Source organism: Glutamicibacter sp. BSL13, from assembly GCF_052928425.1.
In genome coordinates this window covers 1-54,377 of sequence record NZ_JAVGCZ010000016.1, presented here as the reverse complement: position 1 = coordinate 54,377, position 54,377 = coordinate 1, and the positions used below count along the sequence as shown (strand labels likewise).

Below are 54,377 nucleotides of genomic sequence, written 5' to 3'. Positions count from 1 at the left end.
CCTGGGCCCGGTGATCGTTTCGTGCATCGCCATGGATGAGGAAGAGCGCCTGGCCCACCTGGGCGAGCAGTAGCCGGATGCTGTTCAGCGCCGCCCGCAACCAGGCCGAGGCGGACCTGGCGGCCGCCGCGGTGCCCAGCCCCAAGGTGGACGCCGAGCTGCTGCTGGCCCACGTGATCGGGGCCAGCCGCTCGGACGTGCAGCTGGGGGTGCTGCTGGGCCGTGAACTGCAGCCCGGACAGCACCAGGCCTACCAGGAGCTGGTCGCCCGGCGCGCCCGGCGCATCCCGCTGCAGCACCTGACCGGCACCGCCTACTTCCGCCACCTGCAGCTGAAGGTCGGGCCCGGGGTGTTCATCCCGCGCCCGGAAACCGAGTCCGTGGTGCAGCTGGCCCTGGACTTCATCGGCGAGCAACAAGGCGCCCGCCTTGTGGATCTGTGTTCCGGTTCCGGGGCGATCGCCGCGGCGCTGGCCACCGAACTGTCCGCACCCCGGGTCTGGGCCGTGGAGCTCTCCGACCAGGCGATCGGCTACACGCGGCAGAACTGCGAACCGCTGGGCATCAGCGTGCTGCACGCCGATGCCGGAAACCTGCCGGCCGGGCTGCTCCCGGAAGGCGGCATCGACGCCGTGGTCAGCAACCCGCCCTACATTCCACCCAGCGCCGTGCCGCGCGAGCAGGAAGTGCGCGAACACGACCCGCAGATGGCCCTGTACGGGCTGGGGGAGGACGGGCTGCAGGTGCCGCGCGCGGTCAGCGCCCAGGCGCTGGAGCTGCTGCGCCCGGGCGGATTGTTCGTGATGGAACACGCCGCGGTGCAGGCCGCCACCGCCGCCAGCATGCTGCGCGCCACCGGGTTCACCGAGGTCACCGGTCACCGCGACCTGAACGGACGGCCGCGCGCCACCAGTGGCGTGGCACCGGAAAAATAACCAACCATGAAAGAATGGGCACCGTGAGTTCACGATTCGACATCAGCGAGGACACGCAGCGCGAGGAAGGCCTGGCCGCCGCCCGCCAGGCCCTGCAGGCCCAGCGCTGCATCGTACTGCCCACCGACACCGTCTACGGGATCGGCGCGGACGCGTTCAGCGCCCAGGGCGTGGCGATGCTGCTGGCCGCCAAGGGGCGGGCCCGCACCATGCCGCCTCCGGTGCTGATCTCCCAGATCGGAACCATGGACGGGCTGGCCATCGACGTGCCGCCCGCCGCCCGGGCGTTGGCCGAGGCATTCTGGCCCGGCGCCCTGACCCTGATCCTCCAGGCCCAGCCGTCACTGACCTGGGATCTGGGGGAGACCAAGGGCACCGTGGGGCTGCGGGTGCCCGACGACGCGGACGCCCTGGAACTGCTGGGGCACACCGGGCCGCTGGCGGTCTCCTCCGCCAACCGCACCGGACAGCCGGCCGCCACCACCTGTGATGAGGCCGAAGCGCAGCTGGGCGCCAGCGTGGACGTGTACCTCGACGGCGGCCAGCGCGGCCTGCTCGGCGAGGCACAACCCTCCACCATTGTGGATGCCACCGGGGAGCACCTCTTCGTGGTGCGCCAGGGCGCGATTTCCCTGCAGGCGCTGCGCGAGGTGGTCCCGGAGGTCCTCGGCCTGGGTGAGAGCGCACCGAGCCAGGACGCATGAGACAGTACGTCCTGCTGATCGCCTTCAGCTTCGTCACCTCCTACCTGCTCACCCCCGTGGTGCGCAGCTTCGGGGCACGCTTCGTCTCCTCCCAGAAGCTGCGCGACCGCGACCAGCACAGCAACCCGATCGTAAAGTTCGGGGGACTGGCGATGATCGGGGCGCTGCTGGCCGGGCTCTGGGTGGCCAGCCGGCTGGAGTTCTTCGACGCAATCTTCCGCAACAATTCACCGATCATGGGCATCGTCTTCGCCCTGGTGGTGATCGTGGTGCTGGGGATCGCCGATGACCTCTACGACCTGAAGTGGTACGTGAAGTTCATCGGGCAGCTGGGGATCGGGGCGATCATCGCCCAAAGCGGGATCGTGATCAAGGCGCTGCCGGTGGGCACCTGGTCCATTGATTCCCCGGTGATGCAGTACCTGGTGACCATCGGACTGATCGTGTTGACGATGAACGCCATCAACTTCTCCGACGGGCTGGACGGGCTCGCCGCGGGGCTGACCGCGATCGGCGCGGCGACCTTCTTCCTCTACTCCTACGTGCTAGCCACCCACGTGAGCGCCGCGGACTACGCGAACCTGGCGGCGCTGCTGTGCGCCATCCTGCTCGGGGCGTGCCTGGGCTTTTTGCCGCACAACTTCAACCCGGCGAACATCTTCATGGGGGAGACCGGGGTGCTGGCGCTGGGGCTGATCCTGTCGGTGTCCACCGTGGTGGTCACCGGCGACGTGCAGGGCCTGGAGGCCTACCGCTTCCGCAACGTGCCGGCCTACATGCCCATGGCGCTGCCGCTGGTGATCATCTTCTTCCCGGCCCTGGACCTGCTGCTCTCGGTGATCCGGCGCCTGTCCAAGCGGCGCTCTCCCTTCGCCCCCGACTCGATGCACATCCACCACCGGATGCTGGCCCAGGGCCACTCGGTGCGCAAGAGCGTGCTGCTGCTCTACCTGTGGGCGCTGCTGGTGGCCGCCGGTGTGGTGCTGATCGCCTTCATCCCGCTGCAGGTGATGATCCCGCTGTTCGCCCTGCTGCTGATCGGCGCCGGGTTGCTGACCTGGTGGCCGCTGGTCTCCAAGCGTTACGCTTCGCTAACTGAAAGACTTCGTCATCGGTGACGGAGAAGCATTCTATCTCGTGTAGAATTTACTCTGGATCGTTCGCGGTCGGCCTTCGGGTCAGCGGCGAATAGACAGTTTTGCACGGCACGTTCTTCGGCGGAAGCAATCCCGCGGAAGTCCACGCTCAAGACTTTGCAAGCTAAGGACTTTGAATGCCCCAGACACCAGGCTCCGGCCGCGTCCCGGCATCCAAGGCCCCCGACTCCATCTGGATGCCGGTGTTGGTCAGTTCCCTGGTGTATGCGCTGATCGGCACCGCGGCCTTTTTCCTGATTTCATGGCTCGTGGCCGACTGGTGGTATGCGCTCTCGGGGATGCTGGCTGCCGCGCTGGTGATCGGTTTCTTCGCCACGGGTCTGCTCGTGGCCGAGCTGGCCGGGCGGATCCGCAGGAACTGGGCCATGCCCGCATTCCTGGCGGTCTTCGCGATCAAGGTCTTCGGGTTGGCGTTCGTGCTGTTGAACCTGGGGTTGCCCGGCTGGGCCAACCGACAGGGATTCGTGCTTGCCGCGGCCATCGTTTTGGTGGCCTGGCAGGTCGGGGAAATCCGGGCCTTCTCCAAGGCCCGGATGCCGATTTACAACGAGTCCTAACGCAGTGATCAGTGGCCGCAAATGTCATTGAAAAGCTGTGAGTTTGATAGGCTGTCTTCGGGTCATTTTCGAGGTGGCCGCAGCAACTGCGGTAGCCGACAAAATTTTGCGCTTCCGGGTGACCGGGAGGCATGATCGCGTCAGCGTCGATGCGCGAGTGTTTTCGATGCCGACCTGCGTACCCGATCGATCTTTTTCTACACGGTGAGAGGCAGTTACGCCAGTCACCGCCTTTGCCCGTGACCGCTACTGCAGAGAGGACAGCGCGTTGATCGCGTTTGCGCTCCCAATGGCCTCAAATGAGGGCGGATTCGTCCCGCCAACCGTGTCCGATACCCACCTGCCAGATATTTTCCCCTGGTTTGCTGAGTACGGCACCGGTGTCGGCAAGCAGATGATCATGATCGTGCTGTCGATCATCCTCATCACCTGGTTCTTCACCGCAGCCATCAGGAATCCGAAGCTGGTTCCCGGCAAGATGCAGTACCTGGCCGAGAGCGGCTACGCTTTCGTGCGCAACGGCATCAGCCGCGACATCATCGGCGAGAAGAACTTCCGTCCCTGGACCCCGTTGCTCTTTGCAACGTTCTTCTTCATCTTGCTGAACAACCTCTTCGGCGCGATCCCGTTCCTGCAGCTCCCGTCGTTCTCACACGCCGGTTCTGCATACGCGATGGCCATCATCATCTACGGCACCTGGATCGGGGTGGGCCTGAAGAACCACGGCCTGCGCTACTTCAAGCTGGCCGTAACCCCGGCGGGGGTCCCCGGTTGGATCCTGCCGCTGATGATTCCGCTGGAGATCATTTCGAACTTCATCGTCCGTCCGCTGACGCACTCGCTGCGTCTGATGGCGACGATGTTGGCAGGACACATCATTGTGATGCTGGCTGCTTCCGGTGCCCGTTACCTGATCACCGTCCAGGAAGGCCTGGCCTACAGCGGCCTGGGCGTTGCGGTGATCCTCGGTTCGGTTGCGATGTACTTCCTTGAACTGCTGATCATGGCCCTGCAGGCATTCGTGTTCGCCCTGCTGACCGCGATCTACGTCCAGGGCGCCATCGAAGCTGACGCGCACTAGGTCATTACTTCTAGAATCAAAAACAGATTTTCCCTCGCTCCCAAGGGAATACCTCACAACCTACCGATGACCAACTCGGTATCTTGAAAGGAATAAACAAATGCACGGCTCCTTGAATATGATCGGCTACGGCCTGGCTGCTATCGGTTCGGCAATCGGCGTGGGTCTGATCTTCGCCGCCTACATCAACGGTGTGGCCCGCCAGCCGGAAGCCCAGCGCATCCTGCAGCCGATCGCCCTGCTCGGCTTCGCGCTGACTGAAGCACTGGCCATCCTAGGCCTGGTTTTCGCTTTCGTAATCGGCGCCTAGTCTTTCCGCGATTTGTAGTGGCCCTGCCACTATCGCGGGGCCCATACACAAGCGGAAACTAGTAGATAAGGAAAAGTGAGAATGAACAGCACAGACTTCATCCTCGCTGCGGGCGAAGGTGCAAACCCGCTGCTGCCCAACCCGTGGGAGATTCTCGTCACGGGTGTCGGCTTCGCGGTTCTGCTCTTCATCGTCATCAAGGTCATTGCCCCGAAGTTTGAGCAGGCCTATGAAGACCGCGTGACCGCGATCGAAGGCGGACTGGAAAAGGCCGAGGCGGCCCAGAAGGAAGCAGAGGAGACCCTGGCCCAGTACCAGGCCCAGCTTCTGGAGGCCCGCACCGAAGCCAACCGCATTCGTGAGGAAGCACGTAGCGAAGGTGCCCAGATCCTTGCCGATCTGAAGGCCAAGGCCACCGATGAGGCCACCCGCATCACCGAGCAGGCTCAGCGTCAGATCGAGGCGGAGCGCAACTCCGCCCTGACCTCGCTGCGCAGCGACGTGGGAACGCTGGCCACCGAGCTGGCAAGCAAGATTGTTGACGAAGCGCTGCAGGACGATGCCCGTTCGCAGCGCGTGGTTGACCAGTTCCTGGCCGACTTGGAAAATCAGCAGAACGCAGGTGCATCGAACTAATGGCAAGTGTATCGAGCGAGTCATTGGCAAAGGCCTTGGAGGCCTTGGAGCCCAAGCTGGCCCTGGCGACCGTTGAGCTTCCCAAGGAACTGTTTGCGGTTCTTCAGGTGCTGGATACGAATTCCGGCCTTCGCCGCGCATTGACTGATCCGGCCCGTGAAGCCGCCGACAAGGCGGGGCTGCTGGCCTCGCTGCTGCGCGGGAAGGTCTCGGCCGACGCCGAGGACACCGTCAAGCAGCTGGCTTCCACCCGCTGGAGCTCGGAACGCGACATTAGCGATGCGTTGGAAACCCTGGCGGTCACCGCGGTGGCTGCCGTGGCAGAACAGCAGGCGAACGCTGCGGGATTGGACAAGCTGCAAAAGGACCTGTTCGACTTCACCGAAGTCGTGTCGGGCAACCACCAGCTGCAGGCCGCGCTGGACGACGCCCAGGCTCCGGCCGAGGCGAAGGCCAACCTGGCCCTGAAGCTGGTTCCGGGTGCCTCCTCGGCCGCGCAGCTGCTGCTGCGCCAGGCCGTGACCGCCCCGCGCGGGATGAAGCCGGTCCGCCTGGTGGAGCGTTTCATGGAGCTGGTGGCCAAGCGCCAGCAGCGCTGGATCGCCCACATCGTCAGCTCGCGGGCCCTGACCGACGTGCAGGTCCAGCGACTGGAAGCCAGCCTGAACAAGCTGTACGGCCGTGAGCTGAAGATCAACGTCTCGGTCGATCCGACTTTGGTCGGCGGCCTGGTGATCAAGGTGGGCGACGACATCGTCGACGCCTCCGTGGCATCGCGCGTGGCCGAACTGCGCCGCGCCCTGGCAGGGTAGGGCTTCACCACCAGGTGGAGTCCTGCCGGCCAGGACCACTTCAGACTTCAAACACATTCGATCCGTTGCCCAGCCTTCGGATCACAAATTAGGAGAGCAGGGACTGCAGATGGCCGATTTGACCATCAACGCTGATGACGTCCGCAATGCCCTAAACGAGTTCGCAGCGTCCTACGAACCGGGCAAGGCAGAGCGTACCGAAGTCGGACGCGTCATTACAGCTAGCGACGGCATTGCCAAGGTGGAGGGTCTTCCCTCCGTCATGGCCAACGAGCTGCTTCGTTTCGAAGACGGCACCCTGGGCCTGGCCCAGAACCTCGACACCCGTGAAATCGGCGTGGTCGTGCTCGGTGACTTCACCGGGATCGAAGAAGGCCAGAAGGTCGAGCGCACCGGGGAGATCCTCTCGGTTCCGGTGGGCGACGCCTTCCTGGGCCGCGTGGTGGACCCGCTGGGCGAGCCGCTGGACAACCTGGGCCCGATCGCGGCCGAGGGCCGCCGCGCCCTGGAGCTGCAGGCCCCGGGCGTGACCCAGCGCAAGAGCGTTGACGAGCCGCTGCAGACCGGCATGAAGGCCATCGACGCGATGATCCCGATCGGCCGCGGCCAGCGCCAGCTGATCATTGGTGACCGCCAGACCGGCAAGACCGCCATCGCCGTGGACACCATCCTGAACCAGAAGGCCAACTGGGCCAGTGGCGATGCGACCAAGCAGGTGCGCTGCATCTACGTGGCCGTGGGTCAGAAGGCCTCGACCATCGCCGCCGTGCGCCAGACCCTGGAAGAGCAGGGCGCCCTGGAGTACACCACCATCGTGGCCTCCCCGGCCTCGGACCCGGCTGGCTTCAAGTACCTGGCACCCTACGCCGGCTCGGCCATCGGCCAGCACTGGATGTACGGTGGCAAGCACGTTCTGATCATCTTCGATGACCTGTCCAAGCAGGCCGAAGCCTACCGCGCCGTGTCGCTGCTGCTGCGCCGCCCGCCGGGACGCGAAGCCTACCCGGGCGACGTGTTCTACCTGCACTCCCGCCTGCTGGAGCGTTGCGCGAAGCTCTCCGACGAGCTCGGCGGCGGTTCGATGACCGGTCTGCCGATCATCGAGACCAAGGCCAACGACGTCTCGGCGTACATCCCGACCAACGTCATCTCGATCACCGATGGCCAGATCTTCCTGCAGTCGGACCTGTTCAACGCCAACCAGCGTCCAGCCGTCGACGTGGGCATCTCGGTGTCCCGCGTGGGTGGTGCCGCGCAGGTCAAGGCCATGAAGAAGGTCTCCGGTACCCTGAAGCTGGAACTGGCCCAGTACCGCGACATGCAGGCCTTCGCCATGTTCGCCTCGGACCTGGATGCCGCCTCCAAGCAGCAGCTGACCCGTGGTGCGCGCCTGATGGAACTGCTCAAGCAGGGCCAGTACACCCCGTACCCGGTCGCCGACCAGGTCGTGTCCATCTGGGCCGGCACCAACGGCCACCTGGACGATGTGCCGGTCGCCGATGTGCGCCGCTTCGAGCAGGAGTTCATCGACTACCTGCGTCACCGCACCGAGGTGCTGAACGTGATCGACCAGACCGGCAAGCTGGAGGACGAGACCGTCGAGGCCATGAAGGCCGCCGTGGCGGACTTCAAGGCCGGCTTCTTCGGCGATGGCGCGGACCGCCTGGTCAACGCCGGCCACGAAGAGCACGACGCCCTGGATTCCGAGGCCGTCGACCAGGAACAGATCGTCAAGCAGAAGCGCTGACAATCTCCTTGGGTAGGTGGGGCGCCGCGCAGGCGGCGCCCCACCCCACCCAGGGGATAAGGAAAGGACACACATGGGAGCCCAGATTCGGGTCTACCGCCAGAAGATCGCATCGACCTCGTCGATGGCCAAGATCTTCAAGGCGATGGAACTGATCGCTACATCCCGCATCGGCAAGGCACGCAGCCGTGTCGCGGCCTCGCTGCCGTACGCCAATGCGATCACCCGTGCAGTTACCGCCGTCGCGTCGCAGTCCGACATCGATCACCCGCTGACCACCGAGCCGACGCAGGTGCGCCGGGCCGCGGTGCTGGTGATGACCTCGGACCGTGGACTCGCCGGGTCCTACTCCGCCAGCGTTCTGAAGCAGGCTGAGCATCTGATGGAACTCCTGCGGGAGGAAGGCAAGGAAGTCAAGACCTACCTGGTCGGGCGCAAGGCCCAGGCTTACTTCGACTTCCGCTCGCGCGAGTACGCCAAGGTATGGACCGGGGGAACTGACGCCCCGCTGTTTGACACCGCACGTGAGCTGCGCGAAGTCCTGCTTGAGGATTTCGCCAATGACTTCGAACAGGACGGCGTGGATGAGATCCACGTGGTCTACACCCAGTTCAAGTCGATGGTCACGCAGGAACCGACGGTTATCCGTCTGCTGCCGTTGGAGGTTGTCGAGGGTGACTCCGAGACTCCCGCCGACGAGTTGCTGCCGCTGTACGAATTCGAGCCGACCGCTGAGGAAGTGCTCGATGCACTGCTGCCGCGGTACATCGAATCGCGCATCTTCAACTGCCAGTTGCAAGCCGCCGCTTCCGAGCTCGCTGCCCGCCAGCGCGCCATGAAGTCCGCCGGCGACAACGCCCAGGAGCTGATCAAGAAGTACACGCGACTGCGTAACAACGCCCGTCAGGCTGAAATCACCCAGGAACTCACGGAAATTATCGGCGGCGCAGACGCGCTGAGCAGCTAAGTCCGCAAAGTTCCTACCAGACAAGAAGTGAGAAAGATGACTGCCCAACTCAACGAGCAGGTTACCGCAGGGGCCACCGGTCGCATTGCCCGCGTGACTGGCCCGGTCGTGGACGTCGAGTTCCCAGCCGATGCACTGCCTGCAATCTACAACGCACTGACCGCTGATCTGACGATCAACGGCGAAACCAAGAAGATCACCTTCGAAACCAGCCAGCACCTGGGCGACAACATGGTTCGCGCCATCTCGCTGCAGGCCACCGACGGCCTGGTGCGCGGCGCGCAGGTCACCGACACCGGTGCACCGATCTCCGTGCCGGTCGGCGACGGCGTGAAGGGCCACATCTTCAACGTGCTGGGCGAGGCCCTGGACGTTGACAACTCGGAGATCCAGGTCACCGAGCGCTGGCCGATCCACCGCGAGGCCCCGAAGTTCTCGGACCTCGAAGGCTCGACCGAGATGCTGGAAACCGGCATCAAGTCGATCGACCTGCTCACCCCGTACATCCAGGGTGGCAAGATCGGCCTGTTCGGCGGCGCCGGCGTGGGCAAGACCGTGCTGATCCAGGAAATGATCACCCGTGTGGCCCGCAACTTCGGCGGTACCTCGGTGTTCGCCGGCGTGGGTGAGCGCACCCGTGAAGGCAACGACCTGTGGGTCGAAATGGACGAAGCCAACGTGCTGAAGGACACCGCCCTGGTGTTCGGCCAGATGGACGAGCCGCCAGGCACCCGTCTGCGCGTGGCCCTCTCGGCCCTGACCATGGCGGAGTACTTCCGCGATGTGCAGAACCAGGACGTGCTGCTGTTCATCGACAACATCTTCCGTTTCACCCAGGCCGGTTCCGAGGTGTCGACCCTGCTGGGCCGCATGCCTTCGGCCGTGGGCTACCAGCCGAACCTGGCTGACGAAATGGGTCTGCTGCAGGAACGCATCACCTCCACCAAGGGCCACTCGATCACCTCGATGCAGGCGATCTACGTGCCGGCCGATGACTACACCGACCCGGCCCCGGCGACCACCTTCGCCCACCTGGATGCGACCACCGAACTGTCCCGTGAGATTGCCTCGCGCGGCCTGTACCCGGCGATCGACCCGCTGACCTCGACCTCGCGCATCCTGGACCCGCAGTACGTGGGCCAGCACCACTACGATGTGGCGATCCGCGTGAAGTCGATCCTGCAGAAGAACAAGGAACTGCAGGACATCATCGCGATCCTGGGTGTGGACGAACTGTCCGAAGAGGACAAGATCGTCGTGGCCCGTGCCCGCCGTATCCAGCAGTTCCTGTCGCAGAACACCTACACCGCGAAGCAGTTCACCGGTGTCGAGGGTTCGACCGTGGCGCTGAAGGACACCATCGAGGGCTTCGAGGCCATCTGCAACGGCGACCTGGACCACATCGCAGAACAGGCGTTCTTCAACGTCGGTGGTCTGGACGACGTCGAGCGCCAGTGGGCCGAGATCCAGAAGGCCAGCAAGTAGCATGGCCGAGCTTCAGGTCGAAATCGTGGCGGCCGACCACTTCGTGTGGGCCGGCCCCGCGAAGCTGGTCAAGGCGCGTTCGGTGGACGGTGAGATCGGAGTTCTGCCCGGTCACGTGCCGACCCTGACCGTGCTTGCCGCAGGGGATCTGGAAATCGACCCGGTTTCCGAGGCCCGCTTCTCGGTGCGCATCGATGGGGGATTCTTCTCCGTCGACCACGACCGGGTGGTTATCGTCGCCGACAACGCAGTGGTTAACGCAGCGTAGGCGCCATTGATCGAGATTAGCGCACCAGTTCTGATCGCCTTGCTGGTCTTGGCCGGCATCGTGACATTCTTTGGTGCCATGGGCGTGCGCCGCTTCCAGTTGCGGCGCACGCTCGGAACCTTCGATGCCTCCTACCACACGCCCGCGGGCAAGTGGGTGATGTGCATTGGACGCTACGGCACGGCCCATGTGGACCTGCTGCGGTTCTTCTCGGTCTCGCCGATCCCGGCGTTCGTGCTGGAACGCCGGGGCCTGGACATTTCCGGGTGGCGGCGGCCCAAGGACGATGAACGGGGCAAGATCCCGCCGGGGTTCATCATCGTTAGCCTCAAGCGCGGCGATGAACTGATCGAGATGGCGATGGACTACCGGGACTACACCGGGTTCTCCGCCTGGCTCGAGGCCGGCCCGATCGCCGGCTCCTGGCAAATCTAGTCGACACCGTCTCCTGGCTGAGACAACAGCTGACCCCCAACCCTTCACGGGTTGGGGGTCAGCTGTTTAACGACACGACGGGATGGCGGGCGGACCGAGCCCGGTATGCGGGTTCAGTCCAGCAGCTGCCCGTTGCGGAACACCTGGCGCAGCTCCAGGTTCGGGCCAAGCACCAGCAGGTCGGCCACGAAGCCCTGGTGCAGCCGCCCGGCCTCATCGGCCAGCCCGATCAGGTAGGCCGGCACCTTGGTGGCGGAGATGATCGCGCGCACCAGTGGCACCCCGGCGGCCACGGTGCGGCGCACCACCTCCAGCAGAGTGCAGGTGCCCCCGGCCAGCCGCTGCCGATCGCCCTCGGCCAGGTGCGCCTCGCCGTCCTCGACCCGCACCTTGGCCGGGCCCACCGTGTATTGGCCGTCGGCCAGCCCGGTGGCGGCCATCGAATCGGTGACCAGTGCAATGGACTTGGCGCCCACCAGCGCGAAGACCATGCGCACGGTGTCGGGGGACAGGTGCACGCCATCGGCGATCAGCTCCAGCACCGCATGGCCCTTGGCCGCCATTTCCAGCGCGGCGGCGGCCGGGCCGGGATCGCGGTGGTGGATCGGCGGCATCGCATTGAACAGGTGGGTGACCAGCGGGCGTTCGGTGAAGCCGTCCACGCCGGCGCTTTCGAGCTGCTCGGTGATCTCCTGCAGGGCCTTGCGGGTCACCGACGCGCTGGCCGCGGTGTGCCCGATGGCCGGGACGATGCCCTGGGAGACCAGCGCCTCGATCAAATCCTCGGTGCCCTCCAGTTCCGGGGCGAAGGTCATGGTGCGCAGCTGCCCATGGCTGGCCATCACCAGATCCGCGACGAAGTCCGGATCCGGGTCGGTGAGGAATCCCGGGTACTGGGCGCCGCAGCGTTCGGCGGAGAGGAACGGGCCCTCGGCGTGGATCCCGGCAATCAGCCCGGCCTCGGCGAACTCGGCCAGCAGTTCGGTGGCGTTGAGCATCTGTTCGTGGTCGGAGGAGACCAGGGAGGCGATCACCGTGGTGGTGCCCGAGCGGTGCAAAAAGTCGATGGCGTCTTTGACCCCGGCGTGCTCGGGATCGGAGAAGTCGGCGCCGTTCGCCCCGTGGCAGTGGATGTCGATCAGCCCGGGAACCAGGGTGGCGTCCTCGGCCAGGGGATGCTCCGTGAAGCTGTCTGCGTCCTCGGCGGCCAGGAAGTCATCGCGGTTGCCCGCGAAGACGATCCGGTCGCCCTCGATGGCAAGCGCGCCATCGGTAACCTGCAGGCCGTCGGAGACCAGCCGGGCGAACATTACGGTGCGCTGTTCGGTGCTCATGACCCCAGCTTAGGCACATTCGTTCGGGCTTGTCTCAAATTCGCGAATAATTCCAGCCCTGGTACCCCAGCGATGAGCCCGAGATTGCTGGGTACGCTGGCTGCCGTGCGCCAGTTTCGATGCCCGGACCGCAGCGGTTTATCGCTGCGGCACATCGCGGGATAGCTGGAGCGTTCTTTCACCAAGGATTGGAGCGGGTAGTGACCGTAAACCACCGGCAATGGGTATACGCCAGACTGTTGCAATACGAACGCCAGAAGAAGATCTGCACGAGCCTGATCAGTCTTTCTGGTGGCTTGTTGGTGGTTCTGGGGTTGGGCGGGACACGCTTGTCGCACGCTGCGTGGCAGGTGACATCGCTGTCCATTACGTCTGTCGTCCTTGCCGTGCTGGGCCTTGGATGTGCCTATCTCATGGCCCAGGAAGCCGATGAGGATCTTCGAATGACCATGCGAAGGGTCGAACAAACCGAGGCAAGTTTTCAAATAATTGATCCGCGCCGTGACCGCAAATCGCTGGCGATACTCTTCGCCGCCGGGCTGGCATGTCTGGGAATCGCCGTTGTGAATGGTTGCCGGGCTTTGGTGGCCCGGCCGGTAGCCGGCAGTTGCCCTGAGCCTAGAACAGCCGCCCAGCCGAATCGTCCACGCCGCGCATCGCGTCGTAGTCGAGCACCAGGCAGCGGATGCCGCGGTCCTCGGCCAACGTGCGGGCCTGCGGCTTGATCTGCTGGGCGGCGAAAATGCCGGTGACCGGCTTGAGCAGCGGGTCGCGGTTGAGCAGTTCCAGGTAGCGGGTGAGCTGTTCGACCCCGTCGATGTCCCCGCGGCGCTTGAGCTCCACGGCCACCGTGGCCCCGGCGCCGTCGCGCGCCAGGATGTCCACCGGGCCGATCGCGGTCATGTACTCGCGGCGGATCAGGGTGTGCCCGTCGCCGAGCAGGTCGATCTGTTCGGCCAGCAGGCGCTGCAGGTCGGCTTCCACCCCGTCCTTGATCAGGCCCGGGTCGGTGCCCAGCTCGTGGGCTGAGTCGTGCTCGATCTGGTGGAAGTGGATGGTCAGCGTGTCATCGCTCTTCGCCGCGGCCAGGCGCCACACCTCGGTGACACCTTCCTCGGCCAGTTCGGGGGCCGGTTCCTGCACGTGCTTGGTCAGCGGCGGGTTCATCCAGTTCAGCGGCTTGTAGCTGCCGCCGTCCGAGTGGATCAGTACCGATCCGTCGGCCTTGACCATGATCAGGCGCTTGGCCAGGGGCAGGTGGGCACGCAGACGCCCGGCATAATCCACGGAACACTTTGCAACAACTAAACGCACCCACACAACACTACCTGCTGGCCGCGCCGGATGCAGGCAGCGTGTGACGCAGGTATCCGGTGGCGTCCGCCGGTGGTGTGATCGCTCGGCTGGAACCGGCTTGCTGCCATGCGGCATGATGGAGCCATGCCCCGTTCTAACCGCCCCCGCCGCAATGGAAGGTCGCGCAACACCACGTCGCGCCAGCCTTCCGGGCCGCCGCAGTATGAGGAGGACTGGGTCGAACGGGCCCGCTACGGGGTGGTGCGCCTGCAGGATGCCCCGGACGGGCAGTGGCATGTGCGCAAGATCAGCCCGCTGTCCGCGTCCAAGACCTACACCTGCCCGGGCTGCCACCGGGTGATCGGCGTGGGGGTCTCGCACCTGGTGGCCTGGCGGGCCGATCACTGGTCCGGCGACGACGCCTCGGCGGCGGCGCGGCGGCACTGGCATGAACGGTGCTGGGAGATCCGCTCCTACCGTTACTGATGGTGTCTGTGGAGTTCCTGCGCACCATGGCCTTGTGCCAGAATGAGAACGATGCCCGGCATCACGGCGGTGGGGCCCGCCGTACCCAACCTCGCACCCGTTGCGACAACGGCCCCTACCTCAGCAGCACCACTGTGCCCGAAAGGTAGGAGATCCACGATGAGCGTCACACTTTGCAGCCCCGAATATTCCTCGGCTACCAGGCGGCGGATATCCGCGCGCCATGCACCGTGTGGCCACCCAGTGGGGGAGAAGGCATGAAATCCACGACGCCGAAGCCCGTGCGCACATCACACTTGACCCGTCTGGTCCCGCTGGTGTTGGTTTTTCTTGGCGGGGCGCTGGGCACAGCTAGCCGGCAGGGCCTTGCCCTGCTCTTCCCGCCGGTGGATTCGGTGCCGTACACCATCCTTGCCATCAATGTGCTCGGGGCCTTCCTGCTGGGACTGCTGCTTGAGTCCCTCGCCCAGCACAGCACCGAACAACGCCGGCACCGCGTCTGGCGGCTGCTGCTGGGGACCGGCTTCATGGGCGCGTTCACCACCTACAGTGCCCTGGCCGTGGACACGGCCCTGCTGTTGAACGGGAACCGCCCGCTGGCCGCTCTGGCCTATGCACTGGGCACCGTGGTGCTCGGCTTCCTGGCGGCGGCCGCCGGAATCATCCTTGCCGCCACGATCCGGCGCTCCAACACCCGGCATGGCCGGCCAGCCAGCGTGGAGTCAAATAGGTCCGCCGAGCCGGAACGGGGGCAGTGAGATGGATGCGCTGCAGTTTGTGCTCTTGGCCCTGGCCGGGGGACTGGGGGGCGTCAGCCGCTTTGTGCTGGTGGAGTGGATCGCCGTGCGCTGGCGCGGCACGCTGCCGTGGGGCACGATCCTGATTAATCTGAGCGGATCCCTGGTGCTGGGCCTAATCACCGGGCTGGCGATGGGCCACCTGCTGCCCGAGACCTGGCGGCTGATCCTGGGCACCGGGTTCCTCGGCGGCTACACCACCTTCTCCACCGCCAGCGTGGAAACCGTGCGCCTGCTGCGCCAGGGCCGGGTGCTGGCCACGCTTGGCAACGCGCTGGGCACGCTGCTGGCCACGGTGCTCGCGGCCGGCCTCGGATTGTGGCTGGGTCTGGCGTTCTAGGTCTTCTAGAGCCGGTCCTGGCGCGCGATGAACACCTCGCGCAGCAGGATCATGGCCGCCGCAGCGGTGGGAATGGCCATCAGCGCGCCGGTGATCCCGGCCAGGGAACCGCCGGCGATCACCGAGATCACCGCCACCGCGCCGGGCACCGCCACCGCCTTGTGCATGATGCGCGGGGAGACGATGTACGCCTCGATCTGCAGGTAGCCGAAGTAGCAGATGCCGTAGATCAGCGCGCTCTGCCAGCCCAGGGTGAGGGTCAGCGTGGTGACCAGCACCCCGGCGATGACCGCCCCGACCAGCGGGATGAACGCCAGCATCGCCACCATCAGGGTCAGCAGCGCCGCGAAGGGCACGCCCAGGATGGTCATCAGGGTCAGCGCCACCAGCGAGTTCAGGATCGCCACCGAAGCCTGGCCGATGACGTAGTTGCCGACGCTGCGGGTGATCCGGTTCATCAGCTCGCCCACCCGTTCCCTCTTGGAGCGCGGGGCCAGACGCAGGGAGAAGGCCATGATCCCGGGCATGGAGGCCAGGAAGTAGACGGCCAGCACCAGCACGATCAGGATCCCGAACATGGACTGGGCCACGGTCTGCGAGACGCCCAGCACCCCGCCGAAGACGTTGGCCACCGCCCCGGAATCCCCGAAGAACTTGTCCACCTCATCGTTGATCCGCTCGGTGACCTGGTACTGCCGGTCCAGCTGGAGGACCAGCTCACTGTTCAGGAAGTCATCGATCATCTGCGGGGCGCTTTCGATGAACTGGGTGATCTGGGTGACCAGGGTCGGGATGATCAGCGCCATGAACCCGCCAAAGATCGCGAAGAGTCCCACCATAGTGGTCAGCACCGCCAGCGGGCGGGTGAAGCCGTGGCGGACCAGGAAGCGAACGATCGGGTCCAGCCCCAGGGCGATGAACATGGCGATCACGATCCAGGTGATCAGCGAGCCCACGTTGGTCAGCAGGTAGTAGCCCAGCAGCGCCAGCCCCACGCCCAGGGTGGCCAAAAACCCCAGGGCCACCGGGTGAATCAGCTCCAGCGGCTCGGCCTGCGCCTCTCCGTCCACGTTCGGTTCCTCGCCCAGGGCCGGGGGCCGGGCCGGGGCGTTCAGCAGTCTGGAAAGCCGGCGGCCAAAGTGCCGCATCCGGCTGCCGCCGGCAACGACCTCACGGGCGGGCACCTCGGTGGCCGGGCGCGGTGCCGGTTCGTCCTGGTGCGGCTCGGAATCAGGCTGCGGGTTCATGGTTTTGAGCTTACCCCCAGCCGGGGCGGTCAGGATGGATGTTGCGGGCCCGAGCCCGCACGCGGGTTGAGCATCCTCACAATCCGCGTCAGGAACCAAGTCCACGATCCACTCGTTAGACTTGAGTCGAAGACCTTGTGACCGTGATGCGAATGGGTGAAGCCGTGCGAAAAATACTACCGGTGATCGCGATGCTGATCGGGGCCGTGGCCCTGTTCATCGGCATCGGACAGAAGACGTTTTGGGCGCCGCCCGAAACGGTGACTGCCACCATGCCCGAATTCGACGGCAGCGCGCCGTTGACGGTGATCGAGCCGTCGATCAACGACGCGGACATCGCCCCGGTGGAGCTGCAGATCGAATCCGAGGGGGAGTTCACCGCCTCGCTGGGCCGCAGCTACGACGTGGAGGCCTGGGTGGGCGATGCCAAGCACGTCTCACTGACCGGCATCGACCGGGAGAACCACCGCCTGCAGGCCGAGCTGGTCGACGGCAAGGCCGAGGTGCCCAACCCGGCCGGCGGGGACATCTTCTTTGACTCCCAGCAGGCCGACGGGAAGATGACCTACCGCTGGACCGCGCCCGATAGCGGCTCCTGGTCGCTGCTGCTGGCCGCCGACGGCAAGCAGGCCGCCCCGGCGAAGATCTCGGTCACCTACGCGAACACCGCCACCATGCCCTGGGCGCTGCCGCTGATCATCATCGGTTCGCTGCTGATCGTGGTGGGCCTGGCCTTCCTGCTGGTGCGCCCCGCCGCCAAGCGCCCGGCGCGCCGGGTGAACACCCACAACTCCCTGGCCCTGGTCGCCGCCCTGTCCCTGGGCCTGTCCGGGGTGCTGATCCCGGCCGCCCCGAGCGATGAGTCCGCCAGCCCCCAGGACGCCGAAAGCGCAACCCCCAGCGAACAGGCCAGCGACGCGGCCGCCGAGCAGTCCGCCTCGGCCACCCCCGAGGAGCAGACCGCCACCACCTTCCCCGTCGTCACCGAGGAACAGCTGAACCGCATCCTGGAGGATGTGAAGAAGCAGGTCGGCAAGGCCGATGATTCGCACAACGCCAAGGATCTGGACGCCCGCACCGCCGGGGCCTTCAAGTCCATCCGCTCCAGCCGCTACGAGATCCTGAAGAAGGACGTGAAGGTCGCCGAGCCGACGAAGCTGGCCACCGACGTCATCCGCTCCGCCGCGGTGCCCAACACCTCCGAGGCGAAGTTCCCGCGCGTGATCAACGTGGTCACCGCCAAGGACCAGGACCCGAACACGCTGCCGATCGCCATCACCCTGCGCCAGGAGAACGCGCGGGATAACTACAAGGTCGTCTTCGCCTCGCAGATGCTGCCCGGCGCCTCCTTCCCGGGCATCGCGGTGGGCGACCCGTCGGTGAAGCAGCTGGGCGCGGACGCCGAGGGGCTGAACACCAAGCCGCAGGACGCCATGAACCAGCTGGCCGACGTGCTGACCAACCCGAAGTCCAAGCAGGCCGGGAAGTTCGCCGAATCCGAGTTCATCAAGGCGGTGCACGCCGGACAGAAGTCTGAGAAGGACAAGGCCAACGAGGCCGACGTGAAGTACGAGCGCAAGCCCAGCGCCAAGGACACCACGGTGCTCTCCACCCCGGACGGCGGGGCGATCGTGACCGGGTTGATCAACTCGACCACCACGTTCAAGCGCACCGAGGACAGCGACCCGCTCAAGGGCGCCGATGAGCTGACCCGCAAGCTGCTGGGCAGCAGCTCCAGCACCGGGGACGTGCAGATCCGCTACGCTGAACCCGTGATGTTCTACATCCCCGCCGGGGACTCGAAGGACAAGATCTCCCTGATCGCCGGCGAAGTCGTACTGCTGGATGTCAAGCAGGTGAAGGAGAACTAATGAGCGAACAGAATATCCCCTCGGCCCGCGGGGCCGTGGATTTGACCGACCTGGCCGCCGCGGCCCAGCAGGCCGAGCAGATCCCGGCCGACGCCGCCGGCAGCTGGACCACCCAGCTCGATGAGGCCGGGTTCCAGCAGTTCGTGGGCCTGTCCCAGCAGGTCCCGGCGCTGGTGTCGCTGGGCGCCGCGCGCCTGGCCGCCTCGGTGGAGCTGGACAAGATCCTGGGCACCCTGGTGGACCGTCAGGGCGGGAAGATGGTGCTGGGCGTGGTGGATGCCGAGGCGCACCCGCAGATCGCCCAGGCCTTCCAGGTCCAGCAGATCCCGATGGTGGTCGCGCTGGTCAAGGGCCAGCCGGTCCCGCTGTTCCAGGGCACCGCCCCGGCCGAGCAGATCGAGCAGGTCCTGGCCCAGCTGCTGGAGCTGGCCGCACAGCAGGGGATGGGCGGGACCGTGCCGCCGTTCGGCGCCGCGGGCACCGAGGAGCCAGCGCTGCCGCCGCTGCACCAGAAGGCCATGGACGCGATCGACGCGGGGGACTTCGCCGCCGCGGAGGCCGCCTACACCCAGGCGCTGAACGAGAAGCCCAACGACCACGAGGCGCAGGTGGGCCTGTACCAGGTGCGCCTGCTCTCGCGCACCCAGGGCAAGGACCTGAACCAGGTGCGCCAGGCCGCGGCCCAGTCCCCGGATGACATCAACGCCCAACTGGAGGTGGCGGACATGGATGTGGCCGGCGGGCACGTGGAGGACGCCTTCTCCCGGCTGGTGAACCTGATCTCCCGGCTGCACGACGAGGACCGCGAACGGGTCCGGCGCCGGCTGATCGAGCTGTACGCCGTGGTAGGCAACAGCGACCCGCGGGTCGCCGCCTCCCGCCAGAAGCTGGCCCGCGTGCTCTTCTAGACCACCGCTTCACGCCGCGGCGACGCCAGCGGGCAGGAAACCTCATCCCATCGGAGGGGTTTTTGCCCGCTGGCGTCGTGGTTTAACTCCAAAGGATGATCCGCCCGGGGTGGGGCCATTGATAATCTCGGGTACATGAGTATCCCCGCACTGAGCATCAGATCGCTGGCCAAGCAGTTTGGCCCCAAGGTGGCGGTCAACGACGTCAGCCTGGACGTCCCGGCCGGTTCCTTCTTTGGCCTGGTCGGCCCGAACGGCGCCGGCAAGACCACCATGCTGTCCATGGCCACCGGGCTGCTGCGCCCGGATGCCGGCAGCGCTGCCGTGCACGGGGTGGACGTGTGGGCCCAGCCGCGCGAGGCGAAGTCGATGATGGGGGTGCTGGCCGACGGGGTGCGACAGTTCGACCGGCTCACCGGACGCCAGCTGGTCACCTATTCGGGGCTGCTGCGCGGGATGGAGCGCGAGGAGGTCACCACCCGCACCGAGGACCTGCTGCGGGTCATGGACCTGGTCAACGACGGGGACAAGCTGGTGGTGGACTACTCCGCGGGGATGACCAAGAAGATCTCGCTGGCCACCGCGATGATCCACTCGCCGAAGCTGCTGGTGCTCGATGAGCCCTTCGAGGCGGTGGACCCGGTCTCGGCGGCGAACATCCGCGACATCCTGAACGAATACGTGAAGTTCGGCGGCACCGTGATCGTCTCCTCCCACGTGATGGACCTGGTCCAGCGCATGTGCTCGCACGTGGCCGTGATCGCCGACGGGGTGCTGCGCGCCTCGGGCACCGTGGATGAGGTGCGCGGCGGGATGAGCCTGGAGGAACGCTTCGTGGACCTGGTCGGCGGACGGGCACAGGGCGGAGGGCTGTCGTGGTTGCGCACATCCTCAAACTAAAGCTGACCCTGCTGCGCAACGGTTTCCGGCGCAGCACCTGGCAGCTGGTCGGGGTGATCATCGGTACGCTCTACGCCCTGGGCGTGGTGGCGATGCTGATCCTGGCCGCCTGGTTCTCCGCGGACCTGCAGTGGCTGAGCTACATTTCCATCCTGGCCAGCTCGCTGGTGGTGATCGGCTGGGCGATTGTCCCGCCGCTGCTGACCGGCGTGGACCTGACCCTGGAGCCGCAGCGCTTCGTGCACTTTGGCATTGAGCCCAAGACGCTGGGCCGGGCGCTGGTGCTGGCCGGATTCGTCTCCATCCCGGCGCTGATCACGGTGCTGGCGATGGCCGGGTTCAGCGTGCTGTGGCGCCTGGATCCGGGTGTGCTGCTGCTGGCGCTGGTGGCGAACCTGGGCACCGCGGTGCTGGCGGTGTTCGGCTGCCAGTACCTGACCATCCAGGCCACCGCGCTGCGCTCCAAGCGCCGCTTCCGCGAGGCCACGTTCCTGATCTTCTTCCTGCTGCTGGTGAGCCTGGGGCCGATCATCGGGATGCTCACCGAGGCGGCGACCAGCGCCCTTGACTGGATCGACCCGGTCGCCACGGTGTTGGCCTACACCCCGTTCGGCACCCTGGGCGCGGTCGCCCCGGCCGCCGCCGAGGGCGCGTGGCTGGCCGCGACCGGCCACCTGCTCTACGGCCTGGTGTGCCTGGCGGTGCTCTACTGGCTGCTGCTGCGGGCCACCGCGAACGCCGTGGTCACCGCGCCGGCCCCGCAACGCGCGGCCTCGGCCAAGGGATTGGGTCCCTTCAAGTGGATGCCGTCCACCCCGTGGGGTGCGGTCGCCGCCCGGGCACTGGTGTACTGGCTGAAGGACCCGCGCTACGCGATTGGCGTGCTGATGGTCCCGGTGCTGCCGGTGATCTTCTACTTCGCCGGCTCGCAGTCCGGCAGCTACGCGATGATGTTCCTGCTCGGCCCGATCTTCGGGATCCTGATGGGCTTTTCCATCTCCGCTGACGTCTCCTACGACAACACCGCGTTCTCCCTGCACGTGCTCACCGGGGTGCGGGGCCGCGATGACCGGATCGGGCGCATGCTCGCCTGCCTGCTGGTGGGCCTGGTGCCGGTGCTGCTCGGGTCGATTCTGCCCGGCGCGCTGACCAACCAGTACTGGCGCATCCCGGCCGATGTGGGCCTCTCGCTCGGTGCGCTGCTGGTGGCCCTGGCGATCTCCTCGGTGGTCTCGGCCCGCTACACCTACGCGGTCCCGCTGCCGGGGGAGAACCCGATGAAGACCCCGCCGGGCAACGGGGTGCGCGTGGCGCTGACCCAGCTGCTGACCTTTGGTGGGATGGGGCTGCTCTTGCTGCCGCTGGTGATCCCGTACCTGTTTGCGATCTTCGGCGGTATCCGGCCGCTGGGCTGGGTGACCCTGGCCGGCGCATTCGTCTACGGCGGGATCCTGCTGTTGATCGGTGTGCGGGTGGGCGGCAAGTGGATGGATGTCCGCCTGCCGGAGCTGATGCAGGCGGTGCTGCTGAACAAGTAGCGGCCTCGACGGCCATGGCGCCCCACCCAAGCCCCGGTAGCCGGGTGCTGGATCACCTCCAGCACCCGGCTACCGGGGCTTTGCCATGTCCGCAACCCCCTGCCGGTGCCCGGAACTTCACACGGTGTTCAAAGCCATCCGCGGTGCCCGGCAAGTCGGCAGGTCAGCCCGGTAATCGAGCGGATTTCCGGGGCTGCCGCGGACCGCTCGGGCGTGCTGTGGGGGCTTGGGTGGAGCGCGAAAAGTACTAGACTGGATGCCATGGTTGAAGAGTCACAGGAAACCCGCGGCGGAACAGCAACAATCGAGCGGACCGAGACGCAGCAGAACGTTGAGGCCGGCGATCACGAGCGCTTCGCACACTATGTGCGCAAGGAAAAGATCATGGAATCGGCCCTGTCCGGGGAACCGGTGATCGCCCTGTGCGGCAAGGTCTGGACTCCCGGCCGCGACCCCAAGAAGTTCCCGGTCTGCCCGGAGTGCAAGGAAATCTACGAATCCATGCAGGGCGACTAACCGACCCTGCCTTCACGCCCGGCAGCCGCACGGCTGCTGGGCATAGATTCGTGGTCCGCGCCGGGAGAGGATAGATGACCGACACACTTTTCGACATTGGTGACAAGCTTCCGCTGGAAGACAAGCTGCCGGTGGCATATCCGGAACGCGCGGCCTGGGGCACCGGGCCGAAGCTGCGTGCCTGGCAGGCCGAGGCGCTCGCCCTCTACTTCGACACCGAACCCAAGGACTTCCTGGCGGTGGCGACCCCCGGCGCCGGTAAGACCACGTTCGCGCTGCGCCTGGCCAAGGTGCTGGTGGACTCCAAGAAGATCAACCGGATGATCGTGGTCGCGCCCACCGACCACCTGAAGAAGCAGTGGGCCGACGCGGCCGGCCGTGTCGGGCTGGCGCTGGACCCGAACTACAAGAACTCCGATGGCCGCCACGGCGATCACTACCTCGGGGTCGTGGTCACCTATGCGCAGGTCGCCCAGAAGCCGGCCGTGCACCGGGCCAAGACCGAGGACGCGCGCACCTTGGTGATCATGGACGAGGTCCACCACGCCGGTGACGCCCTGTCCTGGGGCGATGGTATCCGCGAGGCCTTCGAGCCGGCCACCCGCCGGCTGGCGCTGACCGGCACCCCGTTCCGTTCGGACACCGCCCCGATCCCGTTCGTGCAGTACACCGACGAGGGGGATGGGATCCGCCGCTCCAAGGCGGACTACACCTACGGTTACGGCAACGCCCTGACCGACCACGTGGTGCGCCCGGTGCTGTTCATGGCCTACTCGGGCAACATGCGCTGGCGCACCGCCGCCGGCGAGGAAATGGAGGCCCAGCTCGGTGCCGGGGCCACCAAGGACATCACCGCCCACGCCTGGCGCACGGCGCTGGACCCGACGGGGGACTGGATCCCCTCGGTGCTGCGCGCCGCCGACCGCCGCCTGTCCGAGGTGCGGCGCACCGTGAAGGACGCCGGCGGGCTGGTGATCGCCACCGACATCGATGACGCCAAGGCCTACGCCCAGCAGCTGGAGGCGATCTGCGGGCAGAAGGTCACCACGATCCTCTCCGATGACCCCACCGCCTCGCAGAAGATCGATGAGTTCTCCGAAGGCGATTCACGCTGGATGGTGGCGGTGCGCATGGTGTCCGAGGGCGTGGACGTGCCCCGGCTGTGCGTGGGCGTGTACGCCACCTCGACCTCGACCCCGCTGTTCTTCGCCCAGGCCGTCGGCCGCTTCGTGCGAAGCCGCAAGCGCGGTGAAGTGGCCAGCGTGTTCCTGCCCTCCGTGCCGATCCTGATGGCCCTGGCCAACGAGATGGAGGTCGAACGCGACCACGCGCTGGACCGCGAAGGCTCCAAGGTGGAGGACGGGCTGGATGACGCGGCCCTGGAGGAAGCCAACCGTGAGGAGAAGGCCAGCGACGAGCTGGTGCGCAACAAGTTCGAGGCGCTGAACTCCCAGGCCTCATTCGACCGCGTGCTCTTTGACGGCGGCGAGTTCGGCACCGGCGCGGACATCGGCAGCGATGAGGAGCTCGGCTTCCTGGGGATCCCCGGGCTGCTGGAGCCCGAACAGGTCTCGGCGCTGCTGCGCGAACAGCAGAGCAAGCAAATCAAGGGCGGGGCCTCCAAACCCGCCCCGGTTTCCGATCACCGCCAGCTGATGGACCTGCGCAGCCAGCTGTCCAAGAACGTTTCGGCGTGGGCGGCGCGCACCGGCACCCCGCACGCGCAGATCCACACGAAGCTGCGCAGCGTGTGCGGTGGACCGGCCGTGCCGCAGGCCAATGCGGACCAGCTGCGGGCCCGCATTGAGAAGCTGCAGGACTGGTTCGTCGGGCGCAAGTAGCCAGCGGTGACCGCAGTCCCGGTAGGAGCGGAACGCCGCACCCAAACCAAAGAGGAAGAGGCCGCCACGGCGGCCTCTTCCTCTTTGTCAATGCCCGTGTTCCGGCCCGGTTTCTAGCCCAGGGTCAGGACGGTGACCCCGGATTCACGCAGTTCGCTGTACAGGCTCGGCAGGTTCTCGGGGGAGACCGCAGCGGTCAGCGGGGTGATCACGGTGGTGGCGAAGCCGGCCTTGGCCGCATCCAGCGCGGTAGCGCGCACGCAATGGTCGGTGGCGATGCCCACCACGTCCACCGCGGTCACCTGCCGCTGCTTCAGCCAGTCCTCCAGCAGCGGACCGGATTCGTCCTCCAGGTCCGCGGCCGGATTCAGCAGCCGGGCCTCGAAGCCCGAATAGCCATCCGAATACCGGCCCTTGGCGAAGTGGCCGTCCACCTCCAGGTCGGCGATCTGCGGATGCAGGGCCGCGCCGGGAGTCCCGGCCACGCAGTGCACCGGCCAGGTGTCCACATAGTTCGGGTTCTTGGAGAAATGGCGGCCCGGATCGATGTGCCAGTCCTGGGTGGTGGCGATCGCGGTGTAGGAGTCGCGGCGTTCGGCCACATCCGCGGCAATGGCCGAGGCAACGGCATTGCCGCCCTTCACGCCCAGCGGGCCGCCTTCGCAGAAGTCCGGTTGTACGTCAATGATCAGCAGTGCGCGGGACATAGTGCTTCCTATTCATTCACGAGGATCGTGGGGATCACCGGTTCACCGCGCTGCAGTTTGCGGGCGATGCCTGGCATCTCCTGGATCGAGGCGTGGTGCCGCTGGCGGGCCAGCTGCACGCCGGAGGCTGAGACATACTTTTCGTCAATCTCACCATGCGTGACCAGCGGGACGGTTAGCAAGCGTTCCGGGCCTTCGGTGGTGTGTTCACCCAGTACAACGATCTCGTTGACCGCACGGTTCCGCTCATTGAGCTGACGCACGCCGCTCTTGCGTCCGCCGGTGCTGGCCTTGTTGGTGGCGGCCTTGGCCACCGGGATCCATTCGCCGCAGGTGTCCTGGCGGGCCACCAGCTTGTAGACCATGGAGGCGGTGGGGTGCCCGGAACCGGTGACCAGTGCGGTGCCCACCCCGTAGGAGTCCACCGGGGCGCTGGCCAGGGCGGCGATCGCGTACTCGTCCAGGTCGCTGGTGACGGTGATCTTGGTGTTCCAGTTGCCCAGGTCATCGAGCAGCTCGCGCACCCAGGTGGCCTGCTGGACCAGGTCCCCGGAGTCCAGCCGGACCGCACCCAGTTCGGCGCCGGCGATCTCCACCGCGGTGCGCACGCCCTGCTCAACGTCGTAGGTGTCCACCAGCAGCGTGGTGTCCACGCCCAGGGCATCGACCTGTGCCTGGAACGCCTCGCGTTCGCTTTCATGCAGCAGTGTGAAGGAGTGGGCGCTGGTGCCCACGGTCGGGATGTCGTAGCGGGCCCCGGCCTCCAGGTTGGAGGTGGAGTCAAACCCGGCGATGGCGGCGGCGCGGGCCGCGGCCACGGCGGCCTCCTCGTGGGTGCGCCGCGAGCCCATCTCGATGCAGGGGCGCTCGCCGGCGGCGGCGATCATGCGAGAGGCGGCGGAGGCGATGGCCGAATCGTGGTTCAGCGTGGAGAGCACGAAGGTCTCGATGACGCAGGCCTCGGCGAACGTGGACTCCACGGTCAGCAGCGGCGAGTTGGGGAAATAGAGCTCACCTTCGGCGTAGCCGGTGATGTTGCCGGTGAACTTGAAGTTCTCCAGGTAGTCCAGGGTCTCCTTGTTCACGACCTTGTTGTCGGAAAGGAACTTCAGCTGTTCGTCCTCGAAGCGGAAGTTCGCCAGCCCCTCCAGCAGCCGGCCGGTGCCGGCGACCACTCCGTAGCGACGTCCATCCGGCAGGCGGCGGGCGAAGGCCTCGAACACGCTGGGACGGTGCGCGGCCCCGGACGCCAGTGAGGCCTGCAGCATGGTCAGCTCATAGTGGTCGGTAAAGAGGCTGGTGAGCATGCGGTGCTCCTGTGTAGTCGGGGACAAACCAAGACTTACTGTATCCCGCTTCAAACCGTGGTGAGACATCACCCCGGTGCCTGGTGCGGGCGAGTCCCGGATGCGCCGGCGCATTGCCCTGCACTGGATCCGCCTGCGTCGGTTCCGTTGCCGGGTTCCAGCACGAGAGGCACGGAAATGGGAGTCGAGTGGGCCAGCACCAGCGCTTATGGGGCTGGGGCCGGCCCGGGGACGGCGGAGCCGTAGAGCCTGCTGTTCGGGCTTGAAGTCGCCATGTCGCGCTGGTATTTTCAGCAAAAAGCGGGGTTCGGATGATGCGGACCGGTGAAGCGGCCGGGAGCTGTACGCGGTGCGCCCCTCCGGCGCGGGCACCAACCGTGCGGATCCGGCATCTCAGGGGCACCCCTGAGACGATCGACAACGAGAAACGAGTGGCAAGCGTGTACGAATCTGGCACCGGTGAAGGCTCCCTGTCACAGGACGCACTCCTTGGAAATGCGGAGGGTGCACCGCGGCTGGCCACGGAGCGCAGGGAGGTCAACGGTGCCCACAGTTTCTCCCAGGCCGCGCAGCGCGTGGTGGACTACCTGAACCACCACACCCCTTTAACTGATTGGTCGGTCTCGCGGATCACCGACGGGTACCAGGTGCACCTGCACGTTCACCATGATCACCTGATCAACGTGGGGGACCGGATGGACTGGGGCGAAACCTTTTGTCGGCGCATGGCGGCGGGCGCCGCGCACGTGGTCCCCGACGCCAAGACCCACCCGCAGTATGCGGATTTGCAGGTTGCCCGCAAGATCGGGGCGTATGCCGGCTATACGATCGGTGATGACAATGGACAGCCCTTCGGCGTGCTGTGCGGGGTGCGCAGCCAACCGCTGGAGGCTAACGAGTCCGTGGACGAGGAACTGCTCAAGGTCTTCAGTGACCTGCTTTCCTCCCAGCTGGAACTCTCCCGCGGCTTCGACCGGGACCGGCGGGCCCTGGAAATCGCGAAGGCACAGGCGCACCGCGATGCCCTGACCGACTTGCTGAACCGTCGCGGCTGGGACGCGATTCTTGCCGACGCCCAGGCACGGGTCAACGCCTTTGGGGATCTGGTCGCCGTGGCCGTACTCGACATTGACGGATTGAAGGCCCTGAACGATTCGCAGGGTCACACGGCGGGGGATCAGTTGATCCAACGCGCGGCCCGGGCGCTGCGCGACGCCTCCTCGCGCTCCCACCGGATTGCGCGCTACGGGGGAGATGAGTTTGTCATCCTGGCCAACGGGATTCCTTCCGCGCGGCTGGAGCAGCATTTCGCCGTGTTCCGCCAGGCTTTGGAAACGGCGGGGGTTGCGGCGTCGCTTGGCTACGCCGCCTCGGTGCCCGGGGATTGCTCGGTGCAGCAGGCATTCATGGAAGCCGACCGGCAAATGTACCTGGACAAGCAGCGCCGCCGGGCCCGATAACCCACGCACCCATCCCGCCGATGCGTTCGCACCAGCGCACTGGATCAGGGTTGTTGTCACCGCGAGCCCGGGAAGCGCGATAAGGGCGTAAAATGGTGGGCATGACCGTCATGCCCGATATCTTCGAAGAGATTAGTGAGCAGGTTCTCCACGATAAGAAGTGGCGCCTGATCGTGTGGAACGATCCGGTGAACCTGATGAGCTATGTCAGCTATGTCTTCCGCAGCCATTTTGGCTTTACCGCAGAGAAGGCCGAGAAGCTGATGATGCAGGTGCACCACGATGGCTTTTCGGTGATCCTGAACGGGTCGCGCGAGAAGATCGAGGGGCACGTGCAGGCGATGCACGGTTATGGCCTGAACGCCACCATGTCCCAGGAGGCCTAACTTCGTGGCCAAGGCCTTCAAGCGCACCGCCCGCGGCATTGCCGGTTCCCTGCACGAACCGGAACGCAAGCTGCTGCGCGAACTGTTCGACGACGTGATCTCCCTGCTGGAGGAACGCGACGAGATCCACCAGGTCGACCCGAGCGAGGAACTGGATCCGCTCTACGCGCTGACCGGGATGAGCCCGGACCGCGGACCGCTGCCCGAACCCTCCGACCCGGCCGTGGCCCGCCTGCTGCCGGTGGCCAGCGATGACCCCGAGGTGGCCAACGACTTCCGCCGCTTTGGCGAACACGACCTGATCCTGTCCAAGATCGGGCGGCTGCGCGAGGCGAAGTTCCTGATGGAAAACACCCGGATCGTGCTCGATGACGCCGCCGCCTCCCGCTTCGCCCAGGCCCTGAACGATGTGCGCCTGGTGCTCTCTGAACGGCTGGGGATCCGCGATGAAGAGGACTCGGCGCGGATCGCGCGGATCGATGATGCGCGCAAGGTCAAGAACCCGGACGACTACATGGCGCTGATGTACAACCTGATTTCCTGGATCCAGGACACGGTGATGCGCGCGCTGCTGGATGCGGAGTACTAACTTTCATGCCCTCCTTCTTCACCACCGGCCCGCAGAGCTCCCCGGATGCCAATACCCCAATCGGGATCTTCGACTCCGGGGTGGGCGGGCTGACCGTGGCCCGCGCGGTGATTGACCAGTTGCCCGGTGAATCCCTGATCTATGTGGGGGACACCAAGAATTCCCCGTACGGTCCGCTGCCCATCGCCCAGGTGCGCGCCAACGCGCTGGGCGTCATGGACGAATTGGTTGAGTCCGGCGTGAAGCTGCTGGTGATCGCCTGCAACTCGGCCTCCTCCGCGGTGCTGCGCGACGCCCGCGAACGCTACACTGCCCAGTACGGCATCCCGGTGGTGGAAGTCATCCAGCCGGCGGTGCGCCGCGCCGTGGCCGCCACCAAGAACGGGAAGATCGGGCTGATCGGCACCCAGGCGACCGTCGGTTCACGGGCCTACGAGGACGCGTTCGCCGCCGCCCCGAACCTGGAGATCACCTCCGTGGCCTGCCCGCGGTTCGTGGAGTTCGTGGAATCCGGCATCACCGCCGGGCCCGAGCTGCTGGAAATTGCCGAGCAGTACCTGGCCCCGCTGCAGGCCGCCGGGGTGGACACCCTGATCCTGGGATGCACCCACTACCCGCTGCTGACCGGCGTGATCTCCTATGTCATGGGTGATTCGGTCTCCCTGGTCTCCAGTGCGGAGGAAACCGCGAAGGACACCTTCCGGGCACTGACCAGCCACGGGCTGCTGCGCAACGACGCTGATCAAGCGCGTCACGAATTCCTTGCCACCGGCAACGCTGATAGTTTTGGTGTACTGGCGCGACGTTTCCTGGGTCCGGAAGTGCTCACGGTACGTCATGTCGAAAACGTAGCAGCCCACTATCCGACCGGTTCGATTGCCCGCATTACCCCGCAGATGATCGCAGCGTCGAAAAGCGAGTGAGACATGAAGCTGACCATCATCGGGTGCACCGGCTCCTTTCCCGGTCCCGGATCTCCGGCCTCCTGTTACCTGGTCACCGCCTTTGACGGCACCCGGGACTGGAAGATCCTGCTCGATCTTGGGTCCGGCGCCCTGGGGGTGCTGCAGCGCTACACCGACATCAAGGACATTGACGGGATCGCGATCTCGCACCTGCACCCGGACCACTGCATGGATCTGTGCGGACTGCATGTGGCCATCCGCTGGGATCCCAATGGCTGGAACCGCGAGAAGATGCTGGTTTGGGGACCGGAAGCCACCGCGGAGCGGATCGAAACCGCCTACGGGCTGCCTGAGGGCGACACCATGCACCAGGACTATGACTTCAACATCTGGCAGGAACTGCAGCCGGTGAACATCGGTCCGTTCACCATCACCCCCTACCCGGTGCGCCACCCGATCGAGGAAGCCTACGCGCTGCGCGTGGAGGCGCACGAGCCGGGCCCGGACGGGGAGATCCTGACCAGCGTGCTGACCTACTCGGGGGACACCGACACCTGCGACGGGCTGGTTGAGGCCGCCCGCGGGGCGGACATGTTCCTGTGCGAGGCCGCTTTCGAGGAGGGCCGGGATGACGCGATCGACGGGGTGCACCTGACCGGCAAGCGGGCCGGGCAGATGGCCACCGACGCCGCGGTGGAGCGGCTGCTGCTGACCCACATCCCGGTGTGGACCTCCATCAACAAAGTCGTGGACGAAGCGAAGGAAACCTACAGCGGCGGGATTGCCGTGGCCGTCTCCGGGGTGACCTACGGGGTCTACTCCGGCAGCCAACTGGGCACCCCGAAGTCGTTGCCCACCGCACCGGTTTCCATCATCCGCCCATCCAAGGTGCGCGCCTGGAAGGGGACGCGGGCCATCCGCAAAAAATAGCGGCCCCGGCGGTGAACCGGGACCTTGAAGGGAAGGGACGAGCCTCATGAGCACCGTCAATCTCGGAAAACAACACCCGGACCTGTACAAGAGCATGCTCGCGTTCAGCCAGCAGGCCGACGCCGCGGTCGCCGCCAGCGGCCTGGATCCCAAACTGGGGGAACTGGTCAAAATCCGGGTCTCACAGATCAACGGCTGCGCCTTCTGCCTGCGCATGCACACCCGTGATGCCATCAAGCTGGGGGAGAGCAGCGACCGGCTGGCCGTGGTGGCCGCCTGGTGGGAATCCCAGTACTTCAGCGACATTGAATCCGCCGCCCTGGCCCTGGCCGAGGAAGTCACCGAACTGCCGGTGCCGGCCCGCGGCAGCTGGGACACGGGAGTGCTCAGCGAGGAGCAGGTCTCGGCAATCAGCTGGCTGGCCGTGGTGATGAACGGCTGGAACCGCATCGCCATCCGCAGCCACTACCCGGTCGCGCCCTAGCTGCGCACGTAGGCAGGAACCCAGCATGAATGATGCGGAAGAACGCGTACGCGAAATCGCCAACCAGGTCCCTGCCGGGGAAGTCATCAGCTATGGACAGATCGGCAGGATCGCCGGGCTGAACCCACGGATGGTGGGCCGGATCGTTGCGCGGATCTCCGAGTCCATCCCATGGTGGCGGGTGGTGCGTGCCGACGGCACCCCGCCCGCCTGCCACGGCGGCACCGCAGGGGCATTGCTGGAACAGGAGCATATTCCCTTCAGGAACGGGAAGATCGACTGGTCGCGGCTGGAGGGGCGTGAAACCGGTAGACCGGAAGCGACCCTGCCGCCGGGCAACAAGGATGCAGCGCAGTAGGCTTCGCTCCACGGGGCCGGCTGCATGGTCCCCGGGGTCGCTTAGCCCAGATGACGGGCTGCCCCGGCAGTCCGTCATACCCGTGCCACTTGGGTGTTTCGCGCCCGTCCACAGCGTTCTGTCAGTGGGCGGGGTGTGGTTTCGTTAGGATGGAACCATGACTTTACGTGCTGACGGCCGCAGTGCCGCGCAACTTCGAGACATCACCATCACCCGCGGCTGGTCCGCACAGGCCGAAGGCTCTGCGCTGATCGAGTTCGGCGAAACCCGTGTTCTGTGCACCGCCTCCTTCACCGAAGGGGTGCCGCGCTGGCTCAAGGGCCAGGGCACCGGCTGGGTGACCGCCGAATACGCGATGCTGCCTCGAGCCACCAATACCCGTAACTCCCGTGAATCGGTCCGGGGCAAGCTTTCGGGCCGCACCCATGAAATCTCCCGCCTGATCGGCCGCTCCCTGCGTGCCATCATCGACACCAGCGCCCTGGGCGAAAACACCATCGTGCTGGACTGCGACGTGCTGCAGGCCGACGGCGGCACCCGCACCGCCGCCATCACCGGCGCCTACGTGGCCCTGGCCGAGGCCATTGAATGGGCCCGGCGTGAAGGCATCATCGCCAAGAACACCAAGGTGCTCACCGACTCGGTCGCCGCGATCTCCGTGGGCATCATCGACGGCACCCCGATGCTGGACCTGCCGTACGAGGAAGACGTGCGCGCCGAAACCGACATGAACGTCGTGGTCACCGGTTCCGGTGACTTCGTTGAGGTGCAGGGCACCGCCGAAGGCGTGCCGTTCAAGCGCGCCGAACTGGACGCCCTGCTGGACCTGGCCCTGATCGGCACCACCGAGCTGGCCCAGATCCAGGCCGACACCCTGAAGGTGAACGCGTGAGCGCCCCGGTGCTGGTGCTGGCCAGCTCCAACCAGGGCAAGCTGCGCGAACTGCGGGAGCTGCTGCGTGGCAAGATCGAGGGCCTGGATGTGGATACCCAGGTCATTGACGCCGCGACCGCCGGTGCCGGCGACGTGGTCGAGGATGCGGTGACCTTCCAGGGCAACGCCCTGAAGAAGGCCCGCGAGATTGCCGCGGCCACCGGGCTGGTGGCGCTGGCCGACGACTCGGGCATCTCCGTGGACGTGCTGGGCGGGGCGCCGGGGATCTTCTCGGCCCGCTGGTCCGGACGCCACGGCGATGACGATGCGAACATCGACCTGCTGTTGGCCCAGTTGGGCGACATTGCCGATGAGCATCGTTCGGCCGCGTTCGTCTGCGCCGCCGCCGTAGCCACCCCGGACGGCACCGCGCACGTGGAGCTGGGAACCATGCCGGGCAAGCTGCGCACCGAACGCAGCGGAAGCAACGGCTTTGGCTACGACCCGATCTTCGAGCCTTCCGGCTCGGGCCGCTCACTGGCGGAGTTCTCCGCGGAGGAGAAGAACGCGGTCTCGCACCGCGCCAAGGCGTTCGAGGCCCTGCTGCCGCAGGTCGTCGAGAAGGTCAACGAGGTACTCTCCCAGCGCTGACGCCCCACGGCGCGGTCGCTGCTGACCCTAAGCCCGCTGCCAGCCGGGGAACCTGAATCGTTGTTCCCCTGGCGGTGCCGGGTTTTTTCCTGCCTGGAATCGGTCACACAGAGGAGAGGAAAAGGTCGGGGTCACCAGCACGTGCTGGTGACCCCGACCTTTACTGCTTCCTTGCTTCAACTCCGATCGGCGGCTAGCCCGAGGCGTTGTCCTCGTCCTCCGATTCATCCTGGCTGCGGGTCAGCTGCTTGGGGGTGGTGTGGCCAAGGACCTGGCCGCTGGCCGGGGTCTGGGCGGCGCTTTGCACCGTGCCTTGCGCGTTGGGCGCCACCGCGCCGGCGGAATTCACTGCGCTCAGGCTCAAGCCCAGGGTCAGCATGGATACCGAGGCAAGCATGGTGGTGAAGCGGCTGCGGTTATTGGCCCGCTGTTGGGCTTCGGAGGGGCCATCGAAATTCGGGGAGTACATCACTGTCGGAAGGTTCCTGATTCTGTCGTCGGGGATCCGTTTGGACCCGGTCGGCATGGTTCAACACGCGTTGCTCAGGGCCGGCGTGATGCGCAAGCAGGCGAAGGTAGTGCCTTGGTCATCAGTGTCCTCCTCATCTGTGGTGGATTGATTCCATCCTTTCTGTTCAAACTTGGTGTTAGCTGAGTTACTGACCCGGAACAGCTGAAATCCCACCGAAATCCGCGTCTTTACAGGTCAGCGCGTTCACGAACCGCGAACAGTTAAGAAACCTTAACTTTGGATCCCTGCTGCACCGACGCGGGATCAACTTTTCCGACTGCAGGGTCTTGTCGGATCTCGAGGCTGGTTATATGGTTAGTTACATGAGTAATGCACCGAGTAACAGGACGAGGGGAACCGCTGTTGTTCGGACACATAGAGGAGGCGTTCAATGATCGACGACTCGAAGCCGATCTTCCTGCAGATAGCCGAGCTGATCGAAAATGACATCGTCTCCGGGGTGCTGGCCGAGGAGGCCCAGGTGCCCTCCACCAACGAATTCGCCGCGTTCTACCGGATCAACCCGGCCACCGCGGCCAAGGGCGTCAACCGGCTCGTGGAAAACGGGCTGCTGTACAAGAAACGGGGAATCGGCATGTTTGTTGCCCACGGAGCCCGCGACCGGCTGATCGAAGCCCGGCGCCAGCACTTCAGCAAGCAATACATCCAACCCCTGGCCGCCGAAGCCCAGAAGCTGGGCATCGGCACCCAGGAACTGATCGACATGATCCAGGCCGCCCACGGCCAACTATCGGGCAAGGAAGTGTAAGCCATGACCAACGCACCGGCGATCCAAGCCACCCACCTGACCAAGAAGTTCAAGGACGTGCGGGCCCTGGATGATGTGAGCCTCTCGCTGGAGGCGGGACGGATCTACGGCCTGCTCGGCCGCAACGGGGCCGGCAAGACGACACTGATGTCCATCCTCACCGGCCAGGGCTTTGCCACCGACGGCTCGGTGAAGATCTTCGGGCATGACCCGTTCGAGCACGATCCGACGCTGGCCCGCACGTGCTTCATCCGGGAATCACAGAAGTACCCGGATGACTTCAAGCCCTGGCAGGCCTTCAAGGCCGCGTCCCTGTTCTACGAAAACTGGGACGAGGACCTGGCCCAGGATCTGGTCGCGGCGTTCAAGCTGCCGCTCAAGCGCCGCATCAAGAAGCTCTCGCGCGGGCAGCTCTCCGCGGTGGGCGTGATCATCGGCCTGGCCTCCCGGGCGGAAATCACCTTCTTCGACGAACCCTACCTGGGCCTGGATGCGGTGGCCCGGCAGATCTTCTACGACCGGCTGGTCGAGGAGTTCGCCGAGTTTCCGCGCACCATCGTGCTCTCCAGCCATCTGATCGATGAGGTCGCGAACCTGCTGGAGCACGTGGTGGTCATCGACGGCGGAAAGATCATCGTCGATGAGGAAGCCGACGCGCTGCGCGGGGCGGCGGTGACCGTGACCGGCAACGCCGAGGCGGTCACCCAATTCATCGGCGGTTACCCGGTGATCCACCGGGACGCGCTGGGGTCCCTGGCCAGCATCAGCATACGGGCAACACTCTCCGAGGCCGAACGCCAGCAGGCCAGGCAGCTGGGGCTGGAGCTGACCCCGGTCTCCCTGCAGCAGCTGGTGGTCCGCAGCGCCATGGGCGCCATGGACGAGGGTACGAGCAAGCAGAATGTTGAGGCAATGAAATGAACCGGATCATCCAAGTTGCACGCATGCAGCTGATCAACAAGTGGACGTTTATCGGCATCCCGCTGCTGATTTTGGGCGCATCGTTCGTGTTCACCATGGCGATCTTCTGGCTGGTGCGCCAGGCCGGAGGGCAGAGCGAAGTGACCTACAGTGGTGGCGCCCAGGCCCCGATGTGGTACTTCCTGGCCCTGGGCATCCAGTCGCTGACGATGACCTTCCCGTTCTCCCAGGCGATGAGCGTCTCGCGGCGCAGCTTCTACCTGGGCACCCTGGCCCTGTTCGGGCTGTGCGCGCTGGTGCTCTCCAGCTTCTACTACCTGATGGGCCTGGTGGAGCAGGCCACGAACGGGTGGTGGCTGAACGGGCGGTTCTTCGCCCTGGAGTGGGTGGCGGAGAACAACTGGTTCATCCAGATCATGTTCTACTTCGCGCTGATGGTGCTGTTGTTCATGATCGGCTTCTGGGTATCCACCATCTACCTGCGCTGGCGCACCACGGGGCTGCTGGTGTTCTTCATCGGCCTGGGCGTGCTGGTGCTGGGCACGGTGTTCTACATGACGCTGGGCGAGCGGTGGGGCCAGTTCTGGAGCTGGGCCGTCACCTGGACCGCCGGGGGAGTGGTGCTTGGCGCCGGCGCGGTCGCCGTGCTGATGGCCGGGGCCTCCTACCTCACCCTGCGCAGGGCCAGCGCCTAAAACCACCGGCCCCACCCGGGCCCCGCACCCCGCGAAGGAGTGCGGGGCCCGGTGTTGTTCGGATCCAGGAATGCCCCGGCGGTTGCCGACGGCGTGCAGACTGTGAGATCGTGCCGGGGCGCTGGCTGCGGCATAGAGCGGGCACGGGTCATGCTCCCAAGCGCGCGGCCCCAATAAATCCGCAAGTCACCGCGGAGGATTTACCCTGAGCACGTACCTGGTAACGGTGATCTTGGACCGCTTCCGCGGGCCCGTGGGTGTCCGGCCTGAACCGTTCGGTCGGGAAAGCGGAGTACAGTGAATATGTGGCTTTGGACTTCACCGCAGTTGATTTTGAGACGGCAAATGGATTCATCGGGTCGGCCTGTTCGGTCGGGCTGATCAAGGTGCGTGGCGGGCGCATCGTGGAAACCGAGCAGTGGCTGCTCAAGCCGCCGGCCGGTTTCGACCACTTCGACCCGCGCAACGTCTCGATCCACCACATCACCGAGGACATGGTGGCCACCGCCCCGCGCATTGGCGAGAAGTTGACCGATCTGCTGCAGTTCGTCGGGGAAGACGTGCTGGTCGCGCACAACTCGGCGTTCGACTCCGGGGTAATCCGGGCCGCGGCCGAGGCCAGCGAACTGTCGGTCCCGCAGATCCAGCACCTGTGCACCGTGAAGCTCTCCCGCAAGGCCTATGACCTTCCCAGCTATTCGCTGCCGTTCGTGGCCGAGGAAGCCGGGCACCCGATCGAAAACCACCACGAGGCGCTCGCCGACGCCGAAGCCTGCGCCTGGGCCATGATCGATATCGCCGAACGCGGCCAAACCCCCACCGTGCACAACACTGCCGAACACTACTCGGTGCCGCTGGGCCTGACCCGCCCCTGGCAGCCGGGCGATGAGATCTCCCGGGCCATGCGTGACGCGCAGGGTTGGCTGGCCCGCGGTAACGCCATGCCCCCGCGCGACGCGTTCGCGTTCTGGCCGCAGGAGGGGGACAACCCGGCGCCGAACCTGGAGGCCGATGCCAGCCACCCGTTGTTCGGGCAAACCGTGGTGTTCACCGGGAACCTGGGCGTGCCGCGGCCCCAGGCCAAGGAATGGGCCGCCGCCCGCGGCGCACAGACCGCCTCGCGGGTCACCCGCGCCACGACCGCGCTGGTGGTCGGGGACGGCTTTGTCCCCGAGGACCTGTCCAACGGCCGGCTGACCAACAAGGCCAAGCACGTGCTGCGCCTGCGTGCCGCCGGGCAGAAGGTGGAGATCATTTCCGAGGGCGAATTCATGCAGCTGGTCGAAGGCTTCGCCCTGCAGTAATCTGCCGCGGGACGCGGCGCGACTTATCCTCCCGCAGTCTTCGCTCCAAGCCGCTGATCTGCAACGATGGGTCTATGACTTCTCGCGACCTGCTGACGCTGCGCATTGAATTGATGGAAGCCCAACCGCTGATCTGGCGGCGCATCCAGATTCCGGCCGACCTGGACCTGGCCGCTGCCGGTGACATCATCCAGATCGCCATGGGCTGGGACAACAGCCACCTGCAGTCCTTCCACAGCGCGGACCCCACCCAGGGATGGGGCAAGCCACAGACCGGAACCAGCTGGTATGACCAGCTTGCCCTGGACGAGGAGCTGGAGGGCCAGCCGCAGGAGGGCACCACACTCGGCCAGGCCCTGGCGGTCAACCCGGGAACCTTGTTCTACGTGTACGACTTCGGGGACAACTGGACGCACCGTCTGACCCTCGAATCATCAACCCCCTGCCCGGACGAGCAGTGCGCCGCCCGGGTGCTCGAGGGGGAAATGCGGGCGCCGGTGGAAGACAGCGGAGGATTATCGGGCTGGTACGACAAGCTGGAGGAGTTCAACGCCGAGCAGCCCACCGAGGAGCAGCAGGAAACCATCGACTGGCTGCGCTGGCGCTCCGGCGATGAGCTCGACTTCGACCCGATGACCTACAACCAGCAGGCGGCGAACCGCGAGCTGGAACTGTACTTCAGCCTCCTCGCGGGAAACTCGGTCTTTGTCCAGTGGCTGCGCGGCAAGCCCTCGGGGGTACGGCGCTACGCGCTGATCCTAGCCAGCGAGGCCGGAATCACCGACGCCGCGGCAGGCGCGCGGATCCCCGAATGGTTCTTCACGGAGATAGTTCGGCCTTTCCAGGTGCTCATTGAGCTGGCCCAGGGCGAAGGCATCAAGCTCACCCCCGCCAGCTGGATGAACCCGAAGGCCGTGGCGGAACTGGTGGAGCGCCTGCAGTGGGAGGGCATTGACTACGAATCCTCCTCGCGCAAGCGTGAACACACGATGCCCACGGTGGCCCAATTGCGTGAGGTGGCGCGCATGGCCGGACTGGTGCGGGTCTACCGCGGGCGTGTGCTCGCCACGAAAAAGGGCAGTGAACTGGCCGGGGATGAACCGCGCCTCGCCCGCCATCTGCTGAACGCCATCAACACGGCGGAAAAGGACGAGGGCTTGCGCGATGGCACCATCGCCTACTGGTTGTGCCGGGCCGCCGGGATCGAGGCGCTGAGCGACGCGGCGTCCGACTACATTACCGAGGTCATGAACTTGCTGGGTTACCGGATGGGGCCGCTGGGTCAGCCGCTGGGGCGCCATGCGGTCGTGCACCGCAGCACTCTAGCCCTCCTGTTTGAGGAGCTCGCCCGGTGGCACCGACGGGACTCCGGCGGCTACTTCTCAAAGCCTGCCCAGGAACACGTGGACGAATTCGCGCGGATGGTGCTGCAGGCTCCCGTGTCCTGAGGCGCGCCGCAACGGGGCGAGAGACGAACCGGTCCACCGCCTGACTGCGCTGTTGGCCTGCGGCCCCTGATGGGCCGTGCATTATGGCTTTGGTGTGCCTAGAATCTGCAATCCGCCTCATCCGTTGATTCACATGTCGTCACAACAGCGGAAGATGACGGGATGTGACGCCCGAAATGTCGCCATAAGACTGATCATTGCAGCTTGTGACCTGCCCTTTGAGTCGTTCTCCATCCCTGCGCCAGACTGGTGGACAACGAAGGCGATGACCTTCAAACCATCCAGAGCGGCCGAGAGATCTGGCTCTACGACGTCGCGGCAACCACCCATTGGGGCACGGTGCTACTGCCAGAAACGATGGAGAATTTCCTGGCTGACCGCTCCTCAGTGAGGCCGCGCGGCCGGGACGCTTCGTCGCGGTAAAGACGAGGAGTACACATGATCAGCCTGCGCAACGTATCGACAAGCTTCGGCACCGGCAGCGACGCTTTCACGGCCGTGGACAACGTGTCCCTGGACATTCCCCGGGGCTCGATCCAAGGAATTATCGGTTTCTCGGGAGCGGGAAAATCGACCCTGATCCGCAACATCAATCTCCTGCAGCGCCCGGACAGCGGTTCGGTCCAGGTTGGCGGCGTGGAATTGACCGAACTTTCAGAGGAAGAGCTGCGGCGCGAACGCCATCAAATTGGCATGATCTTCCAGCACTTCAACCTGCTCAATAACCGCACTGCCGCCCAAAATGTGGAGCTCTCGCTCAAGTTTGCCGGGGTTCCCGCCCGCCAACGGAGAGCGAAGGCCCAGGAGGCGTTGGCCATTGTGGACCTGGCCGACAAGATCCATTCCTATCCGGCCCAGCTCTCCGGCGGCCAAAAGCAGCGCGTGGCCATCGCCCGCGCCCTGGCCACGGAGCCCAAGGTGCTTTTGTGCGACGAACCCACAAGCGCCGTTGACCCGCGCACCACCGACTCGGTGCTCCAATACCTGCTGGACATTAACGCCAACCTGGGAATTACCACCGTGATCGTCACCCACGAAATGAACGTGGTCAAGGCCATCGCCGACAACGTGGCGGTAATGGAGGACGGGCGGCTGGTTGAACAGTTTGATCTGGCCGAGTTGAGGCAACCGGGTTTCAGCCCGCATACCGCGATCGGACGCTACCTGATCAGTGACGAGATCGTCCTGCAGCGCCCCACCGGCCAGGAAGAACACCGCACCCCGCAGCTGTCGGCTGCCGCATCCTAGGAGACGTCTTGAGCACAATCTATCTTCCGCTTGCGGCCGCTGCGAGCAGCAACGGTGCAGTGGCCACGTTCAGCATTGACCGCCTGCTGGAACTGGGACCCGAGATCGGCGTCGCGATCGGCCAGACCCTGGCGATGCTGCTGGTCTCGATTCCCCTGGCGATCCTGATCGGTACCCCCTTGGGAATCTGGCTCTATTCCATGTCACCGCAGGGCCTGCGGCCCCGACCGCGGCTGCACCGCATCGTCGACGGTGCAGTCAACACCATCCGCTCCTTCCCGTTCCTGATCCTGCTGATCGCGATCATCCCGGTCACCCGGTTCATCGTCGGAACAACGGTGGGTACCGCCGCGGTGATTGTCCCGCTGACCATCAACGCGATTCCCTATTTCGCCCGCTTCGTGGAACAGAACATCACCCAACTCGGTTCGGGCGTCGTTGAAGCCGCCAATGCCATGGGCGCCACCCGCGGGCAGATCATCCGCGACGTCCTGCTGGTGGAGGCCCGGCCGGCGCTGTTTGGCTCGATCACCATCATGACCGTCTCCTTCATCTCCTACTCGGCCATGGCAGGGCTGGTGGGCGGCGGAGGGATCGGCGACTTCGCCATCCGCTACGGCTACTACCGCTACGAGACCGGTGTCATGCTCCTGGCCATCGTGCTGATGATCGCGCTGGTGCACCTGGTGCAGGTCTCCGGTACGGCGCTGGCCCGGCGCTACGACAAACGATAGCCAGCACCCGTTACTTCACCTTCACTACTTCAAAGGAACACCATGTCACTGACTCGTCGCAGGATCATCACCTCAGCAGCCGCCTTGGCCGTCACCGGCCTGCTGGCTTCATGCGGTTTGACCGGCAATGTCAATGCCGGGAACGACAAGACCATCAAGCTGATCGTCACCGAATCGGCGCCCACCCAGGAGCCCACGAAGATCGCCGAGCGAATCCTGGAGGAGCAGGGATGGGATGTGCAGGCGACCTACGTCACCGACATTGTCCAGCCCAACCACGTGGTGGCGAACGGTGAATATGACGCGAATTTCTTCCAGCACGCAGCCTACCTGGAGCAGTTCACGGCGGATCAGAACATCGAGGTGGACCCGGCCTTTTACATGTACGGTTCACCGGCCGGGCTGTACTCGACCAAGCACAAGTCGGCGAAGGAACTGCCCGATGGGGCCAAGATCGCCATCCCGGTGGATCCCTCGAACAACGGCCGGGCCCTGGCCCTGCTGGCCAAGGAGGGGCTGTTGAAGATCACCGAGGGCAAGAGCGTCATCCACCTTTCGCAGAACGACATCCTGGAGAACCCCAAGAACTTCTCCTTCGTTGAGGTGGACCAGCAGTCGCTGTCCAAGACCCTGCCCGACGTGGATGCCGGCTTCCTGTTCGTGAGGCTCGGCGGGGAGATCGGGCTGACCCCGCAGGATGCGCTGCTGTTTGAGGAAGAGGAGGACGCTCTTCCCTACAACAACCTGGTGGCGGCAAAACCCGGTTTCATGGATACGGAGAAGGGCAAGGCCCTGGAAGCCGCCTACCATTCCGATGAGGTGCGCGAATGGTACGAAGACTACCTCGACGGCGCACTGCCCACCCCCTGGGATCGTGACCCGGCAGCGGACATCGCCACCTGGAACACCCAGAACTAACGAACACTTCAAAAACGCCTGCGAGGGACAAGCCACCGGCTTGTCCCTCGCAGGCTCTTGCATTGCCGGGTCATGGCACACCGCTGGTGCCCATTAGCCCGTTCTCGTGAACGGTGGGTGGGAGCGCGTCACCCCGACGGGCCAGCGGGCCGAGGACCAACCGCTCGGTCAGCCGACCAGGCCCATCCAGCGCTCATGCAGTTCGGAAATGATGTCATCGAGCACCGAGGCGGGGCGTTCGGCGATCAGGTCGGTGCCGTACACGGCGGCCAGCAGGGCGACGGCGTACGCGTCGGCTTCTGGATCCCGGGGCTGCTCGGCCTGCGGATCCTCGTCTTCGTTCTCATCGGCCCCGCCAAAGTAGGCGGCATAGGCTTCGGCGGCGGGACGGTCCAGGGAAGCGGCAACGGTGTCCACGATCCCGCGCAGGGCCTCGGCGGCGCTGCCTTCCAGTCCCTCCAGGTGCCCCTGCCATTCCCCGGCTGCGGTGGTGGACTTCTCCAGGGCCGAACGCAGGATCAGTGCGGCGGCGGCGGCGGTGTTCGCCGCCGGTTCCCCGTGGCTGAGGAACGCGGCCGACTTGGCCAGCGCCTTCGTGTTGGCCTGCGGTACCCGGGCGATGAGTGCGGTGACCGCGGCGCGCGGCAGCACCCCGGTGCTGTCGTTCTGGGCGCCCGTGGGACGTGCCGCATAGCCCATGTCCGCGCTGTCCAGCCCGCTCAAGTTCGCCGGGTCCCCGGCCGCGATGCCCTCGGGGCGCTCCACGGCGGCGAATTCGGTGTCGATCCAGCGCTCCAGCGGCTGCGGCGCGGATTCCGGGAAGGAGCCGGTCAGCTGCTTGTAGGCGCGCAGGGAGGCCAGCCACATGCAGGCGGCCTCATCGCTGGCGACCCCGTTGTTCGCCCACTCCAGGGCTTCGAGCAGACCGTCGGCCACGTACAGGGCCAGCAGTTCGGTGGCCCCGGGTTCGTGTCCCTCCCGGGCGTGGGTCGCGCCGTCGGCCAGGCCAAGTAGGACCGCAAAAACCTTGTCGGAGTAGTCGTCGGGCAAAACTTCAAAATCACCGGTTTGAGTCACGCCTCCCATTCTAGCCACGCCCCGGCCGCGCGCAGGTGCCCGGCCCCGGCCGGGTGCGGACCTAGGGTTCGGGGGAGGTGCAGATCTCCATGAAGCGGGCCACGGCCGCGGACATCGGACGGCTGGCCTCCCAGATTGCCCGCAGCGGCCGGTTCAGGGTGGTGCCGGCAATGGGCAGCTGCACGAACCCGGGGTGGGCGGCGCTGCCTTCGATGGCCAGCCGGGAAATCACCGCCGGTCCCAGCCCGGCGGCCACCGCATGGGTGATGGCCGAGTTGGAGTTGAATTCCACGATCGGGGTGACCCGTTCGGTGCCCACATAGCTGTCTAGGAAGGCGCGGGTGCCCGAACCGGCCTCGCGCTCCACCAGCGCGGTGGCGGCCAGCTCGGCCAGGGTGACCGGGGTGCCGCGCTGCACCCACGGGTGGTGTTCGGGGGTGATGAGCACCAGCTGGTCGGTGTAGACGGTCAGGGCCACCAGCCCCTCGGGCACCTGCGGGGTTTCCACGAATCCCAGCGCGGTGTCGCGCTGCTGCACGGCGCTGATCACCTGGTCAGAGTTCATCACCCGCATCCTGGTGCGCACCGCCTGGTCGGCCTGGCGCAGCCTGCGGATCCAGGTGGGGGCCAGGTGCTCGGCAATGGTCATGGAGGCGGCGAAGCTGAACTCCTCGTCCGCCGAGGTGGCCAGCGCCTGCGCCCCGGTCCACAGGTTCTCCATGCTGCCCAGCACCTCGCGCGCCCACTGCACGGTGAGCTTGCCCTCGCTGGTCAGCTTCGAGCCGGTGCTGGCCCGCGCCACCAGCTGGTAGCCCAGGCGCCGCTCCAGGGTGCGCAGCGCCCGGCTGGCGTTGGGCTGGGCCATGCCCACCGCCCGCGCCCCGGCGCTGAGGCTGCCCCGGTCCTCGATGGCCACCAGCAGGGCCAGGGCCGCGGGCTGCAGCCAGTGTTCTATCCTTGGAGGCTGGTTCGGCAATTCGTCCATATCAAAATCATATGACAGTTATAGCCAGCGCGTGGCTACCGGCCCCACGCCAGGCATGAAAAGTTCGAGGTATGCAGAAAAATCAGCTCACCGCCTCCGCTAAGTCCACGTCAAGCCCCGCTGCCGCCAGCCGCTCGGGGACCTGGCGGGTGCTGGGGCCGGGGCTCGCGGCCTGCCTGGTCGGCGGGGCGATCTCCTTGCTGGCCGCCCAGGTGCTGCCGGTCAGCGCCCTGCTGATCGCGATCCTGCTCGGCGCACTGTGGCGCAACCTGTTCCCGGTGCCCGACGCGCTGGCCCCCGGGGTGGCCGTGGCCTCCAAGCGGCTGCTGCGCATTGGCATTGTGCTGCTGGGCCTGCAGCTGTCGCTGTCCACGATCCTCGGCCTGGGCGCCGGGGTGCTGGCCGTGGTGGTGGCCAGCGTGGGCATCACCTTCTTCGCGAGCCTGCTGATTGGCAAGTGGCTGGGTCTGGAGCTGCCGCAGCGGCTGCTGATCGCCGCCGGCTTCTCCATCTGCGGGGCCGCGGCCGTGGCCGCCACCGAGGGCACCGTGAAGGCCAAGCAGGAGCAGGTGGCCACCGCGATCGGCCTGGTGGTGCTCTTTGGCACGCTGATGATCCCGCTGGCACCGGCACTGGGCGCCCTGGTGGGCTTTGACGAGGAAGCCACCGGGATGTTCATAGGCGCCTCCACCCATGAGGTGGCCCAGGTGGTGGCCGCCGGCGGTGCGGTGGGCACCTCGGCGCTGGCCGTGGCGGTGACCGTGAAGCTGGCCCGCGTACTGATGCTGGCCCCGGTGATGGCCGGGGTGGGGCTGTACATGCGCCGCAAGCACTCGGTGACCGCCGACACCAAGCCGCCGGTGGTGCCGCTGTTCGTGGCCGGGTTCATCGTGGCCATGCTGGTGCGCACCGTGGGGATCCTGCCCGAGCCGGTGCTCGATGTCGCCGCGCTGATCCAGACCTTCCTGCTGGCCACCGCCATGTTCGGTCTGGGCCTGGGTGTGCACCTGCGCACCATCTTCAAGACCGGCGGCCGCTCGCTGGTGCTGGCCGCCGCCGCAACCGTGGTGATCATCCTGGTCGCCCTGGCCGGAACCTTCATCTTCCCGCCCGCCGGCTAGGCGTACACGGCGAAACCTGATGACAAGGCCTCCCCGTCACCTGCATACTCCAGGTGATGGGGAGGCCGTGTCGTGCACGGCACCAGTCAGCGAACCGCGCGCTGTTCACGCACAGCGCGCTCGCCGGTGGATCAAAGCGTCGCAGGGATTGCATAAGGTGAAGGTATGCGTTTGCTTCATACCTCGGACTGGCATCTGGGCCGGTCCTTCCACGGTGCTTCCCTGCTTGAGAACCAGCGGGCGGTGCTCGAAGAGCTGGTCCGCCTGGTGGAAGAGCGCCACATTGACGTGGTGCTGATCTCCGGGGACGTCTATGACCGCGCCCTGCCGCAGGTGGATGCGGTGAAACTGTGCAACTCCATTCTCGGGCAGCTGCGGGGCGCCGGGGCGAAGGTCATCATCACCAGCGGCAACCACGACTCGGCCGCCCGGCTGGGCTTTGCCGCCGAACTGATTGACGCTGCCGGGGTGCATATCATTGCCGATACCACCCGGATGAGCGCCCCGGTGATGGTGCAGGGTGAAGACCACCAGATCGCGGTGTACGGCATCCCGTACCTGGAGCCGCGCATGGTGATGGCCGAGCTGGAGGCCGAGAAGCTCTCCCATGAATCGGTCGTCGCCGCCGCGGTCACCCGCATCCAGCAGGACCTGGCGGCCCGCCGGGCCGCGGCCGACACCCCGGTGCTCGCCTTCTCCATGGCGCATCTGTTCGCCGCCGGTGGCGTGGGCAGTGACTCCGAACGGGAACTGAGCGTGGGCAACCTCGACGTGGTGCCGGTGGAGCTCTTCGGTCCCTTCGACTACTCGGCGCTGGGGCACCTGCACGGCCGGCAGCGGCTGAGCGATACCGTGCGCTATTCCGGCTCGCCCCTGGCCTACTCATTCTCCGAGGCGAACCAGCGCAAGGCCGTGTGGATCATTGACACCGACGCCAGTGGCGTAAAGGAAATCGAAGCAGTGGAGCTGCCGGTTCCCAAGAAGCTGGCCGTCCTGAGCGGCAAGCTGCAGGACCTGCTGGAGGACCCGGAGCTGGCCTGGGCTGAGGAAGCCTGGTGCCAGGTGACACTGACCGACACCGACCGCCCGGCCGAGGCGATGACCCGGATCCGCACCCGCTTCCCGGGCACCGTGGTGCTGCTCTTCGCCCCGGAAGCCTCCACCCGCAACACCCGGGAAAGCTACGCCCAGCGCCTGGCCCGGGCGAAGTCCACCGAGGAAGTGTGCACCGACTTCATTGACCATGTGCGCCACCGCCCGGCCGATGAACATGAGCAGGAACTGGTGGCTTCGGTCATCCGCAGTGTGCGTGAAGCAGGAAGTGAAAAATGAGGATCCACCAGCTGGCCATCCAGGCCTTCGGGCCGTTCGCCGGCACCGAGCACATTGACTTTGACGAACTGGGCGCCGCCGGGCTGTTCCTGCTGGACGGGCCGACCGGCGCCGGAAAATCCAGCATCCTGGACGCCATCTGCTACGCCATCTATGGTGCGCTGCCGGGCAACCGGCAGGGCAGCCGGCAGATTCGTTCGGACCACGCCGCCGAAGGCCTCGCCCCGGAAGTGGCCTGCGAACTGTCGGTGGGAGCCCGGCGCTTTGAGGTGACCCGCTCCCCGGCATGGATGCGTCCCTCCAAACGGGCCAAGAGCGGCTTCACCGAGGAGAAGGCCAAGAGCGCGCTGCGTGAATACGTTGACGGGGAATGGCAGGCGCTGTCCACCCGCAACGACGAAGTCGGTCAAACCCTGGGCGCGGTGTTGGGCCTGGACAGGGAACAGTTCACCAAGGTGGTGATGCTGCCGCAGGGCGGATTCGCCGACTTCCTGCGCGCCAAGGACACCGAACGCGAAAAGCTGTTGGCCCGGCTCTTCGACACCAGTGACTACGCCAAGATCGAGGAGGAGTTCGCCGCCCGCCTGCAACAGGAACGCAAGCGCACCGAGACAATTGAAGCCGAACTGGCCGCCCTGGAAAACCAGGTGCGTTCGGACGCAACCGGGGCACTGCAGGCCGCCGGTATCGAGCTGCCCGGCGCCGACGAACCGGACCTGGACTTTGACGGGCTTCAAGAGCACCTGGAAACCCTGCGCCAGCAACGGGCCGAAACGGCAAAAGCCCGCCGCGCCGATCAGGCCACGGCCTCACGGCGCCACCAGCAGCTACAGGAACGGCAACGGATCTTCGGGCGGCTGGCCGAACTGCGGCAGCTGGAAACCGCGCACGCCGCCAACGCTGAAGCCGCGACGGCCGCCGAGGAACGCCTGCACTTGGACGCGAAGGCAACCCAGATCCGCGCCTACCAGCGGCAACAACGCGATGCACAGCAGAACGTATCCGCGGCCCGGCAGCAGCTTGAATCCCGTGCCGCTAACTTCACCGAGCGATTCCCGGAACGCGAGATCCAGTACACGCAGCAGACCCTGCAGTCCTTGGCGACCGAAGCCAATGAACTTGGCGAGCAGCTTGGCAGCATCCGTTCGGCCCTGCCCGCCGAGGAGCAGCGCGAACAGTTGGCCCGTGAGCTGCTTCGACAGCAGGAGCTGACCGGCAAGGAACAGGAAAAGTCCGAACGGGCCGAGGCAATGATTGCCACGTTGGCCAAGGAACGAGAAGAACTGCAGGCCAAGGACCTGGATGAGGTGACCGCAGCCGCCGGCGTGCAGCAGGCCGAGCAGGCCCTGGAAAAGGCGACCGAGCAGGTGGCCGCGGTGAAGCGGCGCGAGGAGCTGCGGGACGCCAAAAACAAAGCACAGGCTTTGTACGACGGGGAAGCCAGCAGGCTCCGGGACCGGCAGTGCAGCCTCCTGGAAGCGCAGCAGACCCTGCTGAATCAAAGTGCCGCGCGCTTGGCTGCGGGCTTGGTCGAGGGCGAGCCATGCCTGGTCTGTGGGGCCACCGAACACCCTGGGCCTGCCGTAGCCGAAGCCGGCGAGGAACTGGTCGATGAGGATGCGGTGGAGCATCTGCGCGAGCAGGTCGAAGCCCAGCGTGAAAAGACCAGGCAGGTGGAAGCAAAGCTGCATGCGGCCACCACCCGCTATGAGGAAGCCGCCGCGGTGGCTGGGCAGACCACTCGTGATGAGGCCCAGCAGCAGGTCGCGCAACACCAGGAAGCGCTGAAAGAGGCCCAGAACGTTCGGGCCAGTGTCGCCAAGCTGGTGGCCCAGCTGGCGAAGGTTCAGCATGAGAGCGAGAAGCAAGCACAGGCCGCCGCGGCCGCGAAACTCGCCCATGGTGTTGCGGTGGAGAAGACCGAGGCGCTGGGCCGGGAACTCAATCAGCTTGATGCCCGGCTGTCCGAGCTGCGCGGCGGTTACGGCTCATTGGGGGAGAAGCTGGCAGAACTGAGCGCCGACCACTCGGTGTTCAGTGCGCTGCACCAGGCGCTCTCCAAGTCCCTGGACGCCACCGCGCATCTGGAGGATTGCTCCCGGCGCTGGGAAGAAGAACGGACCGCGGTCGGTTTCACCGATGACGCGGCCCAGGCCCAGGCGCTGCTGGAACCCGGTGTCCGCCAAGAACTGGAGCAGCTGCGCGCCACCCACCAAAAACGTGCTGCGGCCACCGAGACCCTGTCCGCTTCGGAGGATGTCATTCAAGCCCGGCAACTGGAAGCCGAGGGGGAAACGGCGCCTGATACCGGTCAGCTGGAACGGGACGCTGCAGCGCTGCAGGAAGCCGAGGAAACCTACGAGCAGGCCCGCCAGACCGAAGTCGTTGCCGCTGCTTCCCTGCAACGCCTGCAGGAAGGACGGGACAGGCTCGCCCGACGCATCAGCGATACCGGCCCGGTCATTGAGTCCTACCGGCGGCTCAAGGCGCTGGCTGAGGTGGTCCGCGGCGGCGGGGAGAACCGGCTGAAGATGACGCTGGGCACCTATGTGCTGGCCGCCCGGCTTGAAGAAGTCACCGCCGCCGCCACCGAACGGTTGCAGGTGATGAGTTCGCAGCGCTATTCACTGGAACATGACGACACGGCCCGGGGCAACGCCAAGTCGGGACTCGGCATCCGGGTGCATGACTCGTGGACCGGGAAGTACCGCGAAACCCAGACCCTCTCCGGGGGAGAGACCTTCATGGCCTCCCTGTCCCTGGCCCTCGGGCTGGCGGATGTCATCTCCCACCATTCCGGGGCCGTGGACATGCAGACGCTCTTCGTCGATGAGGGCTTTGGTTCCCTGGACACCGAGACCCTGGAACAGGTCATGGAGGCATTGGAGTCACTGCGGTCCGGCGGACGCGTCATCGGTGTGGTCTCCCACGTCAGCGAGATGAAACAGCGCATCACCAACCGGTTGACCGTTACCAAGGCCAGGGAGGGATCCACCATCAGCACCAATGCGGAGCGGAGCTTGCTCACATTGAGCTAGACACCGGGGAAACTGCCACGTATCTTGAAAAGAGCGCCCAATGGCGTGTTTGGGTTTTCTGTGCGTTGAGGGGCGAGGGACAACGCACGCTTTAGTTATTGGAGAAAAGTTGACCCAAAAGTCTTTGTCCCAGGCCTCGGCCGCGGACAATTCGAGTTCTTCTGGATACTCTTCTTTGGTCCCGCTCGTGGGACGCAGCTACCTACCGTTGGCGTTCTTTGCACGCCTTCCGCTGGCCATGCTGACCATCGGGTCGATGACCCTGTTCACCGCAACCACCGGCTCCTATGCCCTGGGTGGGCTTTCGGCCGCCATGGTGGGGCTCGGCTCCGCCGTGGGCGGGCCAACGATCGGCTACGTGGCCGACCGGATTGGGCAGCGCAAGGTCCTGCTGACCGCGGCCCTGCTGCATACCCTGATGCTGGCGGTTCTGACCTGGTATGGCAGCCGCGGTGACGCTGTCACGGTGGGATTGCTGGTGGCCGTTAGCCTGCTCACCGGGGCCACCGGCCCCCAAGTGGGTCCCATGTCCCGTGTCCGCTGGATCTCCATGACCCGGGCGCGCGGACTGCGACCCAAGGTGCTCGGCGCCGCGCTGGGCCTTGAATCAATGCTTGACGAGCTGGGCTTCGTGCTGGGGCCGGTGGCCGTGGGCTTCCTGGCCTCGGCGCTGAACCCGGCGTTGCCGCTGATCATTGCCGCGGTGCTCACCATCATCCTGGTCCCGATCTTTGGCCTGCATTCCACCGAGCGTTCGGTGATTCCCAGCCCGAAGGATTCGCGGCACGCCAAGGCCACCAAGGTTCAGGTGGCCGCCATCAGCGCCATGGTGCTGGGCATGATCGGCCTGGGCACCGTGTTCGGTTCCTCCGCCGCCGGCACCCTGGCCTTCGCCGGCGCCATGGGGGACTCCAACCGCGGCGGCATGCTCTATGGTGCCGTGGGCCTGTCCAGTGCCATCGCCGCGATCTCCGTGGCCATGTGGCCCGCCGCGTTCCGACATACCTCCCGCTGGATCGCCTCCGCCTCCTTCCTGGCGTTGACCAGCCTGCTGCTGCAGCTGCCCCAGTCCACCGGATTCATGCTCGCCATGCTGTTCCTGGTCGGCTTCGGCGTGGGACCGATCATCGTGGTGGTGATGACCCTGGGCGGCGAGGTGGCACCGGCCGGACGGCTGTCCACGGTGATGACCATGCTCTCGGCCGGCATCGTCGTTGGAACCGCCATCGGCAACGGTCTGGCCGGCCTGCTTGCCGAATCCATGGGTTACTCCGGGGCCTTCTGGGTGTGCACCGGTGCCGCCGTTGTGATCGCCCTGGCCGCCATGTTCATGAAGATGCTGGTGGCCCGCTCCGAACAGCTGGCCAACGTTCGCTAGCACCGGCCCTGGATGGGAAGCAACAGCGGCCCAGGACGTATCGTGTCCTGGGCCGCTGTTGCCGTTGAAACCCGGTTTGCGGGCTGGAAGCGGTGTTCGTGCTTAGTTGATCGCCACGCCGAACAGCAGACCGATGATGTAGGTCGCCGCCATGGTGGCGCTGCCCATCACGACGTTGCGCAGGATGGCCCGCAAGCGCGGGGCGCCGCCCAAGGCGGCGCTGATCCAGCCGGTCAGCAGCAGACCGATCACTACGGCCACCGCAGCGACGATGATCCGCGCCGATTCCGGCGGCAGCAGGATCATGATCAGTGGAATCAGGGAACCGATGGTGAAGGCGATAAAGGAGGAGAACGCGGCAGCCCAGGGGCTGGTGTACTCCTCAGGATCAATGCCCAATTCCACTTCGGCATGGGCGGCGAGCGCGTCATGGGCGGTCAGCTCCGCTGCCACCTGATGTGCCAGCTTCGGACTCAGGCCCCGGGCCTCGTACATTCCGGCCAGTTCCTGAAGTTCTTCCTCCGGCATCTCGGCCAGCTCACGCTTCTCCTTGGCAATCAGCGCCTGCTCAGTGTCGCGCTGGGTGCTGACCGAGACATACTCGCCGCCGGCCATGGAGAACGCGCCGGCGACCAGGGCCGCGATGCCTGCCGTGGCAATCGCTCCCAGATTTCCCGGGGTGGCGGCTGCGACGCCGACGACCACGCCGGCGGTGGAAACGATCCCGTCATTGGCTCCAAGAACCCCGGCCCGCAGCCAGTTCAGCTTCTGGCCGATGCGGTTGTCGTGTGGTTCGTTGGGGTGGGTGTGCGGCATTGACCCATCCGGGGTGTGGCTCTCGGACGTGGACACGATGACCTCCAGATTCTGGTCCGGCCGCGCGGTGCAGCCAGTACCGTGATTCAACCGGCCGCCATCCGGCGGCCAGCCGATGCTCCTTGTTGTCACTCAACGATAATGCCTGAAGACCTCATTGTCCGTTGATGAGTGGGTTTTGTAGGTGGACCTGCTTTCGGTGTTCCGGGTCTTCCTAGGAAAGGTCCTCGCTGATGACCAGCGCTGATTCCTTTAACGCCCGAACGATCTTCTCGTGTTCCTGCACGGTGCTGGTTGCGAAAACGACGGCCAGCGCGGCTGGCAGCGTGTTGGAGGTGTGCAGGGGCACGGCCAGGGACGTCACGCCGCGGATGACCTCATCCACGCTGCTGGCATACCCATTGATCTTCGCGTCACGCACCTGCTCGCGGTAGTCCACCCCGGTGTTCATGGCATCCCATTGGTTGCGGGTGTAGTTGGATTGAATCGCGATGGGCGGGGCGCCCACGTCCATGCCGTGCCGGGTTCCGGGACGGTGCACAATGGCACGATGGGAGTGGGCCGGCTCCACCGACACCAAGGTGGTGCACAGGTCATGCTCCCACACCGCGACGAACGCGGTCATGGACAAAGTGTTGGCCAGCTTTGTCAGTTCCGGCAGCGCCGTGTTCTGCAGATCCCGCTGCACCGAGCGGGCCAGCGTGGCCAGGCCCGAGGCGGGTCGGATCCGCCCGGCCTCGTCCCGGGCCAGCAGACGGTGATCCTCCAGGGTGCGCAGAATCCGGTAGGCGATGGAGCGGTGGACTTCCATCTTCTCGGCGATCTCGGCGATGCTCAGGTTCGTGGGGGAGTCCGCCACGATTTCGAGCATCCGTACACCGCGGGAGAGAGTCTGGGAAGCTGACATGATCCTTGTCCTGTCGAGGGGCGGTGGCCCGCCCAAAAGAATGGGTGCAGGGCCTGGCGCCCAAAGGCGTGGCCCTACCTGCATCCTAGTCATTCTGTAATCGAACAGCCAGTTCGATTTTTGAACTACTGACAGCTTTCGTTCACATATTTTCAGTCGGGTTCACGTTCCCGCCCTGGTCGCCGGGAGTGGCAATAGAGGCCTCTGCCCGCCCCTATGGAAACGAACGGTGTTTTGCTAGCCTACAAGCCACGATCGCGGGCATCACCGCCGGCGGGTCGACATCGGTCGGTCAGGAAGAACAGGGGAGTGGGATCATGACGGCGACGCCGACTGGAAGCAAAACCGAGGATGGGGCACTGCGCCTGCTGCGGGTCTTCCCCATCGACCAACAGGAGCTCTGGAACTTACTGACCGAACCAGCCCAAACCGACCGGTGGATCGGACCGTGGTCCGGGGATCCGGCCAGCGGGAGCGTAGAGCTGACGCTGAATGCCGAAGAGGGGAGGCCGGCGATGGAAATGCGCATCATTGACTGTGATGCCTCCTCCCAGCGTCTCGTGGTTGAATCCTCCCCGCAGGACGGGGAGGTTTGGAGGCTGCAGCTGCAGGTGCTCAGCGACCCGGAGGGAAGCCTGCTGGAATTCGTGATGCCGAACCTCGAGCCCACCCAGGCCGGCTCCATTGGCCCAGGGTGGGAGTTCTATCTGGACCGTCTGCTGGCCGCGGCCGCAGGCCAGGATCCACAGGCGATTCGCTTTGATCCCGATTACTACCCGGCGCTCCGCGATTATTACGAACTGCTGTTCAAGCCCTGATCCGTGCGGCAAGACCACTCGTCAAGAGTCCGTTCTCGGAGTGTAGAAAAATCTTGTTGTGAGCAGCCTCACCTGTAGCCTATGATTGTGATCTGAGTTACCGTCTGAACGGTCGGTAATCAGATATTCGGAATCTCGCAAACTCAAGGGCACTCATGACTACCTCGCTTGTTACCCGCAGACAGGAAGAACGGCGCGTTCTGGCCGGCACCCTGGTGGGCACCACCATCGAGTGGTACGACTTCTTCATCTTCGCGCAGCTGACCGCGACCCTGCTCACCCCGTTGTTCCTCGCCCCGCTGGGTGAGTCGAACCCGGGCATCGCGCAGATCCTCTCCTTCGCGATGATCGGCATTTCCTTCTTCTTCCGTCCGCTGGGCGCCGTGATCGCCGGACACCTCGGTGACCGGTTCGGACGCAAGCGGATCCTGGTGATGACCCTGATCCTGATGGGCATTGCCACCTCCCTGATCGGCCTGCTGCCCACCTACGCGCAGATCGGTGTTGCCGCACCGATCCTGCTGGTGCTGCTGCGCGTGCTGCAGGGCTTCTCCGCCGGCGGCGAATGGGGCGGCGCGGCGTTGATGAGTGTGGAGCACGCACCGAAGGGCCGCCGCGGCTACTTCGGCGCCTTCCCGCAGATCGGTGTTCCGATCGGCATGATCCTGGCCACCGGCATCCTGTACGTGCTGCGCGTGTCGATGACCCCCGAACAGTTCATGGCCTGGGGCTGGCGTATTCCGTTCCTGCTCTCGGTGGTGCTGATCCTGGTCGGTCACCTGATCCGCCGCGCACTGGAGGAATCCCCGGTCTTCAAGGAGATGGCCGAGCGCAAGAGCGAGGAGCACACCCCGCTGAAGGACTTGATGAAGACCAACTCCAAGCAGGTCATCCAGGCCGCGTTGATCTTCATCTCGAACAACGCCGCCGGCTACCTGGTCATCGCGTTCTTCATCGCCTACACCACCAAGGTGCTGGGCCTGGAGATGGCCCCGGTGTTGCTGGCCACCACCATCGGCTCCTTCGGCTGGTTGATCTTCACCCTGGTCGGCGGCTGGCTCTCGGATAAGATCGGGCGCCGCAACACCTTCGTCATCGGCTACGGCATCGTCTTCGTGTGGATGATCCCGATGTTCATGCTGATCGACACCGGCTCGATCGTGCTGTACACCGTGGCGATCTTCGTGCTGACCATCGGCCTGGGCCTGTCCTACGGACCGCAGTCGGCCATGTACGCCGAAATGTTCCCGGCGCACATCCGCTACTCAGGCATCTCGATCGGCTACGCCATCGGCGCGATCCTCGGCGGCGCCTTCGCCGCCACCGTGGCCCAGGTGCTGCTGGAGACCACCGGCTGGTCCGGCTCGATCGCCATCTACATCATGGTGCTGACCGTCATCTCCACCGCGGCAGTGCTGTGGGTGGGCGAGACCCGCCACCGCTCGCTGGGTGTGGAGGGCTTCCACGCGGACGGCACCGCCAAGATCCCGAGCGTGCACTAGGCAAGGACAACCGGCGGCGCGCTGGCGCCGCCACCGG

55 protein-coding genes and 1 riboswitch are annotated in these 54,377 nt (G+C 65.8%); of the genes, 45 read left to right on the top strand and 10 right to left on the bottom strand.

Features of this window, described 5'->3' with window-relative positions; genetic code table 11:
* Positions 1 to 35: 35 nt before the first annotated feature.
* The 13 genes from prmC (at position 36) to RCJ92_RS04875 (ending at position 11,094) form a co-directional block, all read left to right on the top strand.
* Complete coding sequence (gene prmC / locus RCJ92_RS04935) at positions 36 to 935, top strand: peptide chain release factor N(5)-glutamine methyltransferase (RefSeq protein ID WP_446753917.1); 900 nt, start codon at positions 36 to 38, stop codon at positions 933 to 935.
* Positions 936 to 949: 14 nt separating this feature from the next.
* A complete protein-coding gene (locus RCJ92_RS04930; protein ID WP_342773590.1) occupies positions 950 to 1,639 on the top strand; it encodes an L-threonylcarbamoyladenylate synthase in 690 nt (229 codons plus the stop codon).
* A complete protein-coding gene (locus tag RCJ92_RS04925) occupies positions 1,636 to 2,757 on the top strand; it encodes an MraY family glycosyltransferase (RefSeq protein ID WP_446753916.1) in 1,122 nt (373 codons plus the stop codon). Before RCJ92_RS04930 ends, RCJ92_RS04925 begins: the two co-directional genes overlap by 4 nt.
* Before the next feature lie 155 nt (positions 2,758 to 2,912).
* Positions 2,913 to 3,353: a hypothetical protein gene (locus tag RCJ92_RS04920; RefSeq protein WP_138173014.1), complete on the top strand. Its 441-nt coding sequence runs from the start codon at positions 2,913 to 2,915 to the stop codon at positions 3,351 to 3,353.
* A gap of 289 nt (positions 3,354 to 3,642) precedes the next feature.
* On the top strand, positions 3,643 to 4,434 hold the full coding sequence (atpB, locus tag RCJ92_RS04915; protein WP_138173016.1) for a F0F1 ATP synthase subunit A: 792 nt from the start codon (positions 3,643 to 3,645) through the stop codon (positions 4,432 to 4,434).
* Positions 4,435 to 4,534: 100 nt separating this feature from the next.
* A complete protein-coding gene (locus tag RCJ92_RS04910) occupies positions 4,535 to 4,744 on the top strand; it encodes an ATP synthase subunit C (RefSeq protein WP_054821307.1) in 210 nt (69 codons plus the stop codon).
* Positions 4,745 to 4,825: 81 nt separating this feature from the next.
* On the top strand, positions 4,826 to 5,380 hold the full coding sequence (locus RCJ92_RS04905) for a F0F1 ATP synthase subunit B (RefSeq protein ID WP_138173018.1): 555 nt from the start codon (positions 4,826 to 4,828) through the stop codon (positions 5,378 to 5,380).
* Positions 5,380 to 6,192, top strand: coding sequence for a F0F1 ATP synthase subunit delta (locus RCJ92_RS04900; RefSeq protein ID WP_343833791.1), 813 nt, complete (start codon positions 5,380 to 5,382; stop codon positions 6,190 to 6,192). Before RCJ92_RS04905 ends, RCJ92_RS04900 begins: the two co-directional genes overlap by 1 nt.
* A 109-nt stretch (positions 6,193 to 6,301) precedes the next feature.
* On the top strand, positions 6,302 to 7,939 hold the full coding sequence (atpA, locus tag RCJ92_RS04895) for a F0F1 ATP synthase subunit alpha (RefSeq protein WP_446753915.1): 1,638 nt from the start codon (positions 6,302 to 6,304) through the stop codon (positions 7,937 to 7,939).
* A gap of 73 nt (positions 7,940 to 8,012) precedes the next feature.
* Positions 8,013 to 8,906 carry a F0F1 ATP synthase subunit gamma gene (locus tag RCJ92_RS04890; RefSeq protein WP_054821356.1) on the top strand — a complete coding sequence of 298 codons (894 nt, stop codon included), beginning with the start codon at positions 8,013 to 8,015 and terminating at the stop codon, positions 8,904 to 8,906.
* 36 nt (positions 8,907 to 8,942) lie between these two features.
* The gene (gene atpD, locus RCJ92_RS04885) at positions 8,943 to 10,391 is read left to right on the top strand and encodes a F0F1 ATP synthase subunit beta (protein WP_343833788.1); all 1,449 of its coding nucleotides are present in this window, start codon (positions 8,943 to 8,945) and stop codon (positions 10,389 to 10,391) included.
* A gap of 1 nt (position 10,392) precedes the next feature.
* Complete coding sequence (locus tag RCJ92_RS04880; protein WP_054821357.1) at positions 10,393 to 10,659, top strand: F0F1 ATP synthase subunit epsilon; 267 nt, start codon at positions 10,393 to 10,395, stop codon at positions 10,657 to 10,659.
* 6 nt (positions 10,660 to 10,665) lie between these two features.
* The gene (locus RCJ92_RS04875; RefSeq protein WP_054821358.1) at positions 10,666 to 11,094 is read left to right on the top strand and encodes a DUF2550 family protein; all 429 of its coding nucleotides are present in this window, start codon (positions 10,666 to 10,668) and stop codon (positions 11,092 to 11,094) included.
* Positions 11,095 to 11,207: 113 nt separating this feature from the next.
* On the opposite strand, the gene RCJ92_RS04870 is transcribed toward RCJ92_RS04875, so the two are convergent.
* Entirely contained in the window at positions 11,208 to 12,428 is a 1,221-nt protein-coding gene (locus RCJ92_RS04870) for an N-acetylglucosamine-6-phosphate deacetylase (protein WP_446753914.1), read from the bottom strand.
* A 618-nt stretch (positions 12,429 to 13,046) separates the two neighbouring features.
* Complete coding sequence (gene nucS / locus RCJ92_RS04865) at positions 13,047 to 13,742, bottom strand: endonuclease NucS (protein ID WP_446753913.1); 696 nt, start codon at positions 13,740 to 13,742, stop codon at positions 13,047 to 13,049.
* A gap of 126 nt (positions 13,743 to 13,868) precedes the next feature.
* On the opposite strand from nucS, the gene RCJ92_RS04860 reads away from it, so the two are divergent.
* From RCJ92_RS04860 to crcB, 3 genes are all read left to right on the top strand, one after another.
* Complete coding sequence (locus RCJ92_RS04860; protein WP_421015247.1) at positions 13,869 to 14,210, top strand: hypothetical protein; 342 nt, start codon at positions 13,869 to 13,871, stop codon at positions 14,208 to 14,210.
* Between the two features lie 281 nt (positions 14,211 to 14,491).
* Positions 14,492 to 14,968: a fluoride efflux transporter FluC gene (locus RCJ92_RS04855; RefSeq protein WP_446753912.1), complete on the top strand. Its 477-nt coding sequence runs from the start codon at positions 14,492 to 14,494 to the stop codon at positions 14,966 to 14,968.
* 1 nt (position 14,969) lies between these two features.
* On the top strand, positions 14,970 to 15,347 hold the full coding sequence (crcB, locus tag RCJ92_RS04850; RefSeq protein WP_396278254.1) for a fluoride efflux transporter CrcB: 378 nt from the start codon (positions 14,970 to 14,972) through the stop codon (positions 15,345 to 15,347).
* A 5-nt stretch (positions 15,348 to 15,352) separates the two neighbouring features.
* Here the strand turns inward: crcB and RCJ92_RS04845 are convergent, their stop codons facing one another.
* The gene (locus RCJ92_RS04845) at positions 15,353 to 16,594 is read right to left on the bottom strand and encodes an AI-2E family transporter (protein WP_446753911.1); all 1,242 of its coding nucleotides are present in this window, start codon (positions 16,592 to 16,594) and stop codon (positions 15,353 to 15,355) included.
* A gap of 182 nt (positions 16,595 to 16,776) precedes the next feature.
* On the opposite strand from RCJ92_RS04845, the gene RCJ92_RS04840 reads away from it, so the two are divergent.
* The 6 genes from RCJ92_RS04840 to RCJ92_RS04815 all read left to right on the top strand — a co-directional run bounded on the left by RCJ92_RS04840 (position 16,777) and on the right by RCJ92_RS04815 (position 24,168).
* A complete protein-coding gene (locus RCJ92_RS04840; RefSeq protein ID WP_138925968.1) occupies positions 16,777 to 18,465 on the top strand; it encodes a hypothetical protein in 1,689 nt (562 codons plus the stop codon).
* Positions 18,465 to 19,373 (top strand): tetratricopeptide repeat protein, encoded by a 909-nt coding sequence (locus RCJ92_RS04835; RefSeq protein WP_343833773.1) that lies wholly within the window; start codon positions 18,465 to 18,467, stop codon positions 19,371 to 19,373. The genes RCJ92_RS04840 and RCJ92_RS04835 overlap by 1 nt, the downstream gene beginning before the upstream one ends.
* Before the next feature lie 135 nt (positions 19,374 to 19,508).
* A complete protein-coding gene (locus tag RCJ92_RS04830) occupies positions 19,509 to 20,273 on the top strand; it encodes an ABC transporter ATP-binding protein (protein WP_138173052.1) in 765 nt (254 codons plus the stop codon).
* Entirely contained in the window at positions 20,249 to 21,811 is a 1,563-nt protein-coding gene (locus RCJ92_RS04825) for a transporter (RefSeq protein WP_446753910.1), read from the top strand. Before RCJ92_RS04830 ends, RCJ92_RS04825 begins: the two co-directional genes overlap by 25 nt.
* Positions 21,812 to 22,072: 261 nt before the next feature.
* A complete protein-coding gene (locus RCJ92_RS04820; RefSeq protein WP_054821750.1) occupies positions 22,073 to 22,327 on the top strand; it encodes a DUF3039 domain-containing protein in 255 nt (84 codons plus the stop codon).
* Between the two features lie 74 nt (positions 22,328 to 22,401).
* Positions 22,402 to 24,168: a DEAD/DEAH box helicase gene (locus tag RCJ92_RS04815; protein WP_446753909.1), complete on the top strand. Its 1,767-nt coding sequence runs from the start codon at positions 22,402 to 22,404 to the stop codon at positions 24,166 to 24,168.
* A gap of 113 nt (positions 24,169 to 24,281) precedes the next feature.
* On the opposite strand, the gene RCJ92_RS04810 is transcribed toward RCJ92_RS04815, so the two are convergent.
* Together RCJ92_RS04810 and RCJ92_RS04805 are read right to left on the bottom strand one after the other, a co-directional pair.
* Positions 24,282 to 24,875 carry an isochorismatase family protein gene (locus tag RCJ92_RS04810; RefSeq protein ID WP_446753908.1) on the bottom strand — a complete coding sequence of 198 codons (594 nt, stop codon included), beginning with the start codon at positions 24,873 to 24,875 and terminating at the stop codon, positions 24,282 to 24,284.
* 8 nt (positions 24,876 to 24,883) lie between these two features.
* The gene (locus RCJ92_RS04805; protein ID WP_396278602.1) at positions 24,884 to 26,182 is read right to left on the bottom strand and encodes a nicotinate phosphoribosyltransferase; all 1,299 of its coding nucleotides are present in this window, start codon (positions 26,180 to 26,182) and stop codon (positions 24,884 to 24,886) included.
* A gap of 440 nt (positions 26,183 to 26,622) precedes the next feature.
* Here RCJ92_RS04805 and RCJ92_RS04800 point away from each other — a divergent pair, with 440 nt between their 5' ends.
* From RCJ92_RS04800 to rdgB, 9 genes are all read left to right on the top strand, one after another.
* A complete protein-coding gene (locus RCJ92_RS04800) occupies positions 26,623 to 27,642 on the top strand; it encodes a sensor domain-containing diguanylate cyclase (protein WP_446753907.1) in 1,020 nt (339 codons plus the stop codon).
* A gap of 110 nt (positions 27,643 to 27,752) precedes the next feature.
* Positions 27,753 to 28,028 (top strand): ATP-dependent Clp protease adapter ClpS, encoded by a 276-nt coding sequence (gene clpS, locus RCJ92_RS04795; RefSeq protein ID WP_249354138.1) that lies wholly within the window; start codon positions 27,753 to 27,755, stop codon positions 28,026 to 28,028.
* A gap of 4 nt (positions 28,029 to 28,032) precedes the next feature.
* A complete protein-coding gene (locus RCJ92_RS04790) occupies positions 28,033 to 28,617 on the top strand; it encodes a DUF2017 domain-containing protein (protein WP_446753906.1) in 585 nt (194 codons plus the stop codon).
* A 5-nt stretch (positions 28,618 to 28,622) separates the two neighbouring features.
* Positions 28,623 to 29,540 carry a glutamate racemase gene (murI, locus tag RCJ92_RS04785; protein WP_138925975.1) on the top strand — a complete coding sequence of 306 codons (918 nt, stop codon included), beginning with the start codon at positions 28,623 to 28,625 and terminating at the stop codon, positions 29,538 to 29,540.
* A gap of 3 nt (positions 29,541 to 29,543) precedes the next feature.
* Complete coding sequence (locus RCJ92_RS04780) at positions 29,544 to 30,452, top strand: MBL fold metallo-hydrolase (RefSeq protein WP_343833758.1); 909 nt, start codon at positions 29,544 to 29,546, stop codon at positions 30,450 to 30,452.
* 46 nt (positions 30,453 to 30,498) lie between these two features.
* Positions 30,499 to 30,936: a carboxymuconolactone decarboxylase family protein gene (locus RCJ92_RS04775; RefSeq protein ID WP_138925977.1), complete on the top strand. Its 438-nt coding sequence runs from the start codon at positions 30,499 to 30,501 to the stop codon at positions 30,934 to 30,936.
* Positions 30,937 to 30,961: 25 nt separating this feature from the next.
* On the top strand, positions 30,962 to 31,294 hold the full coding sequence (locus tag RCJ92_RS04770; RefSeq protein ID WP_446753905.1) for an MGMT family protein: 333 nt from the start codon (positions 30,962 to 30,964) through the stop codon (positions 31,292 to 31,294).
* Between the two features lie 157 nt (positions 31,295 to 31,451).
* Positions 31,452 to 32,186, top strand: coding sequence for a ribonuclease PH (gene rph, locus RCJ92_RS04765; protein ID WP_138925979.1), 735 nt, complete (start codon positions 31,452 to 31,454; stop codon positions 32,184 to 32,186).
* Positions 32,183 to 32,818 carry an RdgB/HAM1 family non-canonical purine NTP pyrophosphatase gene (rdgB, locus tag RCJ92_RS04760; RefSeq protein ID WP_446753904.1) on the top strand — a complete coding sequence of 212 codons (636 nt, stop codon included), beginning with the start codon at positions 32,183 to 32,185 and terminating at the stop codon, positions 32,816 to 32,818. Before rph ends, rdgB begins: the two co-directional genes overlap by 4 nt.
* Positions 32,819 to 33,011: 193 nt before the next feature.
* Here the strand turns inward: rdgB and RCJ92_RS04755 are convergent, their stop codons facing one another.
* Complete coding sequence (locus tag RCJ92_RS04755) at positions 33,012 to 33,287, bottom strand: hypothetical protein (protein ID WP_446753903.1); 276 nt, start codon at positions 33,285 to 33,287, stop codon at positions 33,012 to 33,014.
* Between the two features lie 433 nt (positions 33,288 to 33,720).
* On the opposite strand from RCJ92_RS04755, the gene RCJ92_RS04750 reads away from it, so the two are divergent.
* The 8 genes from RCJ92_RS04750 (at position 33,721) to RCJ92_RS04715 (ending at position 41,366) form a co-directional block, all read left to right on the top strand.
* Positions 33,721 to 34,098 carry a GntR family transcriptional regulator gene (locus tag RCJ92_RS04750; protein ID WP_138178203.1) on the top strand — a complete coding sequence of 126 codons (378 nt, stop codon included), beginning with the start codon at positions 33,721 to 33,723 and terminating at the stop codon, positions 34,096 to 34,098.
* Positions 34,099 to 34,101: 3 nt separating this feature from the next.
* Positions 34,102 to 35,019 (top strand): ABC transporter ATP-binding protein, encoded by a 918-nt coding sequence (locus RCJ92_RS04745; protein WP_446753902.1) that lies wholly within the window; start codon positions 34,102 to 34,104, stop codon positions 35,017 to 35,019.
* Positions 35,016 to 35,714, top strand: coding sequence for a hypothetical protein (locus RCJ92_RS04740; protein WP_446753901.1), 699 nt, complete (start codon positions 35,016 to 35,018; stop codon positions 35,712 to 35,714). The genes RCJ92_RS04745 and RCJ92_RS04740 overlap by 4 nt, the downstream gene beginning before the upstream one ends.
* Positions 35,715 to 36,019: 305 nt before the next feature.
* Positions 36,020 to 37,018 carry an exonuclease domain-containing protein gene (locus tag RCJ92_RS04735; RefSeq protein WP_346921736.1) on the top strand — a complete coding sequence of 333 codons (999 nt, stop codon included), beginning with the start codon at positions 36,020 to 36,022 and terminating at the stop codon, positions 37,016 to 37,018.
* A gap of 74 nt (positions 37,019 to 37,092) precedes the next feature.
* Positions 37,093 to 38,466 carry a plasmid pRiA4b ORF-3 family protein gene (locus RCJ92_RS04730; protein ID WP_446753900.1) on the top strand — a complete coding sequence of 458 codons (1,374 nt, stop codon included), beginning with the start codon at positions 37,093 to 37,095 and terminating at the stop codon, positions 38,464 to 38,466.
* A 274-nt stretch (positions 38,467 to 38,740) separates the two neighbouring features.
* Positions 38,741 to 38,830, top strand: a riboswitch (SAM riboswitch).
* A gap of 74 nt (positions 38,831 to 38,904) precedes the next feature.
* A complete protein-coding gene (locus RCJ92_RS04725) occupies positions 38,905 to 39,714 on the top strand; it encodes a methionine ABC transporter ATP-binding protein (RefSeq protein WP_446753899.1) in 810 nt (269 codons plus the stop codon).
* 8 nt (positions 39,715 to 39,722) lie between these two features.
* Positions 39,723 to 40,448: a methionine ABC transporter permease gene (locus RCJ92_RS04720; RefSeq protein WP_360027936.1), complete on the top strand. Its 726-nt coding sequence runs from the start codon at positions 39,723 to 39,725 to the stop codon at positions 40,446 to 40,448.
* Between the two features lie 42 nt (positions 40,449 to 40,490).
* Positions 40,491 to 41,366 (top strand): MetQ/NlpA family ABC transporter substrate-binding protein, encoded by an 876-nt coding sequence (locus RCJ92_RS04715; RefSeq protein WP_346921740.1) that lies wholly within the window; start codon positions 40,491 to 40,493, stop codon positions 41,364 to 41,366.
* A gap of 168 nt (positions 41,367 to 41,534) precedes the next feature.
* On the opposite strand, the gene RCJ92_RS04710 is transcribed toward RCJ92_RS04715, so the two are convergent.
* Both RCJ92_RS04710 and RCJ92_RS04705 read right to left on the bottom strand, forming a co-directional pair.
* Positions 41,535 to 42,443, bottom strand: a complete 909-nt coding sequence (locus RCJ92_RS04710) for a hypothetical protein (RefSeq protein WP_446753898.1) — start codon at positions 42,441 to 42,443, stop codon at positions 41,535 to 41,537.
* A gap of 61 nt (positions 42,444 to 42,504) precedes the next feature.
* Complete coding sequence (locus tag RCJ92_RS04705) at positions 42,505 to 43,428, bottom strand: LysR family transcriptional regulator (RefSeq protein WP_396278273.1); 924 nt, start codon at positions 43,426 to 43,428, stop codon at positions 42,505 to 42,507.
* Between the two features lie 71 nt (positions 43,429 to 43,499).
* Between RCJ92_RS04705 and RCJ92_RS04700 the strand changes: the two genes are divergently transcribed.
* The 4 genes from RCJ92_RS04700 to RCJ92_RS04685 all read left to right on the top strand — a co-directional run bounded on the left by RCJ92_RS04700 (position 43,500) and on the right by RCJ92_RS04685 (position 50,297).
* Positions 43,500 to 44,549, top strand: coding sequence for a YeiH family protein (locus RCJ92_RS04700; protein WP_446753897.1), 1,050 nt, complete (start codon positions 43,500 to 43,502; stop codon positions 44,547 to 44,549).
* A gap of 165 nt (positions 44,550 to 44,714) precedes the next feature.
* Positions 44,715 to 45,881, top strand: coding sequence for an exonuclease SbcCD subunit D (locus RCJ92_RS04695; protein ID WP_446753896.1), 1,167 nt, complete (start codon positions 44,715 to 44,717; stop codon positions 45,879 to 45,881).
* Positions 45,878 to 48,919 (top strand): AAA family ATPase, encoded by a 3,042-nt coding sequence (locus tag RCJ92_RS04690; protein WP_446753895.1) that lies wholly within the window; start codon positions 45,878 to 45,880, stop codon positions 48,917 to 48,919. Before RCJ92_RS04695 ends, RCJ92_RS04690 begins: the two co-directional genes overlap by 4 nt.
* Positions 48,920 to 49,106: 187 nt before the next feature.
* A complete protein-coding gene (locus tag RCJ92_RS04685) occupies positions 49,107 to 50,297 on the top strand; it encodes an MFS transporter (protein ID WP_343833726.1) in 1,191 nt (396 codons plus the stop codon).
* 102 nt (positions 50,298 to 50,399) lie between these two features.
* Here the strand turns inward: RCJ92_RS04685 and RCJ92_RS04680 are convergent, their stop codons facing one another.
* Both RCJ92_RS04680 and RCJ92_RS04675 read right to left on the bottom strand, forming a co-directional pair.
* On the bottom strand, positions 50,400 to 51,113 hold the full coding sequence (locus tag RCJ92_RS04680) for a VIT1/CCC1 transporter family protein (protein WP_054820730.1): 714 nt from the start codon (positions 51,111 to 51,113) through the stop codon (positions 50,400 to 50,402).
* 214 nt (positions 51,114 to 51,327) lie between these two features.
* Positions 51,328 to 52,020: an IclR family transcriptional regulator gene (locus RCJ92_RS04675; protein ID WP_346922778.1), complete on the bottom strand. Its 693-nt coding sequence runs from the start codon at positions 52,018 to 52,020 to the stop codon at positions 51,328 to 51,330.
* Positions 52,021 to 52,337: 317 nt separating this feature from the next.
* Here RCJ92_RS04675 and RCJ92_RS04670 point away from each other — a divergent pair, with 317 nt between their 5' ends.
* Entirely contained in the window at positions 52,338 to 52,838 is a 501-nt protein-coding gene (locus RCJ92_RS04670; protein ID WP_446753894.1) for an ATPase, read from the top strand.
* 155 nt (positions 52,839 to 52,993) lie between these two features.
* Complete coding sequence (locus tag RCJ92_RS04665) at positions 52,994 to 54,340, top strand: MFS transporter (RefSeq protein ID WP_138178177.1); 1,347 nt, start codon at positions 52,994 to 52,996, stop codon at positions 54,338 to 54,340.
* Positions 54,341 to 54,377 lie beyond the last annotated feature (37 nt).

Bases quoted from the DNA above. Each gene is read 5' to 3' on its own strand.
- rph (WP_138925979.1), top strand. From the start codon at position 31,452: ATGACTTTACGTGCTGACGGCCGCAGTGCCGCGCAACTTCGAGACATC.
- RCJ92_RS04890 (WP_054821356.1), top strand. From the start codon at position 8,013: ATGGGAGCCCAGATTCGGGTCTACCGCCAGAAGATCGCATCGACCTCG.
- RCJ92_RS04805 (WP_396278602.1), bottom strand. From the start codon at position 26,182: ATGCTCACCAGCCTCTTTACCGACCACTATGAGCTGACCATGCTGCAG.
- RCJ92_RS04835 (WP_343833773.1), top strand. From the start codon at position 18,465: ATGAGCGAACAGAATATCCCCTCGGCCCGCGGGGCCGTGGATTTGACC.
- RCJ92_RS04845 (WP_446753911.1), bottom strand. From the start codon at position 16,594: ATGAACCCGCAGCCTGATTCCGAGCCGCACCAGGACGAACCGGCACCG.
- RCJ92_RS04740 (WP_446753901.1), top strand. From the start codon at position 35,016: ATGAACCGGATCATCCAAGTTGCACGCATGCAGCTGATCAACAAGTGG.
- RCJ92_RS04680 (WP_054820730.1), bottom strand. From the start codon at position 51,113: ATGCCGCACACCCACCCCAACGAACCACACGACAACCGCATCGGCCAG.
- RCJ92_RS04910 (WP_054821307.1), top strand. From the start codon at position 4,535: ATGCACGGCTCCTTGAATATGATCGGCTACGGCCTGGCTGCTATCGGT.
- RCJ92_RS04810 (WP_446753908.1), bottom strand. From the start codon at position 24,875: ATGTCCCGCGCACTGCTGATCATTGACGTACAACCGGACTTCTGCGAA.
- RCJ92_RS04820 (WP_054821750.1), top strand. From the start codon at position 22,073: ATGGTTGAAGAGTCACAGGAAACCCGCGGCGGAACAGCAACAATCGAG.
- RCJ92_RS04745 (WP_446753902.1), top strand. From the start codon at position 34,102: ATGACCAACGCACCGGCGATCCAAGCCACCCACCTGACCAAGAAGTTC.
- RCJ92_RS04775 (WP_138925977.1), top strand. From the start codon at position 30,499: ATGAGCACCGTCAATCTCGGAAAACAACACCCGGACCTGTACAAGAGC.
- RCJ92_RS04675 (WP_346922778.1), bottom strand. From the start codon at position 52,020: ATGTCAGCTTCCCAGACTCTCTCCCGCGGTGTACGGATGCTCGAAATC.
- RCJ92_RS04870 (WP_446753914.1), bottom strand. From the start codon at position 12,428: ATGAGCACCGAACAGCGCACCGTAATGTTCGCCCGGCTGGTCTCCGAC.
- RCJ92_RS04815 (WP_446753909.1), top strand. From the start codon at position 22,402: ATGACCGACACACTTTTCGACATTGGTGACAAGCTTCCGCTGGAAGAC.
- RCJ92_RS04830 (WP_138173052.1), top strand. From the start codon at position 19,509: ATGAGTATCCCCGCACTGAGCATCAGATCGCTGGCCAAGCAGTTTGGC.
- RCJ92_RS04920 (WP_138173014.1), top strand. From the start codon at position 2,913: ATGCCCCAGACACCAGGCTCCGGCCGCGTCCCGGCATCCAAGGCCCCC.
- RCJ92_RS04780 (WP_343833758.1), top strand. From the start codon at position 29,544: ATGAAGCTGACCATCATCGGGTGCACCGGCTCCTTTCCCGGTCCCGGA.
- clpS (WP_249354138.1), top strand. From the start codon at position 27,753: ATGCCCGATATCTTCGAAGAGATTAGTGAGCAGGTTCTCCACGATAAG.
- RCJ92_RS04705 (WP_396278273.1), bottom strand. From the start codon at position 43,428: ATGGACGAATTGCCGAACCAGCCTCCAAGGATAGAACACTGGCTGCAG.
- RCJ92_RS04755 (WP_446753903.1), bottom strand. From the start codon at position 33,287: ATGTACTCCCCGAATTTCGATGGCCCCTCCGAAGCCCAACAGCGGGCC.
- prmC (WP_446753917.1), top strand. From the start codon at position 36: ATGAGGAAGAGCGCCTGGCCCACCTGGGCGAGCAGTAGCCGGATGCTG.
- murI (WP_138925975.1), top strand. From the start codon at position 28,623: ATGCCCTCCTTCTTCACCACCGGCCCGCAGAGCTCCCCGGATGCCAAT.
- RCJ92_RS04700 (WP_446753897.1), top strand. From the start codon at position 43,500: ATGCAGAAAAATCAGCTCACCGCCTCCGCTAAGTCCACGTCAAGCCCC.
- RCJ92_RS04725 (WP_446753899.1), top strand. From the start codon at position 38,905: ATGATCAGCCTGCGCAACGTATCGACAAGCTTCGGCACCGGCAGCGAC.
- RCJ92_RS04730 (WP_446753900.1), top strand. From the start codon at position 37,093: ATGACTTCTCGCGACCTGCTGACGCTGCGCATTGAATTGATGGAAGCC.
- RCJ92_RS04670 (WP_446753894.1), top strand. From the start codon at position 52,338: ATGACGGCGACGCCGACTGGAAGCAAAACCGAGGATGGGGCACTGCGC.
- RCJ92_RS04880 (WP_054821357.1), top strand. From the start codon at position 10,393: ATGGCCGAGCTTCAGGTCGAAATCGTGGCGGCCGACCACTTCGTGTGG.
- RCJ92_RS04770 (WP_446753905.1), top strand. From the start codon at position 30,962: ATGAATGATGCGGAAGAACGCGTACGCGAAATCGCCAACCAGGTCCCT.
- RCJ92_RS04905 (WP_138173018.1), top strand. From the start codon at position 4,826: ATGAACAGCACAGACTTCATCCTCGCTGCGGGCGAAGGTGCAAACCCG.
- RCJ92_RS04860 (WP_421015247.1), top strand. From the start codon at position 13,869: ATGCCCCGTTCTAACCGCCCCCGCCGCAATGGAAGGTCGCGCAACACC.
- RCJ92_RS04665 (WP_138178177.1), top strand. From the start codon at position 52,994: ATGACTACCTCGCTTGTTACCCGCAGACAGGAAGAACGGCGCGTTCTG.
- atpB (WP_138173016.1), top strand. From the start codon at position 3,643: ATGGCCTCAAATGAGGGCGGATTCGTCCCGCCAACCGTGTCCGATACC.
- atpA (WP_446753915.1), top strand. From the start codon at position 6,302: ATGGCCGATTTGACCATCAACGCTGATGACGTCCGCAATGCCCTAAAC.
- RCJ92_RS04900 (WP_343833791.1), top strand. From the start codon at position 5,380: ATGGCAAGTGTATCGAGCGAGTCATTGGCAAAGGCCTTGGAGGCCTTG.
- RCJ92_RS04695 (WP_446753896.1), top strand. From the start codon at position 44,715: ATGCGTTTGCTTCATACCTCGGACTGGCATCTGGGCCGGTCCTTCCAC.
- RCJ92_RS04750 (WP_138178203.1), top strand. From the start codon at position 33,721: ATGATCGACGACTCGAAGCCGATCTTCCTGCAGATAGCCGAGCTGATC.
- RCJ92_RS04690 (WP_446753895.1), top strand. From the start codon at position 45,878: ATGAGGATCCACCAGCTGGCCATCCAGGCCTTCGGGCCGTTCGCCGGC.
- RCJ92_RS04925 (WP_446753916.1), top strand. From the start codon at position 1,636: ATGAGACAGTACGTCCTGCTGATCGCCTTCAGCTTCGTCACCTCCTAC.
- RCJ92_RS04715 (WP_346921740.1), top strand. From the start codon at position 40,491: ATGTCACTGACTCGTCGCAGGATCATCACCTCAGCAGCCGCCTTGGCC.
- RCJ92_RS04930 (WP_342773590.1), top strand. From the start codon at position 950: ATGGGCACCGTGAGTTCACGATTCGACATCAGCGAGGACACGCAGCGC.
- crcB (WP_396278254.1), top strand. From the start codon at position 14,970: ATGGATGCGCTGCAGTTTGTGCTCTTGGCCCTGGCCGGGGGACTGGGG.
- atpD (WP_343833788.1), top strand. From the start codon at position 8,943: ATGACTGCCCAACTCAACGAGCAGGTTACCGCAGGGGCCACCGGTCGC.